The sequence below is a fragment of the Chitinophaga sp. 22308 genome (assembly GCF_052045305.1).
Lineage (GTDB): Bacteria > Bacteroidota > Bacteroidia > Chitinophagales > Chitinophagaceae > Chitinophaga > Chitinophaga varians_A.
Genome location: NZ_JBQEOP010000001.1, coordinates 1 through 57,671, shown reverse-complemented (window position 1 = coordinate 57,671; position 57,671 = coordinate 1). Strand labels below are relative to the sequence as shown.

The window sequence follows — 57,671 nt, the reverse complement described above, 5'->3', positions numbered from 1 at the left end:
ACCTGTACAATATCCAACCTGGCGAACAGGGCGGAAAAACCCTCGGCCCCAACAAATTCAGCTTCAACGACGAACTGGTGAACGCGTGGACCGGCGTAGGCACACAGCTTAACGGCATCGGCCACATCGGCATTGACAACGTTTATTACAATGGTAATAAAGCCGTGGATTTTGTTACTGTGGAAGGCGTGGAGAAACTGGGCGTCGAGAAAGTACCGCCAATGGTTACACGCGGCGTGGTACTGGACATGACAACACACTACGGAAAACCAATTGTGCCCGGCGGTATGGAATTTACCGTTGCGGATATACAGGCGGTACTGAAAAAAGAAGGCCTCACCCTGCGCAAAGGCGATGTGGTACTCTTTAACACCGGCTGGCTGGAGCTGATTGGAAAAGACAATAAACAGTTCCTGGAAGTGGAGCCGGGCATCGGCATGGAAGCGGCCAAATGGCTCGCAGAACAAGGCATTGTGGCCTTTGGCGGAGACACCTGGGCATCGGAAGTATACCCCAATCCTGGCACCAAAGAAGAATTTCCTGTCAACCAGTTTATGCTGGCTAAAAAAGGGATCTACAACCTGGAATTGATCGACAGCCGTCCACTCGTACGCGAGAAGGTATGGGAATTTTTGTTCGTATTGGGACAGCCGCTGTACGTTGGTTCCACGCAGGTAAATATTAACCCTGTGGCTATTTATTAAACACACTACCGGTACAAAGTATTTGCATAGCCCACTCCCCGGAGTGGGCTATCTTTTTATACCGCTTGTGGTTTGGCTTTTTTATTTGTAGTTTAAAACCTGCTCTTTCTGAATATTACCACTATGAAAAGGAGACATTTTCTCAGGAATACTTCGTTATCGCTGGCGGCCGGTTTAAGCGTGCCCCTGCTCGGCTCCGCTACAACGCCTTTACCAGGCAAAGACACTTTCACGCCTATACGATTTGGCATCATCAGCGACCTGCACCAGGATTTTACCTACGACGCGCCTGCACGGCTGGAAGCTTTTATCAGCGACATGCAGCAACTGAAACCAGATATGATCATACAGCTGGGAGATTTCTGTCAACCTAAACAGGAAAACAACGTGATCATGGACATCTGGGACCGGTTCAAAGGTCCGGCTTATCACGTAGTGGGCAATCATGAAACTGATGGCGGCTTCACGCCCGCCGATGCCGCTAAATACTGGAAGATCCCCAACACCTACTATTCCTTCGACCTGAAAGGATATCATTTTATTGTGCTCGATGGCAACGATACCAATCCCGGCCATCAGCCCAAATGGAAATATGAGCGTTTCATCGGCGAAGAACAACTGCAATGGCTGGCGAAAGACCTTGACAGCACACCATTGCCGGTGATCGTGTTCTGCCATCAGGGATTTGACAATGATAATGCCGTGGAAAACGCTGCCCAGGTAAGACTGCTGTTTGAACATGCCAATAAAAAAGCAGGCTTCCGAAAGGTACAAATGGCTTTCTCCGGTCATTTCCATCAGGATTATTATAACTGTATCAATGACGTACATCACGTACAAATCAACAGCGCTACCTACTTCTGGCGGGGCACCCGTTATGTCGATGAACCGTTTGATGCCGCCATCCACAAAAAATATCCGCTGATGAAATACATGTCCTTTTACCGCGATCCTCTATGGGCGCTCGTGGAAATCCACGTCGACGGCACTACGAAAATAACAGGCCGTAGCAGTAGTTTTATCGGCAAAACACCCACAGCGCTGGGCATGCCGGAAAACGACTGGACATACCCCGCGGTGCCTTATATTTCCAACCGGACGATAAAACTGAGTAAGCGTAGGGTATAAAAAAAACGCCCGGGTCGTCCCGGGCGCTGCCTTATTCCTGTAAACTATACACGTTCAATACGTCGCCTGTCCGATATCAAGGCGATCAAACTTACCTGCCGGCCCTTCGTGAAACTTAAAGAACACCTTAAATGTGCCCCAGCTGCCGGCTTTGAAATTGCCATATATGTCTTTGCCGCCGTTTTCCACCTTGTCAACAGAGAGGAATTTCTCATTCCCCAACGCCTTTGCAAAGAAGGATTTAAAATCGACGGTATTGCCATCATCCGTCATGGCAGGATGATCGGTAAAAAAGGAATACCAGCTTTTATCGCCGGCCTGCAGCGCTTCGATCGCTTTTCGTACAGCCGGATGGGTGATTTCAGATATATCCATAGCTTGTTTTTTGGAAGATGATTGTTCCGCCGTTTTCCGGGGATGGCTTTGTCCGCTGGTGCGCACCGGCATCCCCAGCGTTATCACGACTATAACCGGGATGATGTGATACATGGTTACACGTTTTTTAGCGGGTATTGCAGGTAGATGATCACCAGGTTGAGTAGCAGAAAGGGCAGTTCTATCAGCACACCTTTCATGTCTCTGTCCTGCAGGTGAAAACAGATAATCAGCAGGATGCCCAATGCCATCAGGAAGTTGCCCCATACAAACGTTCTCGGGAAAAGTATCAATACTGCTGCCAGTATGGTAATGGCCCCGTTGATCATGACACCGGTCCGGCCCAGGCCCCATTTGCCAAACATCTCCAGCATTTCCGGCTTCCCGGAAAACATGGCATAGCCCTGTTTAAAACCCATAAATACAGCGAAAAGAATCAATATGGCATTGATGATTTTTAAGATCATGACAAACAATATTAGTGGGAAAACCAGTGTTGACGGTAACAAAGCTCGACAATATAATTTACTGAATTATGGTGAACTTTTCGCTTTTTTAATGGCATGCCTTTAAAAAGGGACAGCCCGCTCAAATGAGCGGGCTGTCCCTTTTTATGTTAAACAATATCCTAAAACAGTTTACGCCATACATGGCTCATAAAACGAAGCTTCCAGAGGTTGCGACGGATGTTCTTCACACTGCCGCGGCGCATTTCCCCGAAAATGGGCGTTTTGTATTGTTCTTCACCCTGTGTGGCTATCTGTAAAGCGAGGCCAAATTCTTCGTTGAGCGTGGCTATCACCCAGCCAAGCAGCAGGTCGCGTTGGCTGTGGCTGGCGCTGGCATCGAAATTATTGAGGTACACCATTTCCCCCCAGCCGGCGGTCTCCTTATGGGAAGCTGCCAGCAGCTTCTGCATGAAAGGGCTGCTGCTAATACTTTTCAGCTGCTCCTGCGATATGCGGTTAGGCCCTTTTACGGTGATTTCACTGAGGAAAAAAGGCAGGTTGTCCATATGCCGCAATACGGCATGCAGCTTATCTTCCCCATGATAGGCATGCATAATGCCCGGCTCAAATTCCGCTATTTTGATGTCACGGGCCATCTTATCGTCCAGCGACTGGAAAATGCGCAGGTCCAGTCCCTGTGAATCGGTTTTGAACCAGTCGATGTACCCGATATTCAGCTCCTGTAATACCTCCGGGATGGTGCGGGTCATCAGTTTGGTTTCCCGTTCCACTTCGAACTTATCCGCAAAAGCATAAGGCTTCAGATCTTCCGTACGGGGCACCAGGAAGCTGGAGCAGTAAGGCGACCGTGTCAGATAGAACGGCTGCCCGTCGCTGGAAGTGTCTGCCACCACACAGTTAAAAACATACAGTTTCCGGTAATTGTCGTTCTCTTTGACAATGTACCCGTACTTTCGGTCGTCCGGATCAAAGGCAATGCAGACAGCATATTTCGCGATCTTCTTCCACCTGAAATGGATGGCGCCCGATGCTCCGATATCCACCAGTACAGGTGGCTGATTCGTTAATTCCGGTGTATTGAGTACTTTATCTATTAATGACATCTGTATGCTGCTGTTTTTTTAATTGTGGATAACCCGCTGAAATACCGGTAAATATAAGCACCATTCGCAATATATAAAAATAACAATGGGCATCGCTTACCGGCCACAGGCGGGCCTTAGTTACGTCCGTAATACCGGGATTTCTCCAGGAAAGCCGTCACGGCCGCCTGATCGCCATAATTCAGCGTGATAATGTCTTTTATCGCCTGCCCCTTCTTTGTGGCGTGCTGGTAGTACGACTTACAAATGGCATATCCCATGAAATAGCCCAGGTCTCCCATGGTTTTCGTGGTGGAACCGTTGTACAGCCAGTTGGAAAAATCTTCTCCCAGCATTTCTTTTTTGAATGCCGCTTTCAGCTCCTGCTCGTTCTTCCGTCCGTACTGAAGGTAAGAATTCATTAAAGGCTCTTTTAAGATCAGCTCCGTGATAAAATCACAGGCACCTTCTTGTAATGCCTGTCCCAGCAATATTTTGGCCTCCGCCCGTTGCTGGGTATGCACATATTCATGCACTACCACCGGGATGATATTGTCTGTGCTTTGCGCCTGGAAGAAGTTCGCCAGCCTTTTGTCCGGAAACTCCGACACGTCCGTGTATTTATTCCCAGTAGCTATTTCCGTTCCTATCAGGACCAGTGAATCCCGCACGGTGCCAGCCGCGCGTACAGCCGTGATCGTGAAAAAGAGCTTCGCCGGACGAAGATCAGGGTACAACACCTTAAACTCCCGTATATGCGCTTCGATAGCAGGCATCTTAGGTTTTATTTTCAACGTATTTTCCCTTACAGAAGCCCAGAATTTAGGATACTTGTTGACAGCCGTTACCAGTCTGGCCGCATCGAACTTCCTGAGTTGCATGAACAGCCTGAGCCCCTCCGTGCCTTTATCGATGTACAGTGACTGCATCAGCGCAATCTGCCGCGTGGTGTCCTTGACCGTCGTCACACTGTCAAAAGCCGTCCAGAAGTTATCAACATCGGAGGTAAACACGCGCGGAGCGTCCTGCGCCAGCACCCGGGCGGAACAGGAAAACATCAGCAGGAATGCGATACAACAGACAGGAAAACCGGTTTTTCTTTTCATGTAAGGTTTGATTTGTTGGCTGAGGAATTACCAGGTAAAATAAAGAAAAACGGGCATCTCCCCAATTTACAGGAAACAGTATTTTGTGTTATGGAATACTGTAGTTATTTCATCCTATATAAAACGACCAAATTGTCCGCTGCTAAAACCCTTGCCATGATGTTCCCGAAAAGGAGGCTGCTGCCTGTTTTTTTACTTTCTTTTATGTCGATGTTTTTCGCTTGCCGCTACAGGCATGCCGACCCTGTAATAGCAGGTCAACAGGCTTATTTCAACGCTATCGCGCGTAACGATGTACCTCTCGGTACGCCACAGGAAGGTGACTGGCGTGCCACACACAAAGAAAAAGCACAAACGTTTGACTCATATAAGGCCGCCCGCCCGGTAAAAACTACGGCCGCCCGGTCGGTGATTTATTTATTGCCCGTGGGTGAGTTTACCCCGCTTCAGGAAAAGATACTGGAAGCTGCCCGGGAGTATACCGCTATCTTTTTCCAGCTGAAAACCGTGCTGCTGCCGGCCCGTTCAGACAGCGCTTTTCCCCCCGGCACATTCCGGCAGCGGGAAGACGGCCATATCCAGTTACTGGCGCCTTATATACTGGATAGCCTGCTAAAAGGTAATATCCCGAACGACGGCATCACCCTGATGGCCATCAGCGCCCTGGACCTGTATCCGAAAAGCGACTGGAATTATGTGTTCGGTCTCGCCTCCTATACGGACAAGGTAGGCGTATCTTCCATTTACCGGCTACAGGACAAAACACTGGACACATCTAACTATATCACTTGCTTAAAGAGGCTCAATAAAGTCGCTTCACACGAAATCGGCCATATGTTTTCGCTGCGTCATTGCCTTCACGCCCAATGCGTCATGAACGGCTCCAATAACCTGCATGAAACCGACCAGGCACCCAATCGCCTCTGTTCAGCATGTCAGCAAAAACTGTATTGGAATCTCCGGTATGATCATCAAAAAAGGTTGGAGCAACTGGTCAATTACTGCCATCAACACCAATTACAGCCCGACCAGCGCCTACTGCAAAAAGACCTCGACGCCATCAGATAAAATGTACATATTGCTCTTTTCCCCCGCATCTCCCTTTTCTCCGGTAACGTTCTCGGTGATTTATATGCCCGAAGGGTTGCAAAGTAACCGGTTTCGGGCGTAATTTGTTTAGAGAAACTATATCAACCAGCATTATACTATAGCATCAGGGAAGCAGAGAAGCAGAAGAAGCCTGTTCACCACGTCTTTCATATACTGACAGTGTCTTCCATGTATTGTGGAACAAAGCACGCCTGATCCGGCCGTATGCCCGGCCGGCAGCGCTTTCCGGCAAACACCGCAAATATTTATCTAACTAATATCCGGGGGAAATATTTATGAAAAAATGGCTACTTCCTTTATTGCCAGCGACACTGTCCATCACCATTGTCACTAACGGCCACGCCTATGCGCAAAATGCTGCTACCGCTACCTGGGCGCTTACTGCTACGCAACAGGTAGCAATTTCAGGAAATATCTCCGCTGCAGCGAAAACGCTCGCCGGCCTGAAGACCGACACGAGCGGACCTCTTCCCCAAATCGCCTTCCCAGGCGCTGAAGGCGCCGGCAGGTTCGCACAGGGTGGCAGGGGCGGCACGGTATACTACGTCACCAATCTCAATAACTCCGGGCCCGGCAGTCTGCGCGACGCTGTCAGTCAGCCTAACCGCACCGTCATGTTCAAGGTTTCCGGCACCATCAACCTCTTAAGCGCGGTAGTGCTCACTCAGGACAACGTCACCATCGCCGGGCAGACCGCCCCGGGAGATGGCATCTGCCTGGCCAACTACGGCATGGGCATACGGGCCAATAACATCATTGTACGGTACATCCGCAGCCGCCCCGGCGATATTATCCTCAATCCCAACGACACCGCAAAAGCGGTGGACGCCATGTACAACAACTTCGGGTCTCCCGTTACCAAGCCCTATTCCAATATCATCATAGACCACTGCTCCATGAGCTGGTCTACCGATGAAGCAGGTTCTTTTTATGCAATCTCTAATTTTACACTGCAATGGAGCCTGTTGAGTGAAAGTCTTTACAAGTCCAGACATGTTAAAGAAACACCGCACGGCTACGGTGGCATCTGGGGCGGACAACAATCTTCTTTTCATCACAACCTGCTGGCCAGCCACAGCAACCGTAATCCGCGTTTCTCCGGTAGCGCCAACACCGGCCAGCCGGAACTGGAGTACGTCGATTTCCGGAACAACGTTATCTACAACTGGGTGGGATCAAGCTATGGCGGCGCAGGCGGCCATCAGAATATGGTCAACAATTACTACAAACCCGGTCCGGCCACCACGGGCAGCCTGAACTGCGCCACCAGCAACCGCCGCCACCGTATCCTGCTGTATACCACTTTCAGCGTGTCACTGGCCGGAGATACCATTCCCGGTGGAAAATTCTATATCAAAGGTAATTATGTTCCCGGTTACCCCTGCGTGGAAGAAACCACCGATACTTCGTCCAATAACTGGACCTATGGCGTGCATCCTGACGGACAGCCCGGAGCAGCGGCCGCACTGGCCAATGCCCGCGTCAATACGCCGTTCCCTTATGCGCCGGTGACCACACAATCAGCACAGGATGCCTTTGTCTCCGTCACCGCCACCGCAGGCGCTATCCTGCCCCGCAGGGATACCGTCGACAGGCGTATCATCAGGGAGACACGCACCGGTACCGCTACCTTCGGCGATACCAGCTATCATGCGCCAGGGGCGGGCAGCCCGTCCGGTATCATCGACAGCCAGAACACCGTCGGCGGATGGCCCACGCTCACTGCTTCCACCTACCCCGATGATACAGACAACGACGGGCTGCCCAACTGGTGGGAGAAAATGAAAGGCGGCGACTCCATCAGCATAGCAGCCAATAGCGTTGACAGTGACGGATTTACCATGCTGGAAAAATACCTCAACGCTATCCCTTCACCAGACCAACAGGTGACTTTCATACAAACAGCCGGCATCCGCACCGGCGGAGATACCGTACGCATCAGCTTTGACACCGATTGGGCGAAAGACGTTTTTGCATTCGGTATCTTCCGCTCCACCGACAACACCAACTTTACGAAGATCGCCACTATCAATTCCAACATCAACCAAACACACTACGTTACTGACGATCCAGCCGCTCCGGCCCAAACGTGCTACTATAAAATCGGCAGCTACCACCCTAATGGTACCGGTGATACCGTATACAGCCAAACCATCACCCTCGGCAACGCGCTGATGATGCGTCAACAGGCCAACAAAGCATTGAGGCACGCCCTGTCATCTCCCGTAAACACCAAAAACAGCAATATCACAATATACCCCAATCCCGTGTCAGACAGGCTGACAGTGGGCCATCCGGCCGTAAAAGGCAGGGCAGGCATCACCCTCTACACGGTGGACGGGCAACGGGTAAAAACCTGCATCGCCGCCAACGGCGCTACAACTACCAACATCAACACCGGAGAACTCGGCAACGGCACCTACCTGCTGGTAATGGACAACGGAGGCGTCAGGACAGGAAAGGTGTTCCTAATTTTTAAATGATTGTCATGATGTATAAAAAGGAATTTATCAAACAACTAACCGGCATGTTTGTCTGTATGATGCTGTGGCTGGCACCCGCCGCCACAGCACAGTCACAGGGAAACACTATAACGGGAACGGTTACTTCGGCAGAAAACCGTCAACCACTGCCAGGCGTCACCGTTAGACTAAAGGGCACACAAACAGCCACTATCACCGATGAAAAAGGTCGCTATACCCTGAAACTGCCGGCTGCCGCAGACAAACTGCTTTTCTCCTATACCGGTCATGTCGCCCGGGAAGAGAGTATCAGCCACCGCAGCGTTATCGACGTATCTATGGTGATGGAAACGAAGAACATCAGCGACGTCGTGGTGGTGGGTTATGCTACCGTCAGAAGAAAAGACCTTACCGGGGCCGTTTCTTCCGTTAATGCCAGACAGCTGAAAGATATTCCTGTCAACTCCGCCGCAGAAGCGCTTACCGGCCGTCTTGCCGGCGTGCAGATCACCTCCTCGGAAGGCAAACCCGGCTCCGATTTCACCATTAAAGTACGGGGCGGCGGGTCCGTCACACAAGACAACGCCCCCCTCTATATCATCGATGGCGTGCAGGTGGAGGACGGATTTGCCGGCATCGCGCCACAGGACATCGAATCCGTAGACGTGCTCAAAGATGCTTCTGCCACCGCGATATACGGCGCCCGTGGCGCCAACGGCGTAGTGATCATCACCACCAAAAACGGAAAAGAAGGTAAAACCATCGTCAGTTACAACGGCACTGTCGGCATACGCCGCCTGCCAAAGGAACTGAAAGTACTGTCACCCTATGAGTTTGTACAGTACCAATACGAAAGAAGCCGCGGCCTTACCGCCGACAGCCTCTCCTTTGCCAATATCTACGGGGAAGACCTGGAGAAATACAAGTCCGTTCCCACCATCGACTGGCAAGACAACGTCTTCGGCCGAAAAGCCCTGATGCAGACACATAACGTAAGCATCGCCGGAGGCACCAAAAGCACCCGGTTCAATCTCTCTTATACCAACAACCAGGAAGAAGGCATTATGCTCGATGCAGGACTAAAACGCAACCTCATCAATTTTAAACTGGACCATAAAGCGAATGACAAACTACGTATAGGTCTTAACGTAAGATACAGCGATGAAACCATCAGCGGCGCCGGCTCTTCCAATGAAGGCGCCTCCGCCTACAACGGTCTGCGGCACGCTATCAAATACCGCCCTTTTAATCTTGATAATACCAACGCTGAAGAAGAAGACGATACAGATTACTATAACGATACCAACGCCGGCAACGGTCTTGGTATCATCAACCCGGTGCTGCTCAGCAACGCGCAATACCGGCGAAGATATACCCGCGTATTCAACATCGGTGGTTACCTTAACTACACCTTCAACAAAAATTTCTCTTTCCGCTCCACCATCGGATATGACCGCAACAGCCAGGAACTGAACGCCTTCGATGGCTCCGTCACGTCCAATTCCAGGCTCAACGGCGCCAACCTGCCGCTCATCAGCAATATACTCACCAATCGCAGCTCACTGAACAACTCCAACGTGGTCACCTATACGAACAGAGCAAAAAACGGGCATCATGTGCAGGCGTTGCTCGGTGAGGAAACATATACCGCCCGGTCCAATATGCTGGACAACGAGCTGCGTTACTTCCCCGCCGGCATCACGCCGGAAAAGGCTTTTGCGCAGTTCAACCTCGGGCAGACAGTCCCGCTCTTTCCTAAAACAACAGTGCTCGAAAGCAGCCTGTTGTCTTTCTTTGGAAAAATCAATTACGATTACCAGGACAAATATCTGTTCAGCGCCAGCCTCCGTGCAGACGGCTCGTCTAAATTCGCGCCGGACAAACGCTGGGGGTACTTCCCTGCCGCAGCGCTCTCCTGGCGGATATCACAGGAAGCCTTTATGCGTGAAGTGCATTTTATTTCCGACCTGAAACTACGCGTAAGCTACGGCCTCGCCGGCAACAACCGCATCGGTGATTATCTCTACCTGAACACCTACGCCGCCAACGCACAATATGCCCTGAACGAACAGATCACACCCGGTTATGCCTCCAATAGCCTCGCCAACAAAAACCTGAAATGGGAAACCACCGTATCACGGAACATCGGACTGGACGCGGCTTTCTTCAAAGACAGACTGCAATTCACCGCAGACCTGTATTACAACAAAGTAAAAGACCTGCTCATCCCCATCCGCATTCCCACCAGTTCGGGCTACCTGGAACAACTGCAGAACGTAGGCACCACTTCCAACAAAGGCATAGAACTGCAACTGGCTGCTACCATTATACAGAAAAATGATTTCAGCTGGACATCCACCTTCAACATTGCCTTTAACCGCAACAAGGTGGAATCGCTCTCCGGATACCTGACACAGTTCTATAAAAACTCCGGTTGGGGCATCTCCGGACAGCCCGCCGATTTCATCATCAGGACCGGCGAGCCTGTTGGGTCCATGTACGGTTTTGTGAATGATGGTTTTTATACCCTGAATGATTTTAACTACGACGCCAGTACGAAAATATACAGCCTGAAACCAGGCGTAACAGACGTATCTTCCGCAATCGGCGTTGCACAGCCCGGATGGATGAAACTAAAAGACCTCAATGGCGACGGCATCATCGATGAAAACGATAAAACCATTATCGGCAATGCCAATCCCACCTGCAGCGGAGGCCTTAACCAGCAGTTTTCGTATAAAAATTTTGATCTGAGCGTGTTCCTGAATTTCGTGGTCGGCAACAGCATCCTGAATGCCAACAAAGTGGAATTTACCAACGCCTATTCCCGACATACCAACATGCTGGGCATCATGGAAAACCGCTGGCGCACCATCGACAACAATGGTAAAGTCATACAACAGGTCATCACCGTTGGCGGCAGGCAGGTGGTCACCGGAGCGTCGCCGGAAGAACTGGCAGCAGTGAACGGCAACGCTAAAATATGGATGCCCATCTCCGGCGCTGGCGCTTTCTATCCTACCTCCTGGGCAGTGGAAGACGGTTCTTTCCTGCGAATCAACAATATCACCATCGGCTATACGTTTCCGGCGAAATGGCTGGGCAGGGCAAAGATCGGCAGTCTGCGGATTTACGCTACCGGCAATAATCTGGCCGTGCTCACCCGTTACACCGGATATGACCCGGAAGTGAACTCCCGCCGTTCCACGCCCATCACGCCGGGAGTAGATTATGCCGCATATCCCCGCAGCCGCTCTTTCTTTTTTGGTTTAAATCTGACATTATGAAGATGATGAAGATAATTTACTACACAGGATGTATCGCGATGCTGATGACAGCTGTTGCCTGTAAGAAATTCCTTGACAAGGAACCATCCTCCGCTTTCGACGAGCGGTATATCTTCAGCGATGTGCCCAACGCCACCAGCGCCGTTATCGGCGCCTATGAGCCGCTTACCCATCAGCAGGCCTATGGCAGCCGGTTGAGCCTTATGTATCCCTATGATAACGATGAAATGATCGGCGTGACCAACACTTCTGCTCCGGACAACAGTTCCCGCGATCTGTCCCGCTACAACCTGCAAGCCACCAACGCACAGCTGCCCGGACCTTTTCAGCAGCTGTACCTGGGCATTGAACGCGCCAACACCTGCATCAAAAACATACCGGCCATGGACCTGTACAGCAAAGGCAGCGCCGCCGAACAGCAGCAGTTGCGCCGGCTGCATGGCGAAGCGCTCACCCTTCGCGCGCAGTACTACTTTGAGCTGATCAGGAACTGGGGAGATGTGCCCGCACAATTTGAGCCGTCCATCGATCAGCCGGATTTATTTTTGGCCAAAACCGATCGCGACACCATCTATGGCCGTATGCTCAGTGACCTCAAGGTGGCCGCAGACCTTGTTCCGTGGCGCAACGAGCCAGGCGTGGCAGCAGATGAAAGGATCACCAAAGGCGCCGTAAAAGGCTTACGCGCGCGCATTGCATTGTTCAGAGGAGGCTACTCCCTTCGTCGCGCCTCCCGCAAAATGGAGCGCACCGCAGATTACATTGAATATTACAAAATTGCCCGCGATGAATGCGCTGATATCATGCAGCGCCGCGACAAACACACCCTGAACCCTGTTTTCCAGGCGGTATTCAAAGACGGACTGGATGCATATAAACTTGACCTTTACGGGGAAGTGATGTTTGAAATAGCCATGGCCGTTGGTTTAACCGGCAATCTGGGTTACTATGACGGTCCCCGTTTCTTTGTGGCCGGCAATGCCGGTCAGCTAGGCAACAGCTCCATCCGCGTGGTCCCAACGTATTTTTACTCCTTTGATTCCCTGGACACCCGCCGCGATGTGACCACAGCTCCCTATTACAACAACGCAGACAAAACCAAGACCGTACAGACAATGGTGAATATGGTCAGCGGGAAGTTCCGTGCCGACTGGATCACACCCGCGCCTGCTACCACTGCGCAACAGCTGGGCATCAACTGGCCGGTATTACGTTTTTCCGATGTACTGCTGATGTTCGCAGAAGCCGACAATGAGCTGAACAACGGCCCCACAGCCGCCGCCATAGCGGCCTACGAAGAAGTAAGAAAAAGAGGATTTAAAGGCAATGAAAATAAAATCGGACAGACACCTTCCACCAAAGAAACTTTCTTTAACGCGCTGGTAGCAGAACGTTCATTTGAATTCGGAGGAGAAGGCATCCGCAAATATGATCTTATCCGCTGGAACCTTCTCTATCAAAAAATACAGGAAACAAGGGCCAACTATACGAAGATGATGAACCGTGAACCACCTTACAACAACCTGCCACAGGTGATGTACTACAAAACCGGTTCATCTGCCGTGATATGGGGCAACTCCCTGTATCAGCCCACTCCCGCCACCCTTCCTGCCGGTTATGCCAAAGTCAGCTGGACCAGCTCCATCACCGCCAGCTGGATCACCAATGTGGCACAACTCTTTGTACCCAATCGCAGTGAGCTGTTACCCATACCACAAACATCGCTCGAAGCCAACCATAAGCTGACACAGGATTATGGGTACTGATCATTTAGGGATTTATTAATCAATAAATCCCTAAATGCTTTAGTTCTGTCAATGCAACTTCCGCCACTTTCATAGCGCCCAATTCACTCATATGAGTATCATCTTTTTTACCATCAGGCAGCTTAGGGAAGATGCCTGGCTTTATGTGCAGGAATAACTTTTTAGAGGCTTCAGGGCCATAGCTTTCCAGCAATTCCGCTGATTTTTTATTGAGGTCTACCAGCGGCACTTTCATTTCAGCAGCCACCTCCCGTGCAACAGCGGGATAATCGCCGTGGGTATTTTCTATTTTACCGTTGCTGTCAAACTTCCGGCGGACAATGCAGGTAAACAGCACGGGACAGGCGTTTTTGGCTTTTACCTCGTTTACATAGTTGATCAGGTTCTGGCGGAAAGTAGTATGCGGATCGGTGTGCCTGGCGGTATCCGGTTTTTGGTCATTGGGACCGAACATGATGAAAACATAGTCGCCCTGTTGCACGCTGTCGATCACTTTCTGCCAGTACCCTTCTGTACGGAAGCTTTTGGAGCTTCTGCCGCTGCGGGCAGCATTATGCACTTCCACATAAGGCGGAAAAAGTGTGCGTGCCATCTGCATCCAGCCACGGATAGGATATAGACTGTCGCCTCCAAAACCGGTGAGGTATTTTTGATCGTAATCGCACATGGTGGAATCACCGATGGAGAAGATGCGTACTTTCTTTTGCTGCGGCAGGAAGCTGCATAGCAACAACGTCATGGCCGCCAATATTATCTTGGTAATGGGTAGGCGACTGCTTTTCCGTTGAGCAGCATACACGTCTTTGGGGCCCAAACGGCCTGTCAGTTTCAGGAAATTTCTGCGGTTCGCTTGCATGGGTGGTTTGTTTTCACATTAAATATAATCACTGGCGAAGAGCAATGCCAGTCTGTGGCGGATAAAAGAGCGAGAACGTTCTCGCTCTTTTATCCACCATGGGGCATTAATTTGATTATTTTGTAGGTTATGCAAGACCACCATTTTTCCCGCAGAAAATTTTTATACACCGGCGCCGTGGCATTGTCCGGCGCTATGTTGACCAGTGCCTTACCGGTACTGGGACAGGCGGCCGCAGCGCCTTTAAAAATCGGTATGATCGGCACCGGCAACCGTGGCAGCGGCATCGCCAAACTATTGCAGAAAATACCGGGCATGGAACTGATTGCCTGCTGTGATGTGATACCTGCTCATTTGCAACATGGCTTGTCGCTGGCAGCCAAAGGCGCCAAAGCCTATACCGATTACCGGCAGCTGCTGGCAGATAAAAAAGTGGAAGCCGTGGTCATTGCCACACCGCTATCGATGCATTACCCTATGGCCAAAGATGCGCTGGACGCTGGCAAACACGTTTATCTCGAAAAAACCATGACCTATGATATTCCACAGGCCTTACAACTGGCCGCCCAGGTGCGGAAAAGCGGGTTGGTACTGCAGGTAGGCCATCAGTACCGGTACTACGATCTTTATCACCGGGTAAAAGAAGTGATCGGACAAAACTGGCTGGGCAAAGTAACGCATTTTGAATGTCAGTACCACCGAAATTCCGACTGGAGAAATCCTGTCTCCGACCCGGCCATGGAGCGGTTGATCAACTGGCGCATGTACCGCGAATATTCCGGTGGGCTGATAGCGGAACTATGCGGCCATCAGATCGATATGGTCAATTATCTCCTGGATGCACATCCACTGCGTGTGGTAGGCATGGGCGGCATCGACTACTGGAAAGACGGCAGGGAAACATGGGACAATGTGCGGACCGTCTTTGAATATCCCGGTGGCGTAAAAGCCAGTGTATCTTCCATCCTCAGCAATGCCTACAAGGGCTATTCCATCAGGGTGCTTGGCAACCGCGGCACTATCGAAATACAGCGGGACAAAGCCTTTGTGTACAGCGAAGAAGGGAAAAAAGAGCTGGCGGTGGTGGATGGCGTTACAGGCGCTACCAAAACAGACCAGACAGGAGAAGGCGTACCGTTGAAATTCGGTATTCCCGGCCAGCCACAGCCGGAGCCTACCACTTCCGCGCTGCTGGCTTTCGCAGAAAGCGTCCGCAGCAACATTCCGCCAGCCTCCGGTGCGGAGACCGGCAAGATAGCCGCAATCGCCGTACATATGGCCAACAAAGCCATAGAAACGGGGATCAGTCAATCGTGGCTGCCGTCATATGATGCTTAGGAAAAAAAGTCGGATCTTTGCAGCAGATCTCACTGTGCCCCAAAGAAACCGATGCCTATGTTCAAGGTGCAAACATTCCGGCCTCATCAGCGGCTTGGCGATTACCTGCTTTCATGGCAGCTGATCACAGGAGATTTTCCCCCGAACGAAGTCAGGTACCTGACTGTGCTGCCCCATTTTATTCAGAGCATGTGGTTCAATACCGGCCCTGACAATACCTTGTATGATGTTATCAGGCAGAAATATCTTTCATCGGCCGTACTTACCGGTCCACGCAGCCGTGTCAGCGAGTGGCGCGTCAGTGGCAATATGCGGCTGCTGGCAGCACATTTCAGGCCGGGCAGCTGGCTTAAACTATTCAATAGCTCCGCACATTTATTTTGCGACCGTTGCATCGACATGACGGCATTATTCGGGCATACCGTCACCGCGTTGCTGTCAGACATCAATGCCAGCGACCATCCCCGGCAACAGGTACAACTACTGGAAGCCTGGCTGCTGGAGCAACTGACAGGTACTCCTAAAAATAGCTGCAACCTGGAAAATGCCATGCAGCTCATCCTGGCCGCCAGCGGCAATATTACCATCCGGCAACTGGAAGCACAGGCGTTCCTTACCAAACGCACACTGGAAAGGGCCTTTCTGGACCAGACAGGATTACACCTGAAGTTGTTCTGCCGGCTGGTCCGCTTCAGAAAAACAATCGACTACATGACAAGGATGCGGTACCCGCAATGGAAGTTATTAGCCCATAAAGCAGGGTATTGCGATCAAACACATTTCATCAACGAGTTCCGCTATTTTACCCATCGTTTACCGCATCAGTTCTCTGATTTCCTGCCACAACAGCCAACAGATTTTGTCACTTTTATCTGATAAGCGCCTGGTGTGTTTCCTTACATTTATGGTACCTCTCTTCCGGGTATTTTAACCATATAGTGGTTGAAGCCATACTATCACCTCAAAATTTAAAGTTATGAGTCATACACCAAACGGGGGTACCAACCGCCGCGACTTCCTCGGAAAAATGCTGACAGGCGCCACGATGCTGAGCATTCCTTCTTTCGCCGGACTGGCGCAGGAAAGCAAACATATCAGCACCAGCACCACCGATGCATGGGCCAATAAAATCAAAGGCAAGCACAGGGTAGTGTTGGACGTTCCCCGGCCGCACGAAATTTTCCCGTTTGCCTGGGCAAAAGTTTTTCTGCTGACCAACCAGGCCACCGGCACACCGGAGAAAGACTGCTGCGCCGTCATGGTACTGCGGCATGAAGCTATTCCCTACGCCATGAAAGATGAGTTGTGGGAGAAATACAAATTCGGCCAGTTGTTTAAAATCGATGATCCCAAAACCAAAGCGCCGGCCGTCCGTAATCCATTCTGGCAACCTAAGCCAGGGGATTTTAATGTACCGGGCATTGGTAATGTGGACATCGGTATTAACCAGTTACAGGACAGCGGTGTATTGTTTGCCGTATGCAATATGGCGATAACAGTATACAGCGCTATCGTGGCCAAAGAAATGGCAATGGACCCCGTGGCCATCAAAAATGAATGGCTGGCAGGTGTGTTGCCGGGCATCGATGTAGTCCCTTCCGGCATGTGGGCCATCGGGCGTGCGCAGGAAAAAAACTGCGGCTACTGTTTTGCAGGATGACAAACAGACAATGGCAGCTTGCTTTTTTAATGGGATGGTTTACTGCGCTGTACAGTTGCCGCAGAGCGGGCACGATAGACGAAAAATTATGGCAGGCGCCGGACACTGCTACCATCCCACATACGTCAACAGGCGATATGATACGCTATGGCCGGTCGCTGATAGCCCATACCGCACAATATCTTGGGCCACAGGGCAGCGTTGCTAAAATGAGCAACGGCATGAACTGCCAGAACTGCCATCTGGATGCCGGCACCAGACCGTGGGGCAATAACTACGGCAGCACTGCCGCCACCTATCCCAAGTTCAGGGCGAGGAGCGGCACGGTGGAATCCATCGCCAAAAAAGTAAACGACTGCTTTGTGAGAAGCCTCAATGGCGCCGCCCTCGACAGTAACAGCCGGGAATTACAGGCAATCATCGCCTATATACAATGGCTGGGAAAAGACCAGCCCAAAGGATATAAAACGCCAGGCAGCGGTATCCGTGATCTGCCTTATCTGCCGGTGGCCGCCGACACTGTCAAAGGCAAAGCCGTTTTTCTGCAGCAATGCCAGCGATGCCATGGCGCCAACGGTAGCGGGCAACGGCTGGCCGGTACATCGGAATACGAATACCCGCCGCTATGGGGCCCTGACAGCTATAATACCGGCGCCGGCCTATACCGGCTGTCCAGGTTTGCAGGATATGTAAAATACAATATGCCGCTCGGCACCGATCACCAACATCCCGTACTCAGCGATGAAGAAGCGTGGAACGTAGCGGCATTTGTGAACTCACAACCACGGCCGGAGAAAGCATTCCCCGCCGACTGGCCCGATATCCGCAGCAAACCGCCGGACCACCCTTTTGGCCCCTTCAGCGACAGCTTCCCTGCCACGCAGCATAAATACGGGCCCTTCGCTCCTATTGCACGGCAGCATAAAAAGTAATATCCGTTTCACCTAAAACGATCTGCTATGAAAAAGCTGTTTATAGCCCTCGCATTATTACTGGGCAGCATCACCTGCTTTGCACAGGCCGACTATAAAGTCATCTTTGATATTACCAGTAAAACACCGGAAGCACAACAAACCCTGCTCCGGCAAATGAACGGTATCCTGCAAGGCACTCCCGATGCGCAACTGGAAGTAGCCATTTACGGCGATGCACTGGATATGGTGTTGAAAGACAAGTCCACCGTAGCTCCCGCCCTGGGCGAACTAATCAACAACCATAAAAATGTAAGCTTTAAAGTATGCGGTGCTACCATGAAAAGAAACAATAAAAACGCCAGTGAATTACTGCCCGGCGTACAGGTAGTACCCGATGCTATCTATGAAATCATTACCAAACAACGGGAAGGATGGGGATATATTAAAGTGGCACACTGATTTCGTATATACGTTTATGTTATAAAAAAGCGCCGGTATTCTGTACCGGCGCTTTTAGTTATTGTCATGGATGATCACCGCTTGACAAGGCGTACCAGCCAAATCAATATAATGGAACCTATCAGTGCCACGATCAACGAGCCTATCAGGCCGTTGCCCATATGCAGCCCCAGTTTCCCGAAAAGCCAGCCACCCAGCCAGCCGCCGATGACTCCCACAATAATATCTACAATAATCCCAAACCCGTCACCACGCATAATTTTACCGGCCAGCCAGCCAGCGATGCCTCCGATAATAATAGTCCAGATCATAATGATGAGTTTTTAATGTACTCATCAATTTACGGTAAAATTTTCATGTTTATCTGTTATTTTTTGTTAATACATATTCTTAAATAGATATTTACAAATATTAAATAATTAATTTATAAAATTTTATTCCTCGAAATGACTAATTTTCACAACGTTCGCTAAAAAACTGGCAGCTTATGACAGGCCTGCAATATCCGAGAATGTATTTATATAGACGGCTGGTCCAGGCCAAACTGTTCATCGACCGGCATTATGCTGAGCCGATTGACCTCGACTGTATCGCCGACGAAGCTTATTTTTCCAAATTCCATTTCATCAAGCAGTTTAAAGCCATTTACCAGCAGACGCCCCATCAATACCTCAAAACTGTCAGAATGGAAAATGCAAAGCTGCTGTTGCAGCAGGGCACTACCGTCGCTGATACCTGTTATGCCGTCGGCTTTGAAAGCATCAGCTCTTTCAGCAACCTGTTCAAGCGCGCCAACGGTATGACACCTTCTGCCTATCTTCAACAGCAGCAGTCCCTCAAAGCACAGATAGCCGCCACTCCCCTGGCATACATACCCGGCTGTTTCGCCGAAAAATACGGATGGTCCCCAAAACAGCAATTTTGAACAAATGAAATACCGGGGCATCACCGTTCTTTGCATCAGACATAAAGACATCTCCGATGATCACACAAGTAACACACATGACGGTCTACGTGCTGGACCAAAACCGCGCACTGGATTTTTATACCAATAAACTGGGCTTCCGCGTGGTCACTGATGTGCCCATGAGCCAGGAAGCCCGCTGGCTAACCGTTTCCCCGCCGCAGCAACCGGGCCTCGAAATCGTGCTGTCTCCTGTTTCCACGGCCATGTTCAAACAGGAAACAGTGGATGTCATGACGGAACTGGTCCGCAAAGGCACTTTCGGCGTTGCCGTCCTCACCTGCGACGACATTTACGCCACCTACGAAGAAATGACAGCCAAAGGCGTGGAATTCACCAAAGCACCTAAAAAGGAATTCTATGGTACTGAAGCCATTTTCAAAGATGATTCCGGTAACTGGTTCTCCCTGGCTCAACTCACCTGAATATGAAAACAATCAACGATCCCGTTGTACGGCAGGAAATCATCAGGCGTATCAACGCCCTTCCACCCAATGCCAGCCCAGAATGGGGCCACATGACCCTCTACCAGATGCTGAAACACTGCCGCCTCTGGGAAGAAATGGCACTCGGCCACAAGACATACAAGCGTAAACTGGTCAGCTTCCTGTTCGGTAAGCTGATACTGAAACAAGTCCTCAAAGACGAAAAGCCCATGATGCGCGGTGCCTCCACCGCCGCCGCCATGAAAATCACAGGACCGGACGGTGACATCGCCGCCGAAAAAGCAACATGGATTGCACTGCTGGAATCATATGCACATACAACTGTTCCGTCGGTAACCCATCCTTTCTTCGGTAAAATGACCCGTGAGCAAATGGGACAGCTGGCTTACAAACATATTGACCACCATCTGAGGCAATTCAGGGGATAATTGCTCAGGCGGCATCAGTGGTCATCTGTGACGCCTGATGCCCCTCCATCCAGCTCACAAAATCTATTTCCTTCCTGGGCTTGAAAAAGCCCAGGATACAGTTGGGGTTACGGATACATATCTGTATGTGGGTCTTTTCAAAGAGGCCGGCGCCTTCAAATACGGGTGCGCCTTCAGTGAAAACGCCGCGGGTGGAGTCGAAAGCTCTGCAAAGAACCGATTGCTTTTCCATAATACCTGCTTTTACACCCTTCCATATTTCCCGGTGCATGAACTCAATCACCGCGCAGTCCAGATATCTTAAAACCCTGTCCCCCGACTCTTGCCACGGCAAATTCTTATTCTCCGGTAATGGCTTGCCCAATACGCTATATTTTTCCGACATGTTTTTAAAGTAAACAGACAATAATCGAAGATGCTGCGCCTCCATAAAATCACAACAATACCCAAGGTTCAACACAGCACCGATTACAGCAGGCTCCCGGATAATGCCGCGCTTTTGTTTGTCCAGCGCCCATTCCAGCGCCCTGTAATAATTATTCTCCCAGAAATAAAATCCATTGCCCAGCCAATCAAACGGCCTCCGGCTCATTTTAAACTCATCGGGATTATGCAAAAGCATGTCTCTCACCTCGGCTTCACATCCATGGAAACCGATGACGAGGTTGGGTTTAACATCGTACATCGCGATAATTATTAGGGGTTAATCTTCAAGAAACCTGGCAAAAAACAGGTTTAACATCATATATACTTATCGATGTTGGGGTCAACTTTTTTCTTTAGAAACAACTCGGCAAAAACACCCTCCAATTCTGTATATGGCTCCCTGAAGTTAGCGTCCCAATCAAGGATACCTGCTTCCACAAATGAACGTAACGCCTCCTCGCGCGTTACCTTTTCCTTAAGTTGTGCCTCTGCCAGTTCCATTAATGCATTAAATTCTGCATCACTCATAGTATAATGGTTGTACAAACAAATATATTCTTTTACTTTTTTCTCTCCAAAATTTAATCAGCACACCTTACTAAAAACATCAAAAACAACCTATAAAAAAGAGTCACAAACCATCACAACAAACTACTCACAAAACAGCCACACGACAGCAACACAGAAGATTTCACAGACAATGTCCGCAAAATTCTGATTCATTAAAAATCAGCATGATAACAACAAAATAATTCAAATAAAAAGTAGAAGGAAGGTATTACAAACGCCAACAAAAGATTTACCAGATAATAAGACTGGGTTTATCATCATACATAGCAGCTATTAAAACTGCAACCTGAAACTTCCGAACACGCCAAAATCACCGCTGCGGTTCTTCGTAGACTGCCCCGGATAAAAACGCCAAACAGCGTCTACACGAAAAAAGCGAAAAATATTATCAAAGCCGGTACCTACTTCCGTATAGATGTTACCGTTAAGGGAACGCATACCATAACGGCCATACTCCATCTGGTTATACACCCTGTTTCTGTTTGATAAATCACCGATCACTGACTTCACGTTCCAGAACTGACGCACGCCTGTCCTCCGCATGAAGGGCAACAGGTTCAGCAGCTTTCCATTAAAATTGTGTTCTATATTCACGCCGGCATAACGATCACTGAAGAACTCATATTTGTTCATCAGGCTGAAAGCTTCTTTGTTATAGTAATAAGTTTCATTGCCCGGATGTACCTGCAGCAACATAAAAGGCAGCCGGTCTGCAAAGATCTGTCCGGCATATACCATATAATTGACACGTCCCCAACCTGTCAGGTTGAACTGCTGTCGCACGCTCAGACTTAACTTGTGATATTGGTATTTGCTGTCCAGCACGCCGGAAGGCGCAAGTGAATAAGCTACTTCAGCGACCGGCAGGTTGCTGCGTACCCGCCTCGTTTTACGAAAAGTGCGTATTTCCTTCTCTCCGGGCGCATACCGGAACTTGAGCTGAAACTCAGTATTAACGGCCTTTTCATGCTCTCCCGACAGAAAGAGCTTATGCGGTGGCAGCGGATCAAAGGTAGTGTAACAGGTACGGGACACCGTACCCTGCAAGGAGAACTCCTGCGGAAACTGTTTAATGGCAGACACACGCATATCCCCCTCACGGATAAACTTCTGCGGAATGCCACGCCGCCGCACCAGCTGACCAAAGATATTGTCCAGCGACACTTCTTCGCCGTTAAATCCCCGCTGGTTATTGTCCAGATCGTCTTTATAGGAAGCGAACACCTGCCACCCGTTGTCTCCGGGCCAGGTATAAGACACCGCCATCTTGCCCTTGAGCGACTCGTCTTTCATACCATAGGCGAGATAACCATTCAACCGCCAGTTACGGCTGAATTGGGCCGTGGTCCCTAAATCAAACCGCACCCGCGGGCCCTCCACCCGGTTACGGCTCACCCACTTGTACCATGGCCCTATCTCCACTTTGCCCAGCTTGATATGTCCATCTACCAAAAAAGTAATGGTATTACTCAACCGTCTGAAAGAAGGCATTGATTTTAGTGTATCCACTAACGTTATAGCATGTTTTTCGTTGCGGGTCAATGTCTCCGGCCGGTGCTGCTCCATATAGGCCTTACCGGCAACCAGCGCGCTGTCGGCCACTACCACTTCTTCATTTCTGCGGTTGCTGTTCAGCTTCGCGGTGATAAAATCCTGATTGGTGGCAATATGATTATACAAAGTGGTCTTACGGCCAATGAACGTTGTCCTGGATTTTCCCAGAGGCGCCAATTCCACTACAAAGCGGTCTTTCGTCACCACCCATTCTTTTTCCCGTTGCTGCGTAAACTCCTGGATGATATCCAGCCGCTTTACGAAATTGATATTCACAGCACCTGCTACTGACAAACTGATTTTCTGTATGGCCCATGTGGAAGCCTGTATCCAGCAATCACCGGCAAACAGGTTCTCCCCTTCGCGCTTTGGGGTAAAAGCAAGATGATAGAACTGTTCACCATGTTGTGTAACGGTGTCCAGCCCCTTGTAGTGATAGTAGCGGTCACCCATGCTGCTGAGCGGACTGATAAACTCACGCCCAAATACAAGCATCGAATTTTGGTAAGTATTGATTTTTTGATTGATGCCTCCCAGATATTCCATCACAGATTCATTTTTGATACCGCTGCTGTTTAACGCGCGGATCTCTTCGCGTATCCGGGACGGGCTGCCGGACACGTAATAATCCGATACCGATTCACTGAGAAAAACAGGTAAAAAGGGGGCTTGCTCGGAAGTGGAATCTATCCGCTGCGTAACAAACGCATACGGTTTCATCAAACGTGATTTTTCCCAACGTTGTTTGTTGATATTGGAGACATCTATCTCCAGTTTATTATATAGTTCGGCATAATAACTATCGTAGTGGCCCGGCGCATTGGCTGCCTTATGGGCAACTATCTGCCGCCACCACACCAGTCCCTTGTCCATCCTGGCTCTCACCTCCACTCCCAACTTCATGGTGGCTTCCATTTGCACCAGCAAAGACAACATATCTGTAGCCGCCAGCGGGACCATCCTCTGGTCATATCCCACATAGCGCACTACTAGCGTATCTTCCCGGCGGGAACTCCTCGCCAGCTTAAAATAACCGGCACTGTCCGTCATCACGCCATAACCGGCGGCTTTCCAGTAAACAGTAGCGAATGGTAACGGCTCTTCTGTAAATTTGTTCACCACTTTTCCGCTCGTTATAGCAGAATGCTGTGCCCAAACCTGCATTACAGACAATAGCAAACATAACATCACCCATCCCTTCAAAGTACAGACTAAGGCTCGCAGCATCAAAATAACAGTTGTAGTACTAGTAAGACGGCAAATTTCTTCTCTCCCCCCATTGCTCCAAAAGAATTATTGAAAAGGAAGTACCGGTCATTGAAAATCTACCTGTAACTGTTTAATTGATTTTTTCCACAACTACTTTATAAACACCTTTGGTACACAACAAAACAAATATGAAACCGCTTTTATTCTTAATCTTGATAATGGGTCTGGCACCCCGTCAGGCGGCCAGTCAAACCACCAGCTACTACCTCTCCCCTCAACTATCCAGGGGAGATACTCTTTCCAATATTTATTCCCGCACCATTGCCGTGACCGGCGAAGGTTTTGCTCCCCAGGTATACCGTATCAGCGGCAGCAGCGCCTACCAGGTAACAGACGGTCACCCTACCCGGCCGGCATTTAATGAAACAGACCTGTACGACGGCCGCCCGGTAAACAGTTCCCCGACTGTCATCGGCCTGGACGGCAACAACATCTGGCAGGACAAAACCTACACCAATACCAGCGCCAGCGGACTGATGTACAACTCGCTGATCTGGGGACAGGCACCCGCACAACTGCATGAAGGCGACTCCTGGAAACACACCATCACCGTACCCTGGGAACTGGGCGGCCCCGGTACACAAACCATCACGGTAATGGCACTGGATAAAGAACATCAGACCGTCACGCTGAAAAGGGAAGGATATAGCGAAGGATTTTATGATAATGATACCAAACAGATGGACATCCATACCAATGACGGAACAAAACTGCGCGTAACAGTCAAACCAGGCACCTCCCACTGGACAGGCTACACCACCTTCCGCCAGGGTATCGTTATCAGCGACGCACTGCTGGTAACGCGGCCGGTATTGCTAACCTCCGGAGAACAACATTTCAACGGGCAACAACGACAGTATATCCTGCTCAATGCAATGCCATATCTGCCATTATAAATCTTCTGACACATCAACATGGGAAACAGTCAGGCCGTCGACGAAAGCTGGCGGCCTGACAATTACTTTTTACGGCGTCACCGTAACGCCTTTGGAACCGTAAATCATTCCATAGCCATCGTCAGTGGTTCCTGCCAGCAAAAGCGTAAAAGTGCCTGTGCTGCCAAAATCAGCCCCGGTCAATGAAATAAACGCTTTACCATCTACGATCAAATCGACATTATACCGCGCCACAACATTACCATTGTGCGTGATCACCCATTTGGCGTCCGAAGCCGGCGGCTGACCAAACAAGTTAACGGTATAGTCGTACACACCTGAAGACAGGCTGATAGTATTGGGGCCGGTCATGTTGATAAAGGCTTTCCCGGCAGCTACCGGCAATGGCGACAGTTTGTAATTGTTGGCCAGGGACGTTGCGGCGCTGAGGGACAATACGATAGCGGCGCAGGCAATGAGGGATGTTTTCATGGAGCTGTTATTTTGGATTAACGAAAATTGGTTGTATCCAAATATAGCTTAAATAGTGGCATCAGGAAAGCATAAAAAAAGGCTGGATAAGCATATCCAGCCTTTCCTTAATTATGCTACCACGCCAGCCGGTTGCTGATAGCGGGCATAGTCCGTATAGCCTTTGGCGGTACCTCCGAAGAAAGTGGACGGGTCCGGCGTATTCAGCGGCAGATCATGTTGCAAACGGTACGGCAGGTCAGGGTTAGCAATAAAGGGACGGCCAAACCCGATCAGGTCCGCCCAGCCCTGCTGTAACGCTTCTTCTGCCCTTGATTTGTTATATTTACCGGAATAGATCAGGGTGCCTTTAAATGCCTGGCGGTAAGCATTTTTGAACACAGGAGACATTACCGGAGCGTCTTCCCAGTCGGCTTCCGCGATGTGGATATACGCGATCCCGATTTCATTCAGCAGTCTGGCTGCGGCGATATATGTTTCTTCCGGGTGATCGTCTTTTGCGCCCATGAGTGTTGTCAGCGGTGCCTGGCGTACGCCCACCCTGTCTTTCCCGATGGCGGCGACAACAGCTGTAGTCACTTCTTTCAGGAAACGCAGGCGGTTTTCAAGACTACCGCCATATATGTCTGTACGTTGATTGGTTTGTGAGTCAATAAACTGTTCTATCAGGTAACCATTGGCCCCGTGCAGCTCTACGCCATCGAACCCTGCAGCGATGGCATTTTTTGCGGCCTCAGCGTAGTCGTTAATAATAGCCTCAATTTCCGGGATGGTCAGTTCCCGGGGCATAGAGTGCTGCTCCTTGCGGATACCGCCACCAGTGGGGCCTCCGCCTGTTGCGTCTATCACCACGCTCACCCCTTCCGCCAGGATGGCTGACGGTGCCACCGGCGCTGCGCCGCCGGGCTGTAAGGACACATGTGATACACGGCCCACATGCCACAACTGGGCAAATATCTTACCTCCTTCCTCGTGTACTGCCGTGGTTACTTTCCTCCACCCTGCTACCTGTGCAGCACTATAAATGCCCGGTGTCCAGGCATATCCCTGCCCCTGCCGGCTGATTTGTGTGCCTTCAGTGATGATCAGTCCCGCAGTGGCACGCTGACGGTAATAATTGGCCATGTCATCGGTGGCCACATCGCCGGCACCGGCCCTGGAGCGGGTCATGGGCGGCATCACGATCCTGTTGTTCAGTACAATATTTCCTACGGTATGTTTATTAAAAAGCATTGTCTTCAGTTTTAAGTTTTTCATTCGACAACACAAATTTCCTCCGAAATAAATCATTATACAAATAAGTTAAGTTGTACTTTTGTATCAGAAAAATGATAGATTATGAATCTGAACATGGAATGGTTGCGTACCTTCAAAACCATTTATGAAAAGGGTACCCTTACTGCGGCAGCGCAGGCGTTATATATCTCCCAGCCGGGCGTGAGCCTGCATCTCAACTCACTGGAGGTGGCCACCGGTTATAAACTGTTTGACCGCTCCGCGAAGAAAATGGTGCCTACGGAAAGGGCCAAAGTGCTCTATAATTTCATCCAGGAACCGATGGGCAGACTGGAAATGGCGGAGCAGGTATTTCACCGCAGCAGCCGCGAAGGCCGCTCTACCATCAGCATAGGCATGTGCTTTGAAACATTCCAGTTTACACTGGAAAGGTATATCTCCACCCTGCCCTTCAACGTGATAGTGAAATTCGGCCTGTACCAGGAAATGATACACGACCTCGACAAAGGGGTGCTGGACCTCATTGTGACGCCGGAAAAAGGGGAACAGACCAATTTGGAATTCAAACCTTTCTCCCGCGAGAAAATCCTCCTGGTATGTGGCGAGCGTACGAATATCAAACCACTTAAAACACTGCTGAAAGAGATCGATGTAAAAGACGAGAAAGTAAAAGCGGCAAAAATCGGAGCGCTGGAAAACTGGCTGAAACAACAGGTATGGTACAGTACCGCGGCGGACATGGACCATCTGAAGCGGTTCTGGAAAATGAACCTCCGGCAGAACATTGACTTTAAGCCTAATTATATCGTGCCCAATATCAGCTCTATTGTGCGTTGCCTGAGCGGCAATGAAGGTTTTGCCATTATACCCGATTTCCTTTGCCGGGACGAGATCAAATCCGGACAGGTGAAAGCCGTATGGGCAGGGGATGTCAAAGTGGAGAACACACTGTATTTCGGGTCGCGCAAAAAAACTATCTACAGCAAAGAAATCAAAATGGTAGAAGATATCTTTCGCAAAGAAATGGGCGCGCTGTAAAAAAAGTCAGCCGCTAATTGTTTCCAATTAACGGCTGACGTGACAGTTATAGTGAAGCAAAAATTACTTTTGTTTAGCCCACCAAAGCGGCGTGGTCACATCTTCTGTACCGCCCAGTGCCTGTACGGCCTGATCATAGCCCTTGCCATTGGCATTTCTCATGACAGAAGGATACTTGATACGCTGCGGATAAAACTTAACGTTGCTGGTCATATAGTTGCCATTGTTCAATCCCGGCAGGCCAAGTATTGGTTGCTCAACGTTCGGTGTTTCAAAGAAGGGCAGACCGAGCCTGCGCTGATCGCTCCATGCTTCCAGTGGCAGCCATGGCATATTAGCGATGTATTTCTGTGTAATAACCTTGGTTAACAGGTCATTCTTCACACTACCGTTTTTATACAGGTTATTAACCGGATACTTAATGGCAACAGTGCCGGGAGTATTGGTATAACCGTTTTTGAAGTTCATGGTGTGCGCAGCCGGAGGCTCAGCAGTATGGTCCCAGCTAACGGAAGTTCCCACGTTATTGAAATCGGTAGAAGCCAGGTAAGCGCCCACAAACTGGGAAACGCCCCAGTATTCAAAGTTCTGCGTGATACCTTTTTCGTAAGCCGCTTTGCCGGACATCGGTACGTTCCATCCTCTCACCGCCGCTTCAGCGATCAGGAAATGTGTTTCCCACGGAGCAAAGAAGATACGTTTGCTGGTGCTGGTACGGAACTGCTGCGTCATGCGCGGAGCGCCACCAGGCCAGTAATACCAGCGGTTAAGTGTGCCTTTCGCGCCCCAGTCGCCATCTGTCTGGCCATTCCAGGCCATTTTACCGTCCAGCAGCACTGCGGTGTCTTTATCATTTTTCATCAGGGCACGCGCTGTTCTCTTCCATGCATTTTCATTATAGGAAGGATAACGGGAGAAATTCGGATTGGAGAAATCTCCTGCAGGGATAAACGCTTTGTAAGCACGCGGATCGATGGTTTGTGGCAAACCATCAAACCAGAAGCCCGCCAGCGGATCACTGGAAGTGGTCGGGAAGTGGTCTGTCAGCTGTAAGCCCGCCCAGTCAGCAGCCCTGATATATGGCTGATAAACCGGATCAGTGAGCTGGTCTGCCGTTTTCACGCCACCAAGGCCGTTATAGATATTCTCCAGGGTGGTGGTCATCAGCTGTTCGTCCCACTCACGGCTCATTACACCGGTAAGCGCATCCCATCCTGGTTTTTCCTGTACCTGGAAAGTCTGGCTCATGTCGGTGATCAGATTACCGGCAGCCGCATCTTCAAATTCCGCTTTGGCTTTAGCAGCGTCTACTTCAGACAAACGCATGGCCAGGCGCAAGCGCAGGGAGTTTGCATAACGCTGCCATTTTTTGAAATCATAACCGTAGGCGGGGTCCAGCTTCGCAAGGGCATCACCAGGTGTCTGAGTGGTGTTCAGCTTGGTGCTGGCGTCTTTCAGCTCAGACAGGATAAAGTAATACACGTCTTTTACGCTGGCAAAATCCGGGTTTGCACCACTGGAATACCCCTGTATTGCTATAGGACCGTAGTTATCGGACATCTCGCTCAACAAATATGCGCGCCAGATACGCGACACCTGCAACAGGTTCGCCGTATATTCGTTGATGTTACCTGTCTTTATCTTTTTTTCACCCAACTCAACGGCAGCATTAATACTGGTCAGCCAGCTGGATATCTGTGTATAATAAGCGCCGGACCAGCCGTCGTTGTTATTGCCGGAAGTAATGCCGTCGTCCAGTTGCTGGTGAGCGGCAGCTTTCCAGATCAGCACGAATGAACGTTCAGCCACGTCCGGGTCCATCTGGGCGGCGATAATAGAACTATTGATGAGGAACTCCTCCTGGACCTGGCTTTCGCTGGCCTGTTTGGGATTCTGATTGATATCATCAAATTTGCTACAGGCAGACAGTAACATGGAAAACGCTGCCAATGCCACGCCTGATTTTATGAATATTTTCTTCATGTCAATTTGCAATTAATGGTTAGAAACTAAGGCTAAGGTTCACCAGGAATGTGCGGGTGGTTGGAGGCGCACCGTTTTCAAAACCGGTAGCATTGGAACCAATCGCGAAAACAGATTCCGGATCGAGGCCACGTGCATGGCTGGAAATCATCCATACGTTATTGCAGGACAGGCCAACTTTCACTGCCTGTACCGGCATGCGGCCCAATACGCTCTTAGGCAGGTTGTAATTCAGCTGTACGTTTCTGAGGCGGATGCTGGTAGCGTCGTAGGTATTTATTTCAGGAGCGCCCAGGTTACCGTTGTTAAGCGCATTCCAGTATTGTTGCTGTGTAACAGATTGGGTATTGGGAACATATTTTCCACCACCCTGATCGATAACACCTGGTACTACAATATCGTTTCTCTGACCACCAGGCGCGGTAATAGCGGCTGTACCGGCTTTCTGCATCATCAGCTGTGTCACGGAGTATATTTCACCACCAATTCGCGCGTCTACCAGGAAGCCCAGGGAGAAATTCTTGTAGGAGAATGAGTTGGTAATGCCCACGAGTGCTTTAGCTGCCTGATTGCCGAGGTATTTATTACCATCTTCAATTTTTGGCAGGCCGTTGGATTCCAATATCAATTGTCCATAGTATTGGCTGCTTTGATCAGTTACACGTCTTAACACTTTGCTGGCATAGATATCGCCATACAGTGAACCGGTTTTCGCAACGATAGACACCGCATCAAAACCACCCAGCGGATAAATGCTTACGCCTTCTGCTTCACCGATATCAATAATTTTGTTGCGGTTCATGGAGAGGTTACCGGAGATATTCCACATCAGACCTTTAGGATTGGTCAGGATTCTGGCGTCTGCCATGATTTCAAAACCACTGTTCTGAATGTTACCGGCATTGATTTTACGTTTTCCATAACCACTGGCAGGGTCCATCGGCAAATCGATCAGCTGATTGGTGGCATTGGATTTATAGTAGGTAAAATCAAGTCCGAAGCGGCTGTCCACAAAACGGAATTCCGCACCAAACTCATGAGATTTGATCAGCTCACTTTTTACGCCCTTATTAAAGTAAATCTTATCACGGCTAGCAGTGATGTTACCGTTAGGGTCCTGACCAATCACATAGTTGTTGTACAGTTGGTAAGGGGACAAGCTGTTACCTACGGCTGCGTAGGAAGCTCTCAGTTTACCATAGCTCAACCAGGACGGCAGGGATTTGATATGTTCTGTAAACAGGTAAGACAAGCTCACGGAAGGATAGAAGAAAGAGCGGTTTTCAGGGCTCAGGGTAGATGACCAGTCGTTACGTGCAGTCACGTCCAGGAAGAGGTAACTGTCCCAGTTCAGGCCTGCCGTTCCATACACGGAGTTGATCCGTTGCTCTGTTGCTGCATCAGTGGTAGCAATAGCTCCTTTGGAGTTTTTGATGGCAAACAGGTTAGGCACTACCAGTGCGCCGGTACTATAACCTACGTTAGAGGTTTTCTGTTTCATCAGGTTTCCACCCACGCTGATATTACCACTCAGTTTACTGATAAGGTTTTCCTTTTTGGCAGTGATCAGGGTGCTGTAGTTCAGCTCTGTAAAACTCAGTCTGCCTGTGCCATAACCACCATCAACGGCGGCAGGGCTGCCAACGTAAGTTTTGCTTTCTGTAGTGGTGTTATACATATCAGCACCGGCTTTCACTTCAGCGTCCAACCAGCTGGTGAACTGGTATTTCATGGACCCGTTCATGATAAAACGGTTACGGATATCCTGGTTTTGCAGGTATTTGGTGGCCCAGTAAGGATTCACATCGTTACCAACACTGTACCAGGTCATTTTACCGAATTCATTCACCGGATTTTTAAACTGGGTGACGTCCATGGAAACGGGCATGCTGTACAGCAACGTTGCATAGTTACGGGAGTTGGTGCCGGTTGCCGGTCTGTTTACCGCATTAGTATTGGAATACTGCACTTTGAAATCTGTAGACAGGCGGTCTTTTGCACCGTACTTGCTGGAGATTCTGCTGGTGATATTTACGCGGGACAGTTTAGTGCCCGGGATCATGCTTTTATCGTTCAGATAGTTCAGGGACGTATATACAGACGTCTTGTCGAACTGTTGCTGGAAAGAGATATTCTGGTTGTGGTTCAGGCCAATGTTATAGAAGTTCTTAACGTTATCAAAATAACGCAGGTTCTCTTTTTTACCAGCCCAGTTGGTCACTTCCTGGCCTTCAATTTTCGGTCCCCAGCTGGTACCGGCAGTTTCATTAAAGACACCGTTAGTACCTTGTCCGAAAGACTTCTGCATTTCGGGGCGGGTAAAGAAAGTTTCCAGACCCAGTGTGGAGGAAACAGTAATGCCTACGCCGCTGTTTTTCCGGCCTGTTTTAGTGGTAACGAGGATAACGCCGTCTCCTGCACGGCTGCCATACAATGCAGCAGCGGCAGGGCCTTTCAATACGGAGATGCTGGCGATGTCGTTGGCGTTCAGGTCAGACAGACCGTTACCCATGTCCAGAGACGGGTTCCAGTAGTCATTGGTACCGTCCGAACCTACGCCGGTGGAGTTGTCGATAGGTACGCCATCCACTACGATCAACGGCTGGTTCTTACCATTCAGGGAAGTGTTACCACGCAGGTTGATTTTGGAAGACGCCGCAGGGCCACCGCTGGCGCGGGTGATCTGCAAACCAGCCACCACGCCTGTCAGCGCATTGGTGATGTTGGTTTCATGTGCTTCTACCAAGGTATTGGCTTTTACTTCCTGCATGGAATAACCGAGTGATTTTTTCTCACGGCTGATGCCCAGCGCGGTTACCACCACTTCGTTTAATCCTTTGGAAGCATCCTGCATCACCAGGTCGAGATTACCATTGGCAGGCACTTCCAGCCTGGTGAAGCCTACGCTGGTGATCACCAGGGTGGCGTTAGGCGCCACCTGCACGCGGAAAGCACCTTTTTCGTTGGAGGTAGCACCGTTGGTAGTACCTTTTTCAACAATCGTTGCATAGATAATAGGGGCGCCGGAGCCGTCCTTCAGGGTACCGGATACCCATTTTTTCTCCTGCGCATAAGCGCTTTGACAGCAAAGGGCTACCAGACAAGCCAGCAGCGCAAAGCCTAACCACCTTTTCATTGCGGTAAATTTTGATTTTAAATAATAGTTGATGACACGTTACTGTTATAGTTCGAGCTACAGCACACGAAGCCCTGTACAGCCTTGGCGGTGCTGTTTAAGTTTTGATTGATGCTTAAATTTTTTTTGTATTATCCTCTTTGTTGGCCTTTATCCAAATTTTCCATAACGAGTGCTGCGGCTCCCAGCCTTTCTGCAGCATACCCAAGGGATGAAATTTTTATTTCTACATTTTCTGCGATTTTCGGAATACAATGCTCGTTTAATGCGTGTTGTACCGGCGCCAGCCAAAGCTTTCCGGCTTTTGTGCCTCTCCCGCTCAAAATCACCAGCTTGGGATTAAATAAATGAATCAGTATAGCGATCCCCCTGCCGATGTGATATCCTGCCTCTGATAATAATTCTACTGCGTACTTGTCGCCCTTGATAGCGGCGTCCATAATCTGATGGTACGTGGCAATCCTGTTGTCCATAGACAAGCCTTTCATCACCGTGGTCCTTCCGGCCTGAATTCCGGCAATCGCTTTTTCCGCTATCACGGAAAGAGAGGTCTCCGTTTCCAGGCAACCCATTTTTCCACAACTGCAAATCTTATTGTTGGTAAACAAAGGAATGTGACTGAACTCACCGGCAAATCCGTTTTCCCCGCGGAAAAGGCTGCCATTCAACACCATCCCCAGTCCAATGCCCCAACCAATATTGATCACCAGCGCATGCTGCCTTTGACGGGCTTCACCCAGTTTCCACTCCGCCAGCGCTATCAGGCTAGAATCGTTGTCTATAATTACCGGTATGCCGGTCACCATTTCCAGGTATTCATTAATGCTCCTGGCAGACGTATCGAAAAATGAATGATTAATACCCTTTGTCACGTCCACAAATCCAGGCATGCCTATGCCAATGCCAGCAAACTTCTCTTTCGGAATACCGGATTGTGCTATTACCCTTTTTAATTCCTGCCCAAGGATGGAGATCCCGTCAGGATGCGCTGATAATGATAATTCCAATACCTGCTCTTCACCAATCACCTGGTTGCCCATATCCAGAATACAAATACTGGTCATGAACTGGTCCATCGCCACAGATAATATATACAGATAGTCCTGCCGCACAGAATATACCTGCGGACGGCGGCCCCCTGTAGATATCGCATATCCCGACTCCATCACTAACCCCTCCTTCACCAGCTCGTTCAGCGCTTTCGTTGTATGCGGAAGGCTCCTGCCGGTCAATTGCGTCAGATCGGTACAGGACAACTCCTTGTTGAAGTAAAGGTGTTTCAGTATTGTCTTCTTGAATAATTCCTGGCGGTCAGACACCATTTTGATTGATAATATTTGGTCTGGTCACAATTTATAACAAGTAAATCAGCAAATCTCTTAATTCCGGTTCAAGATAGCCAAACTTTCTAAAATCAACCAAGAACTTCCATGAAAATTTTAATTAGTTCGATATAATTATCAAAAAAATGCGTAAAGTTATTATGAAAATGTTAATTCTGTATCAGAAAAAAGCAAAAATCAGCGCTTAAAAATCAGCTAAAACGTAAAAGCAGGTAAAACGTTTAAGTTCGTGCAAAGAAATAAAGGCCTGCCATATGGCAGGCCTTTATTTCTTTGCACGAACAAACTAAATAGTGTGGAAAAAATCAGTCATCTGCTGCTCTGTAGGCAGGTTCAGCTTCTTACGCAACCGGTACCGCTTGATCTCCACGCCCCGCACAGAAATCGCCATCAGCTGCGCAATCTCCTTGCTGGACAGCTTCAGCTGTAAATAAGCACACAACTTCAGATCAGTATTCGTCAGCACCGGATAACGGTCCTTCAGCTTCTTCAGAAAATTATTGTTGATCTCATCAAAGTGAGAAGCAAACTGCTCCCAGTTGGCATTGTTCTTCTCTACGTCATTCAACAACAACAAGGCATTACGTATCTCCGGGTTATTATCATTCTTCTTATACACACTCGCCAGAATATCCTTTACCTTCACCAGTGCATCCCCCTTCTCTACCAAATGCAACGAAGCATCAGCCAACGCATTGTTCTTAAACCGGATCTCATTGGCCAGCTTCTCGTTCTGCAATTCAATGATCTCCTTTTCATTCTTCTCCAACTCCAACTGATGAATGTATTTCAACCGCGCCTGCTCTTCGTCAAACTTACGCTGCTGCACCGCCAGGTTCCGCTCCTGCCACCGGTACAACAGATACAACACCCCCGTCAGCAACAGGCTGTATAACAGGTACGCCCACACGGTTTTATACCACGCCGGCTTCACGCTGAACTGATAACGCAACTCCGCCGACTCATGCCCAAGGTTATCCCGGGCCTTGACTTTAAACACATACTTCCCGTCAGGCAAATTGGTATAGTCCTTCTCCGGCCGCGATGACCAGGCAGACCAGCGCCCGTCGTACCCTTCCAGCTGATAGCTGTACTCTATATTGTTCTGCAACCCATAGGCGGGAGAACTATACTCAAAATGAAAAGAATTGTAACTCTTAGGCAACGCCGGCACCTCCTGTTCTTCCTGCACATAACCCGCTGCGGTACGGTTAAAATAACCCCCGAAAATCAAACTGTCTGATTTACCAAACGCTCTCACCTGCCCCATCATAATACGCACCTGCTGCTGGTTTCCCGTATACTTTTCATAGTTCAGATGGATCATGCCTTTCTCCGACCCTATGAAAATATTCTCTTTATTATAAGGATAGATGTTTTCAAAACCCAACAATATCTTCCCGTCCAGCTCCGGAATATAGGTAATGGTAAAAGGTTTCCCGCCAGATGACCGGTGAAAATCCACCACCCCGATCTTTTTACCGCTGCAAAACCAAAGGTTGCCCGCAGTGTCCTCATTCAGATAACGAATATCCATTGTGCCGAAAACAGGTTGCAGGAAAGCAGAAGGGACAAACCGCCCCATAGCGGCATCAAATTCGTATACCCCCTTCGCGGTACCAAACACCACCCGGTTCTTCACTTTAAACACAAAATTATTCAGGGCGGACGGCAGGCCTGCACTGTCGGTAAACAGATGCGCAGTCAGTGTTTTACGGTCGGCCGACAACTGCAGTTGATATACGCCCCTGTATGGATGCGATGCCCATATCACATTATTGTTGTCAATCTCCAGAAACCGGACTGACTCCTGCAATCCCTGTACCATGCCCCTGTCTGTAAAACGGCCATGCTCATACCCCAGCATCCGTACGCCAGCGTAAGTGCCGGCCAATACTTCCGCCGCAGGGTATACTGCCGTCATCGGCTTAAACAGCCAGGTGCCCGGACCATAGGCCAGCGGCCGGCTCACATGATCAGCTACTTCAAAACATCCGATATGCTGCCCCATCAGCAGATGGCCATTCACTTCATCGAACCGCCACACTTCATGCTGGCTGCCGGGCATCCGCACAAAATCACCTTTGGAAAAACTCAGGTCGCCACTGCCCGACAACGGCACATAATACGCCCCGTCAGAAGTGGCGAGGTACAACTGCCCTTTATAAATCCTCGCAGAATAACCGGATACTTCGTTGGTCTTACTGGGATTGATATATTTAATGGCCGCATTGTATGCAATAAAGCCAATCCCGTTATTTAATCCGGCCCACAGGTTGTTGTCCCTGTCCAGGAAAACACTTAGCACATTATTATTTTGCAGCCCTTCCGTCCGGGAGATCTTCTGCACAATACGCCCGGCGAAATCCATCACCAAACAACCCTCCGCCGTGGTGGCGGCTACCAGCTCATTGGCATTGATACGAGTGCATACGGAGAGATTAACGCCTGCCGGCAAACGGCTGTCCTGCTTTTGCAGATGGCCGTCCGGCCCAACGAGAAACAGCCCGTCTGTTTGCGTGGCGATCAACAGGCTGTCCTGCCCCATCTCCATGATACCGGATATCAGCACGTTGTTCAGCGGTTGTTTGATATTCAGCGGCAACCACTCATGACGCTCCAGTTGCAGCAGGCCGTTAGCCTTGTCCTGTGCATATAATTTATTGCCGGCCTTCCGGAGGTACATCCATTCGCTGGTAGTAGGATATACTTTAATACTGTTGTTGCGATACTCCATCAGCCTGTCCGATGCCTGGAAAAAAACGGATTCTCCATAGAGCTCTATCCGCCAGATGTCCGCGAACCTGTTCTGCGATTTTGGCAGCAACTTTTTCAGAGAGGTATAGGTCAGCACACCATTGGCCGCCCTTTCAAAATAGCCTATTTCATCCTGGCCGCCGGCATAAACCCGGTCATTACTGTCCATGGCCAATGCCCGCACAATCGTCTTGTTCGGTAACGGATATACGTTCCAGTGACTGCCGTCATAGGTCAGCATGCCTTCATTATTGGCGAAATACATCATGCCTCTGCTGTCTTGCCGGATGTCCCAGGTTTGAGTCCCTGCTTTGAAATCACTTTTGCTGTAATTGATGATCTGTGGTAGCCCTATAGTGTTTTGTCCGGCACAGGTCAGCGAGTATAGGTATATCAAGATAAGCAAACACCATCTTCTCATAAAATGAAGATATAAAATTAGGATGATGTAGTAATGATGTAGTCGATATTTATTGATAATCAATTTCTTGCTGATTTGTGATGTAGTAGAGATGTAGCGGTTTTGTTTGGGTAGAAGAGGGCATCCTATAATTTTACTGCATCCAAACAACATCCCTGTCAACTAAAATCCAAAACGGAATCTTCCAAAAAACTGAAACGAAAGATCAGCATCATCACCGGACATCCTCCCGTATGAAACTGTAAAAACTGACTCACGTATGAAAAAATTTCTTCCATGCATGCTCATGCCTGTACTGTTGTTTTTTGCCAATATGTCATGGGCACAAAACATTCCCGTTACCGGTAAAGTAACAGACGAAAAAGGGGAAGCTATCCCCGGGGCATCAGTGGTGTCCCGCAACAGCAAGACGGCCGTAGCCGCCAATGCCGATGGCACATTCCGCATCCATGTGCTCTCCGGCGAAAAAATCCTGCACGTATCCGCCGTAGGGTTCATTCAACAGGAAGTCACCATCACCGCGGCACCGTTGCATATCAGGTTACAGACATCTCCCGGTGACCTGAACGAGGTACTGGTAGTAGGTTATGGTACCCAGAAAGTGACGAAGGTATCAGGCGCGGTGTCTACTGTAAAAGGCAACGATATTGTGGCCCTTCGTCCGGTAAGACCGGAAGAAGCCCTGCAAGGCCGCGCCTCCGGTGTGAACGTTATCCAGAGCGGTTCCCCCGGCTCCAAACCCACCGTGCTGATAAGAGGCATCCCCTCTTATACCGGCACCGATCCTCTCGTGATCATCGATGGGGCCATGCAGTCGCTCGATGACCTCAACGCACTCAATGCCGCAGACATCGAATCCATCAACGTACTGAAAGACGCGGCCACCACCGCTATCTACGGCGTGAAAGGCGGCAACGGCGTTATTGTGGTCACCACCCGTGGCGGTAAAAAGAACCAGAAGCCCGATCTGACCATCAATGCCAACTACGGCGTACAGGAAGTGCTGAAAACCATCCCGGTATTGAACGCTGCCGAATATGGCGCCATTATCAATGAAGGCAGCGTGGCCTCCGGCGGTAATATCATCTTCCCCGATCTTACCAAATTAGGCGCAGGCACCAACTGGCAGAAAGAAATCTTCCACTCCGCCCCCATCATGAGCTACAATGCCAGTTCCCGCGGCGGCAGTGATAAGATGACCTACTTCCTGTCTGCCGGCTACCTTGCACAGGACGGCATCACCGGCGGCGGCAGCAAATCCAACTTCAAAAGGATCAATGTTACGGCCAACGTTTCAGTAGATATCACCCGCAAGCTGAAATTCATCCTGAATACCAGTTTCGTGAACATCAAAAGCAAAGGGATACAGGAAAACTCTTTCAACTCCATTATCGGCAGCGCGCTCAACTTCGACCCTACTGTGCCTGTATATAATGATGTGCCCAATACCTATGGCAAATACAGCTTCAGCAACCTGCTGCTTTCTGAAATATTCAACCCGCTCACCAAACTGGAGAACACCTTCAACCAAAACAACGGCAACAAGCTGTATGGTAAAGCGGAACTGCAATATGAAGTGATCAAAGACCTGAAACTGACCGGCCGTTTCGGGTACACCAACTGGGACAATACCGGTAAAACCTTCACGCCGCTGGCTTTTTACGGCCCACTCAATGTGGAAAACACCATGATGGCCGATGGTACGCCCGTGATTATCAAAAATGGCCTCGGTGGTATCTCCTCCAGTTCACATAACAATGTTTCACAGACCAAAGAAGGCAATTTCAGTTTCACCGCTGAAGCATTCGCCAACTATACCTTTAATGTGAAACAACATCACCACTTCGATGTGGTAGCCGGAGGCGCTATGTATAAAACGACGGCCAACGGTATCACAGCCACCGCTCAGGACGTGCCTTTCAACTCCTGGGCCTTTGCCGACCTCAGTGCCGCCACCGGTAACAATACCGCCGGCGTGATCTATTTCCGCGATACCGTCATCAACGGTGTGGCCACACAGGTACGTGACCCGCGCGGCGACGTGGCGCCTAACCTCAACGCACGCACGAATAGCAACTATTACTCTTTCCGTCGTAACCTGTCTTACTTCGGCAGGATCAACTACGATTATAAAGACAAGTACCTGGCCTCCTTTACCGCCAGAAGGGACGGCTCCTACGCATTCGGCTTAAATAACCCGTATGCTAACTTTTTCTCCGGCTCCGCCGGATGGGTGGCCTCCCAGGAAGACTTCTTCCGGTCAGACCTGATCAGCTTCCTGAAAATCAGGGGCAGCTATGGCACCGTCGGCAACGAGAACGTGAAACCCTCTCCCGTTAAAATAGTCACCGGTGGGCCCAACTATGCCGATGGTAACAACAACGGCTATACGTTTGGCAATACCTTCCTCCCAGGTTCTACTGTCGCGTCCTACGCCAACCCCAGCATGTCATGGGAAAAACAGACACAGTTCAACGCCGGCTTCGACGTCACCTTTTATAAAAACAAATTCTCTGTGTCAGCAGATTATTTCAGGAAAGAAGTAAAAGGACTGTTGTTCGTATCCGAACCGTCGCTGTACCTGGGCACCGCGCAGGTACCGGAATCCAATATCGGTTCTACCCGCAGCAGCGGCGTGGAACTGTCGGTAGGCTACAATGAAAATATCACCCGTGACCTGAAACTCAGCACCAACGTCAACTTCACCACTGCCCGTAATATCGTGACCGCCACCAACGAAGACGGCACCGCCTTCATTCAGGGCGGCAACTACTTCAACGGCGTGTCCCAGAATGTGACCCGCTTTGAAAAAGGCAAAGCGCCTGGCTACTTCTATGGCTACAAAACCGCCGGCCTGTTCCAGACCACCGACGAAATCGCCAAAGCCCCCAGACAGGACGGCGCCCAGCCCGGCGATATCCGTTTCGTGGATGTAAACGGCGACGGCGTTATCAACGACAAAGACAAAACCGAGATAGGCAACCCTTTTCCGAAATTCACCCTCGGGTGGAACCTGTCGCTCTCCTATAAAAAATTTGACCTTAACGTGTTCACCTATGCTTCTGTGGGCAACGACGTATATCGTGCCTATGAAAGGAACGCCAATTACACCAACAAATTTCGCGATGTGCTGGACAGATGGACCGGCCCCGGCAGCACCAACGACGCCCGTCATCCCCGTTACTCCTTCACCGATGCCAACAGTAATATCCGGGCTTCCGACCGCTATGTGGAAGACGGCTCTTTTGTGAAAATTAAAAATATCGTGTTAGGCTACACGCTGCCAACCAGCTTCTTCCAAAGAGCAGGCTTCTCACAGGTACGCCTCTACGCTCAGGTGAAAAACGCCTTCACTTTCACGAAATATTCCGGCTACGATCCTGAAATATCCGGTTTCATCATGAACACCGGCGTAGACCGCGGCGCCTACCCACAAGCCAGAACATGGTCTGTAGGCGTTGATTTCAAACTGTAAAAACTAACAACATGAAGAACTTACTGCATATAACCGGACTGCTCGTTACCCTGGCGTTGCTCCCTTCCTGCAAGAAGTGGGTGGACTATGACGCGCATGAAGATTTCCTCGTTACAGAAAAAGACTACCTCCAGTCAGCCAATGATTACAACACGATGGTGATAAGCGTATACTCGCCGTTGCAATGGCTCAACCAAACCGTTCCCATTGGCGATATCGCTTCCGACAACGCTGTTACCGGCGGAGAAAACGCCTCCGACGTGCTGGGCCTGCAACAGATCGATGACTATACCTATACGCCGGCCAACGATTATCTCACCGAGATCTGGAAGTCGGCCTATGAAGGTATCAACCGCGCCAATTACCTCACCCAGTACAAAGACAAAAACATCTCCGGCAACAGCATCAATTTCGCTGGTAAAGACGCGCTCTACGGAGAAATATATTTTCTTCGCGCATATTATTATTTCACGCTCGTGAAATTTTTTGGAGATGTGCCCCTGTTTTTTGAAAGACGGTTAAACCTGTCCGATTCCAGGAAGCTGCAAAGAGCGCCTAAAGCCGATGTGTACGCGCAAATAGAAAAAGACCTCAACGCTGCTATCGCGGTGCTGCCGAACACCAACCCGCAGGCAGGACGCGTCACCAAATACGCCGCACAGGCGTTGCTGGGCAAAGTGCTGGTTTACGAAAACAAGTTCGATGCCGCCGCTGCCATACTGGAAAACGTGGCCAACGGTCCCTTTACACTGGTGCCTAATTTCGCCGACATCTTCGTACAATCCGGCGAAAACGGCGCTGAGTCAGTATTTGAAATCCAGTACTCCAACCTGTTCCCTTACTGGAACTGGGGCGCCGCCACCCGCGGCCAGGGCAACTATGCTGTGCAGCAATGCGGTATCCGCGGCCTTACAGGCTCCAGTCCATATGCGCCGGGATGGAGCACTAACCTGCCCACGCAGGAACTGGCCAAAGCCTATGCCACCGGCGATCAGCGGAAAGAGGTGACCGTGCTGGACATAGAAGCCTACAAAACAGCGCACCCGGAATTTACGATCACTTACCAGGCAGCACCCTACAAAAACACCGGTCTGTATAACCAGAAATACCTGCCGCGTAAAGGAGAAACTTCCGGTCAGACAGAACTCAACTACCTGAACAACTATCGCACCATCCGTTATGCAGAAGTGCTGCTGCTGGCCGCAGAGGCCAACAACCGTGCTGCTACGCCCAACGATGCCAAAGCCCGCGATTATCTCAACAAGGTACGCCGCCGCGCTTTCCGCGATAACCTGCATGACGTTACCGCTTCCGGAACAGCGCTCAGGCAGGCGATATGGGATGAACGCCGGCTGGAACTGGCCATGGAAGGCGACCGTTTCTTTGACCTGGTCCGCACCGGCCGCGCAGCTAGTGTTATCACCGGTTTCAAAGCAGGTAAAAATGAACTGTTCCCTATTCCCCAGCGGGAGATAGAAATCTCCCAACTGCAACAGAATCCGGGTTATTAACCATCAATATCCAACAGCATGAACAAACTTTCGTATATACCGCTCCTGCTGCTCATTGCCCTGGGCAGCAGCTGCAACAAAGACACCTTCGACAATACGGACTTCCTGAAAACAGGTACCGCCCCTGCCGACGAAGCCATCAACTTTAAAATCACCAACGATAACTCCGGCCTTGTCACCATTACGCCGAACAGCGCCGGCGCCACTGCTTATGATATTTATTTTGGCGACGCCACCACCGACCCGGTACGCGTGCTTCCCGGACAAAATACCACCCACATTTATAAAGAAGGTACCTATCCGGTGAAAGTCGTCGCCAGCGGCATCACCGGCCAGAAAACTGAGGTCACCAAACAACTTGTTGTAACATTCCGGGCACCTGAAAGCCTGACCATCACGGCCAACGCCAGCCTGCATGATCTTACAGTGTCGGCCAAAGCGTTGTACGCGACCGGAGGATACAAAGTGTACTTCGGCGATGCGGCCAATGAAGTACCAGTATTGATCGCTGAAGGTGCCAGTGTTACACATACCTATGCCCAGGCCGGCAAATACCAGGTGAAGGTGGAAGCCCTCAGCGGAGGCGCCGCCATCACCGCGGCCACCAAAGAAGTGACGATCTACAACGCGCTCACCCTGCCCATGACATTTGAACAACCGGATGTCAATTACGCATGGGGCGACTTCGGCGGCAGCGTTACCTCCGTTATTCCCAATCCATACCCTGGCGGCATCAATACCAGCGCCACCGTGGGCAAAATCATCAAAACAAAAGACCAGACCTGGGCCGGCAATTATATCGTAATGAGCAGCCCTATTGATTTCACTACCACCAAAAAGTTCAAAGTAAAAGTATATTCCTGGCGCCCCGGCCTGCGCGTCCTGTTGCAACTGGAAAGAAACGGCGACAACTCCTTCATGGAAAATACAGAAGCCGTTACCACGCAAGCCAACACCTGGGAAGAGCTGACCTTCGACTTCAGCAGTAAAATCACAGACAACAGCAAAAAACTACAGAACATCCTGTTCTTCCTCGATAATGGCACTCAGGGCGATGGCAGCCAGAATTACACCATCCTGTTTGATGACATCGTATTAACCAACTAATTGCACACGTATGATCCAGTACATAAAACAAACGTTCCTGTTCGTTGCCGTGCTGTTGCTGGCCGGCAGCTGCAACAAAGACGATTATAAATTCGGCAGCCTCGACACACCCGGCAAACCGGTGCTTACGCTCACCATTAACGGGAAAGATGCCACGCACCCCAATGGTGACGGCACCGGCACCATCCAGCTGAACATCAGCTCCGAACATGCCTATAACTACAAAGTGGATTTCGGAGATGGACAACCATCTAAGACCAGTACCGTCAACGCCTACACGTATACATACAAACATACCGGCATCAAAAAATTCACCGTCACCGTGTATGCCTCCGGTAAAGCCGGCATCACCAGCACCAATACCGTGGAGGTGGAGATATACCGCGCCTTCACGCCTAACCCGGAGCTGGTCAGCATGCTCACCAACAACGGCACCAAAAGATGGCGGGTAGACAAAGACGCGCCTGGTCACCTCGGCGTGTCCGGCGCAGATGTATTTACACCGGCATGGTGGGCCGCCGCCCCGAATGAAAAAGATGGCCTCGGCATCTATGACGACATCTACACCTTTAATGTTAACGGCAACGTGTTCACCCACACCACCCACAACGACCTGTTCGGCAAAAAGGAATATCTCAAAGACTTCGATCCAACGTTAACAGGCACCGGCGACTACACCCTTGCCGGCCCTAAAGCTGCCGACTATACGGAAACATTCGGATACGACGGCAGCGCCACCGAAGAATTTATCACCTTCCCGGTAAAAGGCCATCTCGGACTATACCTGGGCGTACATAAATACCAGGTATTGGAAAGAACAGACACGCATATGACGTTACGTTGCGTCCAGGACCCCGGAGCATGGTATGTTAAACTAATCGCAATACAATAGCTTATGAAACATGTAACTGGAATAATGATGGCGCTGCTCGTGGCACTAAGCAGCTGTGGAAAATCAAACGACAATACACCACCGGAAAAAGTGGCGCCCCTGAACCTGGTAGTCAATGCCACCGTGAGCACCGACAGCAGCGGCACCGTTATCTTCACCGCCACGGCCGATCACGCGGTGAGTTACGACTACGATTTCGGCAACGGCTATATCAGGACTACCGCTAACGGCAGTACGAGCTATACCTATAATACGCCCGGCACCAATAATTACAGCGTACAGGTCACCGCTAAAAGCGCCGACGGCCTCACTATCGCCAAGTCTGTGTCGGTGGTCGTTCCGGTATCCACGGCACTGCTATGGTCGGATGAATTTAACCAGGACGGTGCGCCCGATCCGAAAAAATGGGGATACGATATAGGCAACGGTGACAACGGCTGGGGCAACGCAGAAGCCCAGTATTACACCGACCGGCTTCAGAATGCGCAGGTATCCAACGGTACCCTGAAGATCAACGCACAGAAAGAGAGTTATAACGGTAAAGATTATACGTCGGCCCGCCTGCTCACCAAAGGCAAGTTTGATTTCACCTATGGCCGGGTGGAAGTGAGCGCCAAACTACCGGCAGGCGGCGGCACCTGGCCGGCCATCTGGATGCTGGGCAGCAATATCGCTACAGCAGGATGGCCCGCCTGCGGTGAAATAGACATCATGGAGCATAAAGGCAATGAACCGCAGAAAATATATGGCACCGTGCATCATCCGGACCATGCAGGCGGTAATGCCGACGGCGGCACCACCATGGTGGCCAATGAAACCGGCGCATTCCATAAGTATACGCTGGACTGGTCACCTAAACAACTCCGCTGGTACGTGGACGATAAACTCTATTTCACGTTTAATAACGCTGCCGGCCTCCCTTTCAACCACAATTTCTTTATCCTGCTCAACTTTGCTATGGGTGGGAATTTTGGTGGCGCCATCGACCCGGCCTTCACCAAAGGAACGATGGAAGTGGATTATGTGAGAGTGTATAAAAATTAAAGAATTCAACAAAAAATACAGCCGGCTTATCTGGTTAAGCCGGCTGTTCGTTTTTACTATCGTCTTTTCCGTAGTTGCCCGCCGCCCGTTGCAGCTTCCGCTGGATATTAGCCCGCAATCTCTCCGGACCCAATACCTTCATCCCATCTGCAAACCCCAGGATTTCACGTTCCAGCTCCAGGTTATGCTCTATTACAACAGAAATGGTCGTCCCTTCCGGTCCCACGGATTCTACCTTCTGGCTACGGTGAAGAGGCTTGGTCAGCACATAGGGCGCATGTTCCGGCGTGACCAGGATAGTGGCCTTCATGGGGCGTATCTTGGCCACAGTGGGACCAATGGTGTGTTGATAATACTCTTCCGGCGTATGTCCCTGATCGTTAGGACGGTAGGAAGTTGTTTCGTCGATTTTCAGTTCTTCGATCCTGTCAAGTGCCAGGGTAACAATAGCCGGCGAATCATTTTTGGTGCCCACTACAAACCAGCGGTTTTTGAATTCTTTCAGCCACCAGGCGTGAAAATGCATGATGCTGGCTGATTTAGCGCGGAAGGACTGGTATTTCAACAGCATCGTTTGTTCCCGGACGATCGCGTCATAGATCATACCGAGGTGGGACAGCCCGCGCAGGTGCTCGTTTTTTTCAAAGTCGATGACCGTCCGCTGATCGTGTGCCGAGGCATACACGTGGCCTTCCAGTTTCTGTACCACCGCGTTCAGGTGCTGGAAATGCGAGAAGCCCTTGAACTGTTTCAGTACCTCTACGGCTTCTGTCATGCGGGAGAGGTCATGTTCGCTCAGCGGGATATTGGTAATGCTATAGTCGGCATCTTCGTAGGTATAATATTTCTTCTCTACAATAATAATAGGTGCATTGTAGCCCAACTTATCACTGCGCATCATTTGAATGTCAGCCTGGATGGTACGGCGGCTGATGCCTTTTTCCATGCCCTCATAGTCATACAGGGCTTCAGACACTTTATCGATCAGGTTCTGTAAAGTCCAGCGCCGGCGGCGGTTTCGAAGGCAGGTATCAATGGTTTTATATCTTATTAATGCGTTACGGTTAACAGGCATCAGGAAAAAATTTTAATAAAAATAAATAAAAAATTGACCTGCGCAAAAAGACTGCGCATATAGGGGGACATCTTTGTATCATCAATCACACAGTAATACAAAATGATATGAAATTCAATCTTTTCACCAAAGGCTCCCAGAAGTCGACCAATCATGAAGGCGCACCGGCATACAAGATGACTCCGGAAATGGAACTGTACACCAGTGTGGTGACAGCCTCGCTGAATGACCAGTTTTACGAAGGGACCAGTGACAGGCTGACTCGTATCTGCACCCTGATGGACCAGAACGATCCGGCCTTCGTAGCCAGACTGGCCGTTTATGCCCGCGAAAAAATGTATCTGCGCAGCATCCCGATGGTATTGGCCGTGGAAATGGCCAAACGCTTCAACGGTAATGCGCTGGTGGGCAAAACAGTGGCGCGTGTAATACAGCGTGCGGATGAAATCACGGAAATGCTGGCCTATTACACCATGGCCAACAACCGTACGGAAGTAAAAAAGCTGAACAGGCTAAGCAAACAGGTACAGAAGGGACTGGCCTTGGCATTCAACCACTTCGATGAATACCAGTTTGCAAAATACAACCGTAAAACAGCGATCTCGCTGAGAGACGCCCTGTTCCTGGTGCATCCGAAAGCAAAGAATGAAATGCAGCAGGAAGTGTTCAACAAAATAGTTAACAACACGCTGTCTGTACCTTATACCTGGGAAACCACCCTGTCGGCCGTGGGCCAGCGTTCTTTTACTTCTGAAAACGCTAAAAGAGCGGCCATGCAGGAAGCCTGGGGAGAACTGATCAACAGCAAACAGCTGGGATACATGGCTACTATGCGTAACCTGCGCAATATGCTGCAGGCAGATATCAGCCCGGCGTACATCAGCATGGTATGTGAGCACCTGACCAATCCGGCAGCTGTCCTGAAATCCAAACAGTTGCCGTTCCGCTACCTCGCGGCTTACCGCGAACTGCAGGAAGTGCCGCATGGCCTAACAGGCCAGCTGATGCAGGCCCTGGAAACCGCTGTCAAAACCAGCGTGGAACACCTGAAAGGCTTCGATGCCAACACCCGCGTGGTGATCGCCTGCGACGTGTCCGGATCTATGCAGTTCCCACTGTCTCCACGCAGCAAAATAAAAGGCTACGACATCGGCCTGATGCTGGGTATGCTGCTGCAGCATAAATGCAAAAACGTGGTAACAGGCATGTTCGGCGACACCTGGAAAACCGTAGCGCTGCCGGGTAACAGCATCCTCGCCAATGTAGACGCGTTCTACAAAAGAGAAGGTGAAGTAGGTTACTCCACCAACGGCTACCTGGTGATAGAAGACCTGATCAAACGCTCCTATGTGGCCGATAAGATCATGCTCTTCACCGACTGCCAGCTGTGGAACAGCAACGGCGGATCGTATGACGCATTCGCCAGCAACTGGGCGCATTATAAAACACAGGTGGCGCCCAAAGCAAAACTGTACCTCTTTGACCTGAAAGGACTGGGTACAACGCCGGTGGATACACGTCAGAACGATGTATACCTCATCAGCGGCTGGAGCGATAAAGTATTCGATGTGGTGGAAGCCATTGAAAATGGACAGACCGCACTGGAACACATCCATAGTATAACCCTTTGATCATCCATTTTTGTTAACTCATAAAAACCGCAGCGCGCTGAAAGGGCGCGCTGCACAACCGGCCCGGTAGCTTAAAAGGACAAAGCTGCGGTAAAATTCGGCTCCGCGGAGTGTATGGAACATATCGTGACGGGCACGCCCTGTCATGGTCAGAATTTACAGTGCACCGAACACTTCAACGTCAGTAGGGAAGCGTATTTACAGCCATACTGTTCAGCAATGAAAATACAGGTTCGATCCCTGTCCGGGCAACATTTACCATAACATAACAACAAGTGCCGTCACAACGGGTTACTTCGTTAATCTGAGATCGCAGGTTCGAGTCCTGCCCCTGGTGAGCACCGGGGTAGTTAGTTGGATAAACAACAGAAAAGTCCTGTTAATTTTATCGCCTTGTTGTTATGTTATTCAAAAATATACAGGTGTCGTTTGAATGGGATACTTCATTTCCACTGTAGACCGTCCTATTCAGCTTATTACCCTGTGTTAACAATGCCAGGTGCCGTAATAATGGGTTACTTCGATTCAAATCCTTTGGTGCAGGTTCGAGTCCTGCAGACGGAGCAATCCGCGATCGTCCAATTGGTAGGACAAGGCACAAAAGCCCCATTATGTTTTTTGCCCTGGCGTTGTTATCAAAACACATACTCTCTCCGCTCTATTCCATTCCCCGTTTGCACCACAGGCAAATAAGCGTCCAGTGCAAAAAAACGCACAAACGCCTGATGGATAAAATCATGCGTTACTGCGGTACCATTGGTATAAATGGAATATGTTATCCCATGCATGGTAATAAAATAATTCGTGATCAGTCCTTTGTCCATTTGCTCATTGACTTTAAACCGGAGAATATCTTCCCGCTTAAAAACAATAGCTCTACCCCGGCGTATAAACACAAGACTATCTTTGGTAAAGCGCAATTCTTCACATCGGTACAACACACTGCCTACATATTTCCCCAGCCCCAGCATCACTCCAAAAAACGGTATAAACAGCACCACCATCCGGAGCGTCCTGGGAATACCAAAAGAAGACAACCTCTCATCAAAAGACTGCAACAGCACTATATACAACATTGACGACAGGAAGAAAACGGCCAAAGCCAGTATAAGCTTCCACTTCGGCCTCGCCACCAGCCAATATTCGATGCGAAAATTTTTCCCCATTAGCCTTTACTGTCTATATAATAAAACAATAACTGAAGCATTAAAAAAATGAGTAACATGCCCGCTGTCAAAAAAAGCAGGATTACCTGCCCGGGCGTCATCTTCTGCAAAAAAGTATAGGTAAGGGGCTCACTTTTTACAACATATACGCCGTAATGGGGAAAAGGGTTCTGGTCAATTTTATTTCGAAGCATCTTTTTGTTGAAATGTTTGTCGATATAGGTACTGAGATGTTCTATTAGTTCATCTACCGCTGCGATGTCTTCCGGCCCCGAAAAAGGTGTCAGCGCCCCGGTACCCACCCGTATCCTGACAGTCACCCCGTCTTTGGTGACAAACGACAGGTATCTTAACGCCGCATTGCCCATGTTCTCTATCCGGCGAAGGTTGTCCCATGCAATATCATAACAATGCTTCCCATACCGTAGTGTCAATCGTTTGTCGTCCACCTCTGCCAGCCAGGTCCTGTCGGGCACCAGCTTCACCAGCCAGTGCAGGGAAAACAGGCTGATGCCCAGGATCGCAGGAATGATCAGGCCGCGGGGTATCTTTAAAAGGTCCACCTGCCAAAACTTAGCGAGGCAATACAAACAACCTCCCAGGACTATCAGCAATATGGGAATAATCGATACGCCCAGCCATATTTCAGTCTTATAATCAACGCCCCGGAAACTGAATGTTTTTTGTTTAATGCCTGTCGTCATCATTACTTTATTATTACCGGCGCAGTGGTAGTAGGCAATGGCCTGTCCGGCGGGGTAGACGGCTTGTCCAGTGGTTTATACCGGTATGATTTTTCCGGATCTTCGCAGCTGGTAAAAAAAACGGACGGCAGATTTGTTTTCTCCGGCTTCCTGAAATCCTTCGATACCGGCATTACTAATTCGTACTTATACAGGATGCGAACGTCTGTGTATTCTTCTGCCTGCTCGCCGGGCTTTGTGCCATGTGCGGTATATTGGCCGGCACCAGGATCGTAAACGTACTCAGATGTATCTATGTCAGTAAGCAGTTTATAAAAACGATTGGCATATAACACATCTTCTGCCTTCTCTTCCGCGTTGCCAAGTTGGGCTTTCATTTCTTCGATCTCTTTGTCGTCCGGGTCCCTGGGGAATTTCCGGCTGGTGAGGCTCGTTTGCAGCAATGTGACATCATCTTCTTTTGTGATAACACCCACAAAAGGCTGTTGGTAACGGCTCGGCTTCTGATACAGGAATACAAAATCATTGAGCTTTTTACCAGGACGATAGACTTCTGTGTTCTTATCTGTTTTCAACACACCATAGTCGTCTGTTACGTGTGAAAACGTGATCTGTGAAGGTACCGCGGCGCCTTCATAAACATAGGGCGGATTAAAACAGTTTGCACCTTCGTTAAACACACGGCGCGTTTTTTCATTGTCCAGCTGCAGGAAAGTTTCTCCCCGCTCAAATCCGTTGAAACACATCCGCACGCTGTCATGCAGGTCTTTGTTCTCCCGTGCAAACACCATAAAAGTATTGGCCGGCTTATCAGGCACAAACCGGACCCTGTCTTTTTCCACATGATAGGTGCCCGGCGCAAACGTAGCATAGCCATACAAAAAATACCGACCGTTGTCGAAAATACAGATACCGTCCTGTACTCCGCCGTAACGGCCGGCAATAGACTGCGCCGAAGCGCCATCGCTCGTTAAAGATAGCATGGTCATGGTCCCCAATATGTAAATGATGTACAAAAATCTGCTCATAAATTATGCTGATTACAATATTCAAAAAAATCAGGCAGGCGGAAAATACGCGTGAGATAAGCATAGTCCTGGTTGACCTGCTGATAACTCTTCGCAGACGGCGCCGCTACGTCCAGATTGCCCTTGCCAAGGGTACGGTCGGGAATAAACAACGCATTGGTCACCTCTGGTTCTCCCAGCAGGGAATACACTTCGCGGCCTTCCACTGCATAGGACTTGTACCGGGAACTGAGGTTTTTCTCAGTATAGATGGTGTTGTAGATGACATATTTCGATTTCGAAGGATTAATCACTCCATATGATGTCAGCTCCAGATTCAGCTCCTGCTGCGGCAGGCCCAACGCTTCACAGCTGATGCTGTGCATGCCTTCTGCCAGCGTAATCTTCAGAAATGAACGGGCCGGTACCTCATGCGGCTGCTGGTCTATCATGACGGTGATGTCTCTGCCCGTCGGATTATCAATTAATGTAGACCCGTTAAGCGTTGGCTTCAATAACAGCTCATAACCGGCGTAACATCCTGTTAATACCAATACCAGTAACAGTCCTATGAATCTTTTTCCTGCAATGTGTGCCATGGGATCACTGCTTTTACCTGCAATACGGTTTTCAGTGATCAAAGTTAACCAGGGCTGTCTGATGTTTTGAGGCAGATCAATTTCCGCATGTGGTGGATCAACATCTGTAGGCCATGGAAAAATATCCGCGTTTATATTTTATCGATAAAACTGAGTACGACTTCTTTCTTGCGGTCCGAAACAGGCACTGTTTCACCACTAAACATTTCAAGATACCCCTCCTTGTAATATTTGCTGACGTAGTTGCCATTCACAAGATAAGACTGATGGCAACGGATAAACGTTTCTTCGGGCAACAGTGCCTCGTATTCTTTCAACACCTTGGAAACGAGAATAGAGCTGCCGTTTTTCAGATAAAAAGTAGTGTATCCGCGGTCGCTTTTGCAATACAGGATATCCCCGATATCGATGATCTGCGTGTATTCCGCACTCCTGAGCGCAATACGCCTGGGCTTTGTTCCTCCTTTATAGTGATTGGCCGCTATTTCCAGCTGATGCTGGTTAAACTTCTGTTGCTCGCTTTTTTTGAAACAACGGTCTACGGCTTCTTCAAAAACAGCGGTTTCTATGGGTTTGAGCAGATAAGCGAAAGCGCCGAGGTTCAACGCCTGTAATGCGTACTGATCGTAAGCGGTGATAAAAATGATCTGGCTGGAAGAAACATCGATGTGGCTGAACAACGTGAAACTATTGCCGTCTTTTAATTGTATGTCGGCCAGGATCAGTTCGGGCTGAAGGGCAGGTATTTCGGCCTGCGCTTTGGCCACTTCCCCGGAATAGCCCACTACCTGGAGGTAGGGAATTTCGTTCACCAACGCCATGATGTGTTTCAGGATATTGATTTCGTCTTCAAGTATATAAACAGTCATTGGACCTGGTTTTTAGTCAATTAATAACGGTAGATAGATGGTTGCCCGGAAGCCCCGTTCCGTTGTTTTGGGCTGGGCCTCAAAATACGCTACACGGGCCGTTTTATTAAACAGGAGATCTAAACGTTCCTGTACGATGATGCGTGACAGTGATGTTTTTTCACGCGGGCCATGTGTTTTCACCTGTGCGCCGGCGCCGTTGTCATCTATACAAATTACCAGTTGCTGTTGCTCCTGGCGGAAGGAGATTGTCAGCATACCGGGATAGTCGATGGATTTAAAACCATGCTCGATAGAGTTTTCCACAAATGGCTGTACCAACATGGGCGGTATCAGGATCGCATCTACCTCTGTGCCTTCTGTATCAATGCTGTAGGAAAATGCATGCTCAAAACGCATCTGTTGCAGTTCGATATAGTTCTTCAGTGAACCAATCTCATCTTCCAAAGGAATCAGGTCATGACGGTTCAGCTCCAGCACATTGCGCATCAGTTTGGAAAAAGACACCAGGTAAGCATTCGCTTCCGTCTTTTTATTAGTGCTGATCAGCCCCTGCATATTGGCGATGGCGTTGTAAATAAAATGAGGGTTGAGCTGCATCTGGCGGGTTTTCTGTTCCAGCAGCAGCCTTTTGTTTTCAATGGCCAGCTTTTCATTTTTTTCGCGGAGCAATTTCTGTCGGTATACGTTATATACATAAAACGCGATGATGGCCAGCAAAACACAGACGCCCACAAAAATCCAGCGCTGCTGTACAATGAGTTTTTTATTCAGGTCATTGTTCATTTGCAGGGTAGCTATGGCCTGGTCTTTTTTTTCCGTCTGATATTGGGTGTGCAGTTCTTCTATTTTGGAGGCTTCAATGGCATTCTGGTTACGGCCATAGATATTGAATGCGGCGTGTAAGGCGTCCAGTGCGTTTTTATAATCCCCTTTTAGTTTGTAGGCTTCATGTAGTCCCTGGTATTCGTTCACCAGGTTCATGGTCTCCGGCTGCTGGCCGGCCCATAAAATAGCTGCTTTATAATAATGGATGGCAGAATCAGTCTGATGATTGCGCACAAAGGACGTGGCCAGGTTATTAAACGCCTGCAAGTTTAATTTATGCTGCGCCTGCAGGTAGTTTAAATAGCGCTTGCCTGAGGCAATGGCCTTGCCAAACTCCTTCCGGGAAGAATACAGCTGTGCTTCGTAATCGTAGGTGCGGGCCAGCGCCATGCTGTCGTCTATTTGCAGCGACAGTTGCCGGGCACTGTCCAGGAACCTTTTCATGGCGGCGCTGTTGAGCTGCCGTGCTGCCAGCAGAAATGAAATATCGAAGTAACGCTGACGGACAGCCGGATGGGAATGGAAGGGATGATGGTTATAATACAGCTGTGTATACTCCACAGCCTTGGACACATTCTGGTTAACGTAGTAGGATTTGGCCAGCAGATCATACAGGCGGTAGGTGAACACGCTTTGGTGATGCTCTCCTCTTTTTACCGCTTCCAGAATGCGGACCACGAGGTCTGATTTGGCTATATCCGAACCGGACAAAGCCCGGTTCAGAATAGCGTAATCTTTCAGGGTTAACAGATCTGTCTGTTGCGGCTCCGGAGATACTTGGCGGAAGTACATCGAAGCGCTGTCATATTTATTTTCCAGTGCGTACAGTTTACCACGGAGGTAACTGTACCAGGGGTTAGCTGATTTGTCCGGTGCAGAGTCCAGTCTGGCCACCAAGGCCCGGAAACTCTCTTTAAACGGCTTTGCTTTGGCCGTATCCTCGGACAGGATGAAAGTAATAAAGGTTTTATCGGATGTGCCGGTGTTAGCAGGGACCTTCGACTGTTGGTCGGGCATCCCGCAACCGGCACACCAATAAAGGGCAACAAACAAAGGAAGCAATAATCTATGTGTTCTGTACAGATTGATCATAGTTGTATATCCGGATACCCTTTGAAAGCGATTGCTAACGGGTACAAAATTAAGAAGTGAAGTTATTCACCGGTGGCCCGTATAATATCCGCGGCCGCCGGGTCAATATTCGCAGGAACACGATAAATATCCGCTCAGGAAGCCATACTGGCAGTCACCAGCCGCAGGCCGTTACGGCCGTATTTATCCTTGTACGCCTTGGGCGTCATGGCCACATAGCGCTTGAATATCTTACGGAAGAAGCTCATGTCTTCATAACCACAACGGAAGGCAATCTGTTCTACCCCCTCCTGGCTGGTTTCCAGCATTTTTTTGGCCGCTTCTATCCGTACCCGCTGCAGATAAGCCAGCGGCGTATTTCCGGTGGCCTGTTCAAAGCGGCGGATAAAATGCCGGATACTCATATTGTACTGTACGGCCAGCGCTTCTATGCTGATGGCGTCTGCGTAATTTTTTTCGATGAACTGCTGGGCCTTGCTGATCATATCATCCGTATGGTCGTGTTGCAGCCGGAAGATGGAAAAAGCATCCTGTGGCTGCTGATGCATATTGATCATCAATATTTTGGAAGCGATGATGGCCATTTCATGCCCGCAGAACTTTTCCACCAGGTACATCATAAACGTGGTGAAACTGAAAGCGCCGCCACAGGTGTAAATGCTGCCCTGGTCAACGATGATCTTATCGTCCTGTACTTCCACTTCCGGGTACATGGCCCGGAAACGGTCAACAAACAGCCAGTGTGTGGTAGCCACTTTACCGTTGAGCAGACCGGTGGCCCCCAACAGGAACGCCCCCACGCAGATACTGGCCAGTTCTGCCCGTTGCAGGTGCTGCTGCCGCAGCCAATCGATCAACCGTCGCTCCCGCTGCAATACCAGTTGTATTTTGTCAGACTCCATGGCCGGCACGATCACCAGGTCGTATATTTCCTGCTTTCGCAGCCGGACCGGTACAGCAGTGCCTTTGGTTTTACGCCACAGCTGGTTGTCTTTCTCCATAATAAAATCAATGTCAAACCGGACGCTGGCAGGGCTGCCGGTCAATAGCGGGGATGTCCGCATGATAGAGGCCAGTATGTCTGCCGGGCCTGCTACGCTGGATGGCACAGCATTTTCATAATCCAGGATCGCAATACGCATATACGTTGAGATGATTAGCTGATATGGCAATATTAACTTCTCACTGGTCATTTTTGCCATGCTATAAAGTTAGTCTTTCCGCCGGTTTCCGGTAAATAAATTTCCGCCCGGGTATGATAATTGAGACAGGAAAACGGAAAAGTTAGGAAAGGTCATGCCGTCGTCTGTTATCCGTGCATATTCTTACGACGCCCAGCGTGCTGTCCTTCGGATTGTGTTTGTTTCGGGCGCTGTATACGACTATCAGGCCGTACCGGAATCCGTATACCAGGACATGAAGAACGCTTTTTCCAAAGGGACTTTTTTCAACCAGCATATCAAAGACAAATTCAAATTCTCCCGCTATCGCGATGCGCACGGCCATCATCATGAATAGGCCCCACTTTCCCTTTTCAGCGGTTCCGGTCGTTTATTTGTATATTTAGTATCCCGGTCAGCCGCTATCTTAATCACTGACCGGCCTGTCATATGGCTGTTGAAAAAGATACCCCTGGAAAAAAACTCAGAGCGGCCGTCCCCCGGACTTCACAGGGCGATTTCAAACTTTCGCCGCAACGGCCCGGTGTAGTGGAATCCATCCGCCTGTCCAACCAGGACAGGATAAAGAGCCTGATACCGATCCGTCATGGCCGCATGAGCGCTTCACCTTTTGCCTTCTACCGTGGCATGGCCGGACTGATGGCACAGGACCTGTCAGTCCTTCCGCATACCCAGCTGAAAGTGCAGGCCATCGGCGACTGCCACCTGTGTAACTTCGGCGGCTTCGCCACCCCGGAGCGTACCCTCATCTTCGATGCCAACGATTTTGATGAAACGCTGCCTGCCGCCTGGGAGTGGGACGTAAAGCGGCTGGCCACCAGTTTCGTACTGGCAGCCCGGCACAACCAGCTTCGCGAAACAGATGCGCGTGAAATGGCCGTCCACATGGCCACCTCCTACCGGCACAGCATGTACGAATTTTCACAACTGCCCCTGCTGGACCTGTGGTATAAGAAGTTTGAAATGCATGCGCTGCTGAACAAAGCTACCAGTGAAGAAGTCCGGACACTGTTGCGCAACGCCATAGAAAAAGCAGAGAAAGCAACGCCTCAACAGGTATTCTACAAAATCACCCAGAGTGTCATGGGTACTTTTGAAATTACGGACCAGCACCCGCTGATTTATCATCCGCTGGACCTTGAAAAAGAAAAGGACAATATCAAATCCTTTCTGAACGGCTACCAGCGCACGTTACAGGAAGACCGCCGTTTCCTCTTCAGTAAATACCACGTGGTAGACGTAGCGCTGAAGGTGGTAGGCGTAGGCAGCGTGGGCACCCGTTGCATGATCGCGCTGCTGATGAATGACAAAGATGAACCGCTCTTCCTCCAGATCAAGGAAGCCCGTACCAGCGTGCTGGAGAATTTCACGGCCAAAAGCAAATACAAACATGCCGGCGAACGGGTAGTGCAGGGGCAGCGACTGGTGCAGGCCGCCAGCGATATCTTCCTTGGCTGGAGCACTGCCGATGATGGCCGTCATTTTTACCTGCGGCAGTTGAGAGACCGTAAAATAGCGCCCAATGTAGAAACCTTCGACAAAGAAGTGCTGCTGGCATATGCCGGCCTGTGTGGCCGTATGCTGGCACGTGCCCACGCCAAGACCGGCCCCGGTCAGCAGATCAGCGACTATATGGGTAAAAGCGGGCTAATGGACACTGCCATCGGCAAGTTCGCCGTGGCCTATGCAGATCAAACAGAAAAAGATTTCGAAGTATTCACCAAAGCTATCCGCGACGGAAAGCTGCCCGTGGAAAAAGCCTAAACCCAGGGCTTCAGCCCTGAGAACAAAAAAAGGAGCCTCCCCAGCCCCCCTTATCACTGTTCTCAAAAACA

At 49.8% G+C, this 57,671-nt stretch carries 47 protein-coding genes (1 of these 47 running past the window's edge); 24 read left to right on the top strand and 23 right to left on the bottom strand.

Going from position 1 to position 57,671, the window contains the following annotated elements; all coding sequences use genetic code 11:
* Together ACTJJS_RS00235 and ACTJJS_RS00230 are read left to right on the top strand one after the other, a co-directional pair.
* Positions 1–704, top strand: the 3' portion of a protein-coding gene (locus ACTJJS_RS00235; RefSeq protein ID WP_440661941.1) for a cyclase family protein. 256 nt of this gene lie to the left of the window's left edge; only the last 704 of its 960 coding nucleotides appear in the window; its start codon lies off the left edge, out of view; its stop codon occupies positions 702–704.
* Between the two features lie 123 nt (positions 705–827).
* Positions 828–1,832: a metallophosphoesterase family protein gene (locus tag ACTJJS_RS00230; RefSeq protein WP_440661940.1), complete on the top strand. Its 1,005-nt coding sequence runs from the start codon at positions 828–830 to the stop codon at positions 1,830–1,832.
* Positions 1,833–1,886: 54 nt separating this feature from the next.
* Here ACTJJS_RS00230 and ACTJJS_RS00225 read toward each other — a convergent pair whose 3' ends face one another.
* The 4 genes from ACTJJS_RS00225 to ACTJJS_RS00210 form a co-directional block, all read right to left on the bottom strand.
* Positions 1,887–2,321 carry a hypothetical protein gene (locus ACTJJS_RS00225; RefSeq protein WP_440661939.1) on the bottom strand — a complete coding sequence of 145 codons (435 nt, stop codon included), beginning with the start codon at positions 2,319–2,321 and terminating at the stop codon, positions 1,887–1,889.
* A 2-nt stretch (positions 2,322–2,323) separates the two neighbouring features.
* Complete coding sequence (locus ACTJJS_RS00220; RefSeq protein WP_440661938.1) at positions 2,324–2,674, bottom strand: DoxX family protein; 351 nt, start codon at positions 2,672–2,674, stop codon at positions 2,324–2,326.
* 161 nt (positions 2,675–2,835) lie between these two features.
* Positions 2,836–3,780: an FkbM family methyltransferase gene (locus tag ACTJJS_RS00215; protein ID WP_440661937.1), complete on the bottom strand. Its 945-nt coding sequence runs from the start codon at positions 3,778–3,780 to the stop codon at positions 2,836–2,838.
* Positions 3,781–3,896: 116 nt separating this feature from the next.
* The gene (locus tag ACTJJS_RS00210) at positions 3,897–4,865 is read right to left on the bottom strand and encodes a DUF2268 domain-containing putative Zn-dependent protease (RefSeq protein WP_440661936.1); all 969 of its coding nucleotides are present in this window, start codon (positions 4,863–4,865) and stop codon (positions 3,897–3,899) included.
* 204 nt (positions 4,866–5,069) lie between these two features.
* Between ACTJJS_RS00210 and ACTJJS_RS00205 the strand changes: the two genes are divergently transcribed.
* From ACTJJS_RS00205 to ACTJJS_RS00190, 4 genes are all read left to right on the top strand, one after another.
* Positions 5,070–5,933, top strand: a complete 864-nt coding sequence (locus ACTJJS_RS00205) for an archaemetzincin (protein WP_440661935.1) — start codon at positions 5,070–5,072, stop codon at positions 5,931–5,933.
* Between the two features lie 317 nt (positions 5,934–6,250).
* Entirely contained in the window at positions 6,251–8,458 is a 2,208-nt protein-coding gene (locus ACTJJS_RS00200) for a T9SS type A sorting domain-containing protein (RefSeq protein WP_440661934.1), read from the top strand.
* A gap of 5 nt (positions 8,459–8,463) precedes the next feature.
* Positions 8,464–11,724, top strand: coding sequence for a SusC/RagA family TonB-linked outer membrane protein (locus tag ACTJJS_RS00195; protein WP_440661933.1), 3,261 nt, complete (start codon positions 8,464–8,466; stop codon positions 11,722–11,724).
* A gap of 2 nt (positions 11,725–11,726) precedes the next feature.
* Positions 11,727–13,490 carry a RagB/SusD family nutrient uptake outer membrane protein gene (locus ACTJJS_RS00190; protein WP_440661932.1) on the top strand — a complete coding sequence of 588 codons (1,764 nt, stop codon included), beginning with the start codon at positions 11,727–11,729 and terminating at the stop codon, positions 13,488–13,490.
* A gap of 19 nt (positions 13,491–13,509) precedes the next feature.
* Here the strand turns inward: ACTJJS_RS00190 and ACTJJS_RS00185 are convergent, their stop codons facing one another.
* Positions 13,510–14,346 (bottom strand): rhamnogalacturonan acetylesterase, encoded by an 837-nt coding sequence (locus tag ACTJJS_RS00185; RefSeq protein ID WP_440661931.1) that lies wholly within the window; start codon positions 14,344–14,346, stop codon positions 13,510–13,512.
* Between the two features lie 129 nt (positions 14,347–14,475).
* On the opposite strand from ACTJJS_RS00185, the gene ACTJJS_RS00180 reads away from it, so the two are divergent.
* The 5 genes from ACTJJS_RS00180 (at position 14,476) to ACTJJS_RS00160 (ending at position 18,717) form a co-directional block, all read left to right on the top strand.
* The gene (locus tag ACTJJS_RS00180; protein WP_440661930.1) at positions 14,476–15,684 is read left to right on the top strand and encodes a Gfo/Idh/MocA family protein; all 1,209 of its coding nucleotides are present in this window, start codon (positions 14,476–14,478) and stop codon (positions 15,682–15,684) included.
* 57 nt (positions 15,685–15,741) lie between these two features.
* The gene (locus tag ACTJJS_RS00175; RefSeq protein WP_440661929.1) at positions 15,742–16,560 is read left to right on the top strand and encodes a helix-turn-helix domain-containing protein; all 819 of its coding nucleotides are present in this window, start codon (positions 15,742–15,744) and stop codon (positions 16,558–16,560) included.
* 100 nt (positions 16,561–16,660) lie between these two features.
* A complete protein-coding gene (locus ACTJJS_RS00170; protein ID WP_440661928.1) occupies positions 16,661–17,344 on the top strand; it encodes a hypothetical protein in 684 nt (227 codons plus the stop codon).
* Positions 17,341–18,276 (top strand): c-type cytochrome, encoded by a 936-nt coding sequence (locus tag ACTJJS_RS00165; RefSeq protein ID WP_440661927.1) that lies wholly within the window; start codon positions 17,341–17,343, stop codon positions 18,274–18,276. Before ACTJJS_RS00170 ends, ACTJJS_RS00165 begins: the two co-directional genes overlap by 4 nt.
* A gap of 27 nt (positions 18,277–18,303) precedes the next feature.
* Positions 18,304–18,717: a DsrE family protein gene (locus ACTJJS_RS00160; RefSeq protein WP_168869871.1), complete on the top strand. Its 414-nt coding sequence runs from the start codon at positions 18,304–18,306 to the stop codon at positions 18,715–18,717.
* A gap of 74 nt (positions 18,718–18,791) precedes the next feature.
* On the opposite strand, the gene ACTJJS_RS00155 is transcribed toward ACTJJS_RS00160, so the two are convergent.
* Positions 18,792–19,028: a GlsB/YeaQ/YmgE family stress response membrane protein gene (locus ACTJJS_RS00155; RefSeq protein WP_168869872.1), complete on the bottom strand. Its 237-nt coding sequence runs from the start codon at positions 19,026–19,028 to the stop codon at positions 18,792–18,794.
* 200 nt (positions 19,029–19,228) lie between these two features.
* On the opposite strand from ACTJJS_RS00155, the gene ACTJJS_RS00150 reads away from it, so the two are divergent.
* Genes ACTJJS_RS00150 through ACTJJS_RS00140 form a run of 3 tightly spaced genes read left to right on the top strand, consistent with a single transcriptional unit; the run spans position 19,229 to position 20,555 of the window.
* Positions 19,229–19,642 carry a helix-turn-helix domain-containing protein gene (locus ACTJJS_RS00150; protein ID WP_211092547.1) on the top strand — a complete coding sequence of 138 codons (414 nt, stop codon included), beginning with the start codon at positions 19,229–19,231 and terminating at the stop codon, positions 19,640–19,642.
* Between the two features lie 56 nt (positions 19,643–19,698).
* Positions 19,699–20,106, top strand: a complete 408-nt coding sequence (locus ACTJJS_RS00145) for a VOC family protein (RefSeq protein WP_168869874.1) — start codon at positions 19,699–19,701, stop codon at positions 20,104–20,106.
* A 2-nt stretch (positions 20,107–20,108) separates the two neighbouring features.
* Positions 20,109–20,555, top strand: coding sequence for a DUF1569 domain-containing protein (locus ACTJJS_RS00140; RefSeq protein WP_440661926.1), 447 nt, complete (start codon positions 20,109–20,111; stop codon positions 20,553–20,555).
* 4 nt (positions 20,556–20,559) lie between these two features.
* On the opposite strand, the gene ACTJJS_RS00135 is transcribed toward ACTJJS_RS00140, so the two are convergent.
* The 3 genes from ACTJJS_RS00135 to ACTJJS_RS00125 all read right to left on the bottom strand — a co-directional run bounded on the left by ACTJJS_RS00135 (position 20,560) and on the right by ACTJJS_RS00125 (position 24,224).
* The gene (locus tag ACTJJS_RS00135) at positions 20,560–21,240 is read right to left on the bottom strand and encodes a hypothetical protein (protein WP_440661925.1); all 681 of its coding nucleotides are present in this window, start codon (positions 21,238–21,240) and stop codon (positions 20,560–20,562) included.
* Positions 21,241–21,296: 56 nt separating this feature from the next.
* Positions 21,297–21,509, bottom strand: coding sequence for a hypothetical protein (locus tag ACTJJS_RS00130; RefSeq protein ID WP_168869877.1), 213 nt, complete (start codon positions 21,507–21,509; stop codon positions 21,297–21,299).
* A 315-nt stretch (positions 21,510–21,824) separates the two neighbouring features.
* Complete coding sequence (locus tag ACTJJS_RS00125) at positions 21,825–24,224, bottom strand: DUF5686 family protein (protein WP_440661924.1); 2,400 nt, start codon at positions 24,222–24,224, stop codon at positions 21,825–21,827.
* Between the two features lie 308 nt (positions 24,225–24,532).
* Between ACTJJS_RS00125 and ACTJJS_RS00120 the strand changes: the two genes are divergently transcribed.
* On the top strand, positions 24,533–25,270 hold the full coding sequence (locus tag ACTJJS_RS00120) for a hypothetical protein (protein ID WP_440661923.1): 738 nt from the start codon (positions 24,533–24,535) through the stop codon (positions 25,268–25,270).
* 69 nt (positions 25,271–25,339) lie between these two features.
* Here the strand turns inward: ACTJJS_RS00120 and ACTJJS_RS00115 are convergent, their stop codons facing one another.
* Entirely contained in the window at positions 25,340–25,741 is a 402-nt protein-coding gene (locus ACTJJS_RS00115) for a hypothetical protein (protein ID WP_440661922.1), read from the bottom strand.
* Between the two features lie 111 nt (positions 25,742–25,852).
* Positions 25,853–26,974: an alkene reductase gene (locus ACTJJS_RS00110; RefSeq protein WP_440661921.1), complete on the bottom strand. Its 1,122-nt coding sequence runs from the start codon at positions 26,972–26,974 to the stop codon at positions 25,853–25,855.
* Between the two features lie 105 nt (positions 26,975–27,079).
* Between ACTJJS_RS00110 and ACTJJS_RS00105 the strand changes: the two genes are divergently transcribed.
* Positions 27,080–28,015 carry a LysR family transcriptional regulator gene (locus tag ACTJJS_RS00105; protein ID WP_343745360.1) on the top strand — a complete coding sequence of 312 codons (936 nt, stop codon included), beginning with the start codon at positions 27,080–27,082 and terminating at the stop codon, positions 28,013–28,015.
* 63 nt (positions 28,016–28,078) lie between these two features.
* Here the strand turns inward: ACTJJS_RS00105 and ACTJJS_RS00100 are convergent, their stop codons facing one another.
* From ACTJJS_RS00100 to ACTJJS_RS00085, 4 genes are all read right to left on the bottom strand, one after another.
* On the bottom strand, positions 28,079–29,998 hold the full coding sequence (locus ACTJJS_RS00100; RefSeq protein ID WP_440661920.1) for a SusD/RagB family nutrient-binding outer membrane lipoprotein: 1,920 nt from the start codon (positions 29,996–29,998) through the stop codon (positions 28,079–28,081).
* Positions 29,999–30,017: 19 nt separating this feature from the next.
* Positions 30,018–33,134, bottom strand: a complete 3,117-nt coding sequence (locus ACTJJS_RS00095; RefSeq protein ID WP_440661919.1) for a SusC/RagA family TonB-linked outer membrane protein — start codon at positions 33,132–33,134, stop codon at positions 30,018–30,020.
* Positions 33,135–33,265: 131 nt separating this feature from the next.
* The gene (locus tag ACTJJS_RS00090) at positions 33,266–34,456 is read right to left on the bottom strand and encodes an ROK family transcriptional regulator (RefSeq protein ID WP_168869885.1); all 1,191 of its coding nucleotides are present in this window, start codon (positions 34,454–34,456) and stop codon (positions 33,266–33,268) included.
* A 307-nt stretch (positions 34,457–34,763) separates the two neighbouring features.
* Positions 34,764–37,655, bottom strand: coding sequence for a triple tyrosine motif-containing protein (locus tag ACTJJS_RS00085; RefSeq protein WP_440661918.1), 2,892 nt, complete (start codon positions 37,653–37,655; stop codon positions 34,764–34,766).
* Positions 37,656–37,914: 259 nt separating this feature from the next.
* On the opposite strand from ACTJJS_RS00085, the gene ACTJJS_RS00080 reads away from it, so the two are divergent.
* Genes ACTJJS_RS00080 through ACTJJS_RS00060 form a run of 5 tightly spaced genes read left to right on the top strand, consistent with a single transcriptional unit; the run spans position 37,915 to position 45,684 of the window.
* Complete coding sequence (locus ACTJJS_RS00080; protein WP_440661917.1) at positions 37,915–41,130, top strand: SusC/RagA family TonB-linked outer membrane protein; 3,216 nt, start codon at positions 37,915–37,917, stop codon at positions 41,128–41,130.
* 11 nt (positions 41,131–41,141) lie between these two features.
* On the top strand, positions 41,142–42,641 hold the full coding sequence (locus tag ACTJJS_RS00075; RefSeq protein WP_440661916.1) for a RagB/SusD family nutrient uptake outer membrane protein: 1,500 nt from the start codon (positions 41,142–41,144) through the stop codon (positions 42,639–42,641).
* Positions 42,642–42,659: 18 nt separating this feature from the next.
* Entirely contained in the window at positions 42,660–43,748 is a 1,089-nt protein-coding gene (locus tag ACTJJS_RS00070) for a hypothetical protein (protein WP_440661915.1), read from the top strand.
* Between the two features lie 10 nt (positions 43,749–43,758).
* The gene (locus tag ACTJJS_RS00065) at positions 43,759–44,640 is read left to right on the top strand and encodes a PKD domain-containing protein (protein ID WP_440661914.1); all 882 of its coding nucleotides are present in this window, start codon (positions 43,759–43,761) and stop codon (positions 44,638–44,640) included.
* 3 nt (positions 44,641–44,643) lie between these two features.
* Positions 44,644–45,684: a family 16 glycosylhydrolase gene (locus ACTJJS_RS00060; protein ID WP_440661913.1), complete on the top strand. Its 1,041-nt coding sequence runs from the start codon at positions 44,644–44,646 to the stop codon at positions 45,682–45,684.
* A gap of 34 nt (positions 45,685–45,718) precedes the next feature.
* Here the strand turns inward: ACTJJS_RS00060 and ACTJJS_RS00055 are convergent, their stop codons facing one another.
* The gene (locus ACTJJS_RS00055; protein ID WP_440661912.1) at positions 45,719–46,759 is read right to left on the bottom strand and encodes a helix-turn-helix transcriptional regulator; all 1,041 of its coding nucleotides are present in this window, start codon (positions 46,757–46,759) and stop codon (positions 45,719–45,721) included.
* A gap of 107 nt (positions 46,760–46,866) precedes the next feature.
* On the opposite strand from ACTJJS_RS00055, the gene ACTJJS_RS00050 reads away from it, so the two are divergent.
* Positions 46,867–48,390, top strand: coding sequence for a TROVE domain-containing protein (locus ACTJJS_RS00050; protein ID WP_440661911.1), 1,524 nt, complete (start codon positions 46,867–46,869; stop codon positions 48,388–48,390).
* Positions 48,391–49,025: 635 nt separating this feature from the next.
* Here the strand turns inward: ACTJJS_RS00050 and ACTJJS_RS00045 are convergent.
* The 7 genes from ACTJJS_RS00045 to ACTJJS_RS00015 all read right to left on the bottom strand — a co-directional run bounded on the left by ACTJJS_RS00045 (position 49,026) and on the right by ACTJJS_RS00015 (position 55,797).
* On the bottom strand, positions 49,026–49,556 hold the full coding sequence (locus ACTJJS_RS00045) for a hypothetical protein (protein ID WP_440661910.1): 531 nt from the start codon (positions 49,554–49,556) through the stop codon (positions 49,026–49,028).
* Positions 49,556–50,263 (bottom strand): hypothetical protein, encoded by a 708-nt coding sequence (locus ACTJJS_RS00040; protein ID WP_440661909.1) that lies wholly within the window; start codon positions 50,261–50,263, stop codon positions 49,556–49,558. The genes ACTJJS_RS00045 and ACTJJS_RS00040 overlap by 1 nt, the downstream gene beginning before the upstream one ends.
* The gene (locus ACTJJS_RS00035) at positions 50,263–51,288 is read right to left on the bottom strand and encodes a hypothetical protein (RefSeq protein WP_440661908.1); all 1,026 of its coding nucleotides are present in this window, start codon (positions 51,286–51,288) and stop codon (positions 50,263–50,265) included. Before ACTJJS_RS00035 ends, ACTJJS_RS00040 begins: the two co-directional genes overlap by 1 nt.
* The gene (locus ACTJJS_RS00030) at positions 51,285–51,866 is read right to left on the bottom strand and encodes a hypothetical protein (RefSeq protein WP_440661907.1); all 582 of its coding nucleotides are present in this window, start codon (positions 51,864–51,866) and stop codon (positions 51,285–51,287) included. The genes ACTJJS_RS00035 and ACTJJS_RS00030 overlap by 4 nt, the downstream gene beginning before the upstream one ends.
* A gap of 131 nt (positions 51,867–51,997) precedes the next feature.
* Positions 51,998–52,735: a LytR/AlgR family response regulator transcription factor gene (locus ACTJJS_RS00025; protein WP_440661906.1), complete on the bottom strand. Its 738-nt coding sequence runs from the start codon at positions 52,733–52,735 to the stop codon at positions 51,998–52,000.
* Between the two features lie 12 nt (positions 52,736–52,747).
* Positions 52,748–54,616, bottom strand: a complete 1,869-nt coding sequence (locus tag ACTJJS_RS00020) for a tetratricopeptide repeat-containing sensor histidine kinase (protein ID WP_440661905.1) — start codon at positions 54,614–54,616, stop codon at positions 52,748–52,750.
* A 173-nt stretch (positions 54,617–54,789) separates the two neighbouring features.
* The gene (locus ACTJJS_RS00015) at positions 54,790–55,797 is read right to left on the bottom strand and encodes a GlxA family transcriptional regulator (protein WP_440661904.1); all 1,008 of its coding nucleotides are present in this window, start codon (positions 55,795–55,797) and stop codon (positions 54,790–54,792) included.
* Between the two features lie 154 nt (positions 55,798–55,951).
* On the opposite strand from ACTJJS_RS00015, the gene ACTJJS_RS00010 reads away from it, so the two are divergent.
* Together ACTJJS_RS00010 and ACTJJS_RS00005 are read left to right on the top strand one after the other, a co-directional pair.
* Complete coding sequence (locus ACTJJS_RS00010) at positions 55,952–56,173, top strand: KTSC domain-containing protein (RefSeq protein ID WP_440661903.1); 222 nt, start codon at positions 55,952–55,954, stop codon at positions 56,171–56,173.
* A gap of 92 nt (positions 56,174–56,265) precedes the next feature.
* Positions 56,266–57,600: a DUF2252 domain-containing protein gene (locus tag ACTJJS_RS00005; protein WP_440661902.1), complete on the top strand. Its 1,335-nt coding sequence runs from the start codon at positions 56,266–56,268 to the stop codon at positions 57,598–57,600.
* Positions 57,601–57,671 lie beyond the last annotated feature (71 nt).

What these genes read in the sequence shown, in the direction of transcription:
- ACTJJS_RS00005 (WP_440661902.1), top strand. Translation starts at nt 56,266, where the DNA reads ATGGCTGTTGAAAAAGATACCCCTGGAAAAAAACTCAGAGCGGCCGTC.
- ACTJJS_RS00115 (WP_440661922.1), bottom strand. Translation starts at nt 25,741, where the DNA reads ATGAAAACATCCCTCATTGCCTGCGCCGCTATCGTATTGTCCCTCAGC.
- ACTJJS_RS00230 (WP_440661940.1), top strand. Translation starts at nt 828, where the DNA reads ATGAAAAGGAGACATTTTCTCAGGAATACTTCGTTATCGCTGGCGGCC.
- ACTJJS_RS00155 (WP_168869872.1), bottom strand. Translation starts at nt 19,028, where the DNA reads ATGATCTGGACTATTATTATCGGAGGCATCGCTGGCTGGCTGGCCGGT.
- ACTJJS_RS00080 (WP_440661917.1), top strand. Translation starts at nt 37,915, where the DNA reads ATGAAAAAATTTCTTCCATGCATGCTCATGCCTGTACTGTTGTTTTTT.
- ACTJJS_RS00095 (WP_440661919.1), bottom strand. Translation starts at nt 33,134, where the DNA reads ATGAAAAGGTGGTTAGGCTTTGCGCTGCTGGCTTGTCTGGTAGCCCTT.
- ACTJJS_RS00130 (WP_168869877.1), bottom strand. Translation starts at nt 21,509, where the DNA reads ATGAGTGATGCAGAATTTAATGCATTAATGGAACTGGCAGAGGCACAA.
- ACTJJS_RS00105 (WP_343745360.1), top strand. Translation starts at nt 27,080, where the DNA reads ATGAATCTGAACATGGAATGGTTGCGTACCTTCAAAACCATTTATGAA.
- ACTJJS_RS00165 (WP_440661927.1), top strand. Translation starts at nt 17,341, where the DNA reads ATGACAAACAGACAATGGCAGCTTGCTTTTTTAATGGGATGGTTTACT.
- ACTJJS_RS00215 (WP_440661937.1), bottom strand. Translation starts at nt 3,780, where the DNA reads ATGTCATTAATAGATAAAGTACTCAATACACCGGAATTAACGAATCAG.
- ACTJJS_RS00040 (WP_440661909.1), bottom strand. Translation starts at nt 50,263, where the DNA reads ATGATGACGACAGGCATTAAACAAAAAACATTCAGTTTCCGGGGCGTT.
- ACTJJS_RS00100 (WP_440661920.1), bottom strand. Translation starts at nt 29,998, where the DNA reads ATGAAGAAAATATTCATAAAATCAGGCGTGGCATTGGCAGCGTTTTCC.
- ACTJJS_RS00110 (WP_440661921.1), bottom strand. Translation starts at nt 26,974, where the DNA reads ATGCTTTTTAATAAACATACCGTAGGAAATATTGTACTGAACAACAGG.
- ACTJJS_RS00025 (WP_440661906.1), bottom strand. Translation starts at nt 52,735, where the DNA reads ATGACTGTTTATATACTTGAAGACGAAATCAATATCCTGAAACACATC.
- ACTJJS_RS00190 (WP_440661932.1), top strand. Translation starts at nt 11,727, where the DNA reads ATGATGAAGATAATTTACTACACAGGATGTATCGCGATGCTGATGACA.
- ACTJJS_RS00200 (WP_440661934.1), top strand. Translation starts at nt 6,251, where the DNA reads ATGAAAAAATGGCTACTTCCTTTATTGCCAGCGACACTGTCCATCACC.
- ACTJJS_RS00090 (WP_168869885.1), bottom strand. Translation starts at nt 34,456, where the DNA reads ATGGTGTCTGACCGCCAGGAATTATTCAAGAAGACAATACTGAAACAC.
- ACTJJS_RS00065 (WP_440661914.1), top strand. Translation starts at nt 43,759, where the DNA reads ATGATCCAGTACATAAAACAAACGTTCCTGTTCGTTGCCGTGCTGTTG.
- ACTJJS_RS00210 (WP_440661936.1), bottom strand. Translation starts at nt 4,865, where the DNA reads ATGAAAAGAAAAACCGGTTTTCCTGTCTGTTGTATCGCATTCCTGCTG.
- ACTJJS_RS00135 (WP_440661925.1), bottom strand. Translation starts at nt 21,240, where the DNA reads ATGTACGATGTTAAACCCAACCTCGTCATCGGTTTCCATGGATGTGAA.
- ACTJJS_RS00030 (WP_440661907.1), bottom strand. Translation starts at nt 51,866, where the DNA reads ATGGCACACATTGCAGGAAAAAGATTCATAGGACTGTTACTGGTATTG.
- ACTJJS_RS00035 (WP_440661908.1), bottom strand. Translation starts at nt 51,288, where the DNA reads ATGAGCAGATTTTTGTACATCATTTACATATTGGGGACCATGACCATG.
- ACTJJS_RS00180 (WP_440661930.1), top strand. Translation starts at nt 14,476, where the DNA reads ATGCAAGACCACCATTTTTCCCGCAGAAAATTTTTATACACCGGCGCC.
- ACTJJS_RS00220 (WP_440661938.1), bottom strand. Translation starts at nt 2,674, where the DNA reads ATGATCTTAAAAATCATCAATGCCATATTGATTCTTTTCGCTGTATTT.
- ACTJJS_RS00070 (WP_440661915.1), top strand. Translation starts at nt 42,660, where the DNA reads ATGAACAAACTTTCGTATATACCGCTCCTGCTGCTCATTGCCCTGGGC.
- ACTJJS_RS00140 (WP_440661926.1), top strand. Translation starts at nt 20,109, where the DNA reads ATGAAAACAATCAACGATCCCGTTGTACGGCAGGAAATCATCAGGCGT.
- ACTJJS_RS00225 (WP_440661939.1), bottom strand. Translation starts at nt 2,321, where the DNA reads ATGTATCACATCATCCCGGTTATAGTCGTGATAACGCTGGGGATGCCG.
- ACTJJS_RS00010 (WP_440661903.1), top strand. Translation starts at nt 55,952, where the DNA reads ATGCCGTCGTCTGTTATCCGTGCATATTCTTACGACGCCCAGCGTGCT.
- ACTJJS_RS00185 (WP_440661931.1), bottom strand. Translation starts at nt 14,346, where the DNA reads ATGCAAGCGAACCGCAGAAATTTCCTGAAACTGACAGGCCGTTTGGGC.
- ACTJJS_RS00175 (WP_440661929.1), top strand. Translation starts at nt 15,742, where the DNA reads ATGTTCAAGGTGCAAACATTCCGGCCTCATCAGCGGCTTGGCGATTAC.
- ACTJJS_RS00120 (WP_440661923.1), top strand. Translation starts at nt 24,533, where the DNA reads ATGGGTCTGGCACCCCGTCAGGCGGCCAGTCAAACCACCAGCTACTAC.
- ACTJJS_RS00195 (WP_440661933.1), top strand. Translation starts at nt 8,464, where the DNA reads ATGATGTATAAAAAGGAATTTATCAAACAACTAACCGGCATGTTTGTC.
- ACTJJS_RS00145 (WP_168869874.1), top strand. Translation starts at nt 19,699, where the DNA reads ATGATCACACAAGTAACACACATGACGGTCTACGTGCTGGACCAAAAC.
- ACTJJS_RS00060 (WP_440661913.1), top strand. Translation starts at nt 44,644, where the DNA reads ATGAAACATGTAACTGGAATAATGATGGCGCTGCTCGTGGCACTAAGC.
- ACTJJS_RS00160 (WP_168869871.1), top strand. Translation starts at nt 18,304, where the DNA reads ATGAAAAAGCTGTTTATAGCCCTCGCATTATTACTGGGCAGCATCACC.
- ACTJJS_RS00085 (WP_440661918.1), bottom strand. Translation starts at nt 37,655, where the DNA reads ATGAGAAGATGGTGTTTGCTTATCTTGATATACCTATACTCGCTGACC.
- ACTJJS_RS00075 (WP_440661916.1), top strand. Translation starts at nt 41,142, where the DNA reads ATGAAGAACTTACTGCATATAACCGGACTGCTCGTTACCCTGGCGTTG.
- ACTJJS_RS00015 (WP_440661904.1), bottom strand. Translation starts at nt 55,797, where the DNA reads ATGCGTATTGCGATCCTGGATTATGAAAATGCTGTGCCATCCAGCGTA.
- ACTJJS_RS00150 (WP_211092547.1), top strand. Translation starts at nt 19,229, where the DNA reads ATGTATTTATATAGACGGCTGGTCCAGGCCAAACTGTTCATCGACCGG.
- ACTJJS_RS00205 (WP_440661935.1), top strand. Translation starts at nt 5,070, where the DNA reads ATGTCGATGTTTTTCGCTTGCCGCTACAGGCATGCCGACCCTGTAATA.
- ACTJJS_RS00050 (WP_440661911.1), top strand. Translation starts at nt 46,867, where the DNA reads ATGAAATTCAATCTTTTCACCAAAGGCTCCCAGAAGTCGACCAATCAT.
- ACTJJS_RS00045 (WP_440661910.1), bottom strand. Translation starts at nt 49,556, where the DNA reads ATGGGGAAAAATTTTCGCATCGAATATTGGCTGGTGGCGAGGCCGAAG.
- ACTJJS_RS00170 (WP_440661928.1), top strand. Translation starts at nt 16,661, where the DNA reads ATGAGTCATACACCAAACGGGGGTACCAACCGCCGCGACTTCCTCGGA.
- ACTJJS_RS00055 (WP_440661912.1), bottom strand. Translation starts at nt 46,759, where the DNA reads ATGCCTGTTAACCGTAACGCATTAATAAGATATAAAACCATTGATACC.